Consider the following 52982-nt stretch of genomic DNA (forward strand, 5'->3'; position numbering starts at 1 on the left):
AATGACCGCCGCGACCTGGCACAACGACCACACACGACAGCCCGTCCTGCGCTCACTGACCGCATATGACCACTGACCCCTTGGAATCGATCATCCAGGGCTGTCCCGTTTGAAGATGCCTGCCCGGGGAGCCCGTGGTGTCTGCCGCGTCGTTCGATCCGACGGCGAGCATCTCACCAGGCACGCACAGTCTCCGGTGGGGCGGCCGACGGCGGCTCGGATCCGCCGATTCCCCGAAAGGCCAGTGGCACCAACCTCACCAATGCCACAGTTGGGTGTGATGTGGACAACGATCGCGCCACTCATCGGCGTTGTACTCGGCGGGCTGATGTCGCTGCTGGCCCAGCACTCGGTAGGGCGCGCGTCGGAGCGGGCCGAGGCGCGCCGCAGCGTTCGCGAACTCGCCGAGGCGCGCCGCAACGAGCGCCTCACCCATCTCATCGATTTTCTGTCTGCGGTACAGGAAGCCGAACGGGTCGCCGTGGACCGCCATCACCACAACATGACCGACGAGCAATGGCAGGAGCGGGCACGGCAGACCATCGACAGGGTGTGGGTGACGCAGAAGACGATCCACATACTGTGTGCGTCCGAGGTCAATGACGCGGCACGTGGTCTCGCGTTCGCCGTACAGAGGGTGATCAGAGACGGTCCCGACGACCCGGGAGAGCCGCAGGACGAGAAGGTCTGGGCGCACATACGCCCGAGTCGGCGGGCGTTCCTCGATGTCGTGCGCAACTACCTGACGTGAAGGCGGCGTCGGTCCGGGTGAGCTTGACCGGAAGGCGGCACCCGCTCACGGCACCACTGACACCGCGGCGCATGCACGACCCCGTGTCCGGCCCGTCTCGCTCACAGCCGCTGAATGATCGTGCCCGTGGCCTGCGCCCCGCCCGCGCACATCGTGATCAGCGCGAACTCCTTGTCCCGGCGTTCCAGTTCGTGTAGCGCCGTGGTGATCAGCCGGGCCCCGGTCGCGCCCACCGGGTGGCCGAGCGCGATGCCGCCGCCGTTCACGTTGACCTTCTCCAGGCCCTGCTCGAAGACCTGCGCCCAGCTCAACACCACCGACGCGAATGCCTCGTTGACCTCCACCAGGTCGATGTCCCTGAGCGACATCCCCGCCTTGCCGAGCACCGCGCGGGTCGCGTCGATGGGACCGTCGAGGTGGTAGTGCGGATCGGCGCCGACCAGCGCCTGGGCGGCGATCCGGGCGCGCGGCTTCAGCTTGAGCGCCCGCGCCATCCGCTTGGACGCCCACATGACGGCCGCGGCGCCGTCGGATATCTGCGAGGAGTTCCCGGCGGTGTGCACCGCGGTCGGCATGACGGGTTTCAGCCCGGCCAGCGCCTCCATCGAGGTGTCGCGCAGCCCCTGGTCCCGGTCGACGAGCCGCCACATGCCCTGGCCGGCCGCCTGCTCCTCCTCCGTCGTCGGCACCTGCACCGCGAAGGTCTCGCGCTTGAAGCGCTCCTCGGCCCAGGCGATCCCCGCCCGTTCCTGCGAGAGCAGCCCGAGCGAGTCGACGTGCTCCCGCGTCAGCCCGCGACGGCGCGCGATGCGCTCCGCGGCCTCGAACTGGTTGGGCAGATCGACGTTCCACTCGTCGGGGAAGGGTTTGCCGGGGCCGTGCTTGGACCCACTGCCGAGCGGTACGCGCGACATGGCCTCGACACCGCAGCTGATGCCGATGTCGATGACTCCGGCCGCGATCATGTTGGCGACCATGTGGCTCGCCTGCTGGGAGGAGCCGCACTGGCAGTCGACGGTGGTGGCCGCCGTCTCGTACGGCAGCCCCATAGCGAGCCACGCGGTGCGCGCGGGGTTCATGGACTGCTCGCCGGCGTGGGTGACGGTGCCCCCGACGATCTGCTCGACGCAGTCGGCATGGATGCCGGTGCGGCCGAGTAGTTCACGGTAGGTCTCGCCCAGCAGATAGGCGGGGTGGAGGTTGGCAAGCACTCCTCCGCGCTTGCCGATGGGGGTGCGTACGGCTTCGACGATGACGGGTTCCGCGGCCATGAGCTCGTCCTCTCCTCCGCGCGGCCGTGGGGGCGTCCCGGCGCCCACAGGACCGAACTGGCGAACTAGTACGCGTTCTAGTTCTGCTAGCAGTCTCGTGAGTGCTACCCCCGGTACGCAAGGGGCGTGCACGCCTCTTGCTGCACCCCTCGCCGGCAACAGTTCCGACCGTGGCCCTTGCTACTTGTAGAACTCGTTACTACCTTTCGGCCAACTTCTGATGGGCCGTCAGACCTGAAGTTGGAGCTGCCGATGTCCTGCCCCCATCTGCCCGAAGGATTCGACTTCACCGACCCGGACCTCCTCCAGGCCCGCGTCCCCCTCCCGGAGTTCGCCGAGATGCGGAAGACCGCCCCGGTCTGGTGGTGCACCCAGCCCGCCGGCATCTCGGGCTTCGCCGACGAGGGGTACTGGGCCGTCACCCGGCACGCGGACGTCAAGCACGTCTCCACGCACCCCGAGTTGTTCTCCTCGAACACCAACACCGCGGTCATCCGCTTCAACGAGACGATCAGCCGCGACCAGATCGAGGTCCAGAAGCTGATCATGCTCAACATGGACCCGCCGGAACACACCCGCGTCCGCCAGATCGTCCAGCGCGGCTTCACCCCGCGCGCGGTGCGCTCCCTGGAGGAGGCACTGCGGCGGCGCGCCCGCGCGATCGTGGAAGAGGCCGCAGCCGCCGGGGCGAAGAACGACGGCACCTTCGACTTCGTCACCGACATCGCGGTCGAACTCCCCCTCCAGGCCATCGCCGAACTCATCGGCGTACCCCAGGAGGACCGCACCAAGATCTTCGACTGGTCCAACAAGATGGCGGCATACGACGACCCCGAGTACGCCATCACCGAGGAGGTCGGCACCGAGGCGGCGATGGAGATCGTCTCGTACGCCATGAACCTCGCGGCGGCGCGCAAGGAGTGTCCAGCCAAGGACATCGTCAGCCAGCTGGTGGCGGCGGAGGGCGAAGGCAACCTGTCCTCCGACGAGTTCGGCTTCTTCGTGATCCTGCTGGCGGTGGCCGGCAACGAGACCACGCGCAACGCGATCAGCCACGGCATGCACGCCTTCCTGACCCACCCCGACCAGTGGGAGCTCTACAAACGCGAGCGCCCAGGGACGACGGCCGAGGAGATCGTGCGCTGGGCGACTCCGGTCGTCTCTTTCCAGCGCACGGCCACCGAGGACGTGGAGTTGGGCGGCGCCCACATCAAGAAGGGCGACCGGGTCGGGCTGTTCTACTCCTCGGCCAACAACGACCCCGAGGTGTTCGAGTCGCCGGACCGCTTCGACATCACCCGCGACCCGAACCCGCACCTGGGCTTCGGGGGCGGCGGCCCGCACTTCTGCCTCGGCAAGTCGCTGGCGGTGATGGAGATCAACCTGATCTTCAACGCGATAGCCGACGCCCTGCCGGACCTGCGCCTGGCGGGCGACCCGCGCCGACTGCGCTCGGCATGGCTGAACGGCATCAAGGAACTGCGGGTCACGACCGGTTGACCGCACAGACCGAGGAGGCAGGGGCCACCTCATCCCACGCCCCCGTGCCCCTGCCTCCCGCGGGACCGGGCCTCGGCGGCCCGACCACGTTCCCGCTCGGTGGTGCGCGGTCGTCCGGCCCGTCCGGGGAAGTGCCGAGGGGCGAGCGGAGCCTGGGTGGTGACCTGGCGGTGGCTGCCCCGTCCCTGGGCCGCGGCACTGATTGCCGTGGCCGCGCCCGTGCTTGCGCTACGGGGGCTCACCGCGCGGTGGACCCCCTGTCAGCGGCCGGACTTCGTGTACCAGCCCCTGGAAGGCACGTCTCAGGCACCCGCGCTACCCTGGCCTGCCGCGCTGAGCTCCCCCGGCCCGGTCGCGCGGGTCGTCGGTCGCCGCGGCGGCGAACAGTCCCTTGTCGGCCGCACGCCAGCCGGCGCGCAGATGCGCCGACGCGGTGGTGTCCACCTCGTGCACACGGGACGCCCGCACGACGACCCGCAGGGCGATCAGGCCGCGGTCGCCGTCGCCCAGCACCGGGTACCCGGCACGCAGCTCCTCGTCGCTGGGCAGGTGCGGCTCGTCGTCGGACATGCCTGCCCGTGACACGCCCGCCAGGCGGCGCAGGATCCCCTGCCGCAGGGCCTGCGCGCAGTCGGGCCAGAGCTCGTCGGGACTCAGGGGGTTCACGAACTCCATGCCCAGCGCCTCGCCCTCGAGGGGCTCGAAGTCGACTGTCACCCATGCGAAGCCGCCCATGCAGCTCGCCGCCATGTAGCGGACCTCGACATCACGGCTCGCCTCGGCCGGAAACCGCACGGCACACCTGCCTTCCCCACCCAGGACAGCCCTTCGCCGTCGACGGGACTGCAGCATGCCACCCGCCGCGCGCTGCGGGCGCCGAGGCGCTCGCCGTCCCGCTTACGCGGAGGATGCTTTCCCCGAGCGCCCCCCGGCGCCGCCGGTCCGGCCGGCTCCCCGCAGAAGTGATCCATCAGGAACGGAACATCGAGGTGCGGCGCTGCGCCATCGGCGCTGTGAGCCGCCGAAGACAGCGCTGCTGACGCGTCGGTGACAGCAACAGCGCATGGACCACAACGGAGGCCCGGCCCGGAGACGGGTTGACCGCAGGCCGAGGAGGCAGGGGGACACCTCGTCCCACGCCCCCGTGCCCCTGCCTCCCGCGGGTCCGGGCCTCGGCGGCCCGACCCGGCGGCCTACCTCGAGCCCGATGCCGGGCCGCCGGTAGCTTGCCTCTTCCGCAAATGGGACGCTAGGTGTGTCGCCCGGAGGACGGTCCGCAGACGGCCGGGTCCAGGTAGTCGGGACCGGGCAGGCCCCTGCGGCGCATGGCAATACCGGTCAGGGCCTCGAACATGGCCCGGCGGGCGTTCATCGTCGTGGTGTAACCGGGATCCAGATCCTGGACGACCTCAACAACCTCCATGCCCACCACGGGCGTCTCGTGGCAGATCCGGCGGATGGCCGGCAGCAGCTCCCGGTTGGTCAGACCCGGCGGCTCCGGGGCGCCGGTGCCCGGGGCAAAGGCCGGGTCCAACACGTCGATGTCCAGCGATAGGTACAGGTACTCCGGCCCGTCCAGCGCCTCGGCGATGGCCTGCTGGAGGACGACATCGGAATCCGCGGCGGTCGATCTCGGCCATGAAGTGCGTGCGCATCCCATGCTCGCGCATCCAGCCGAACAGCTCGTCATCGGGCGCCATCGCGCTGCGCAGGCCGACCTGGAGGAAATTACGCCCCGGGACGTGCTCGTCCTCGATCAACCGACGAATCGGTGTGGCGTGCGTGGCCAGGTGACCGAACATGTCGTTGTGGCAGTCCGGGTGTGCGTCGAAGTGGACCACCCCGACCTTGCCGGGCCCGTACACGTCGGCCATGGCCGCGGCGTCCGGCCAGAGGATCGAGTGGTCCCCACCGAGCACGATCGGGATCGCGCCGGTCTCTGCGATCTCGCGGACCATTGCCCGGATCGGCTCCATGGAGTTGTCGATGCTGAACGGGTCGACCGCGGCGTCGCCGTAGTCGACCACGGTGAGTTCGTCGAACGGCCGGATGCGGGTGCTGGGATTGACCAGCGCCTTCGGCGTGTTGGGCAGGATCCGCTCGTCGGCCCGCAGCGCACGCGGCCCGTAGGCCGCCCCCCGGTGCCCCAACCCCATGTCCACCGGCGCCCCGAGGACCGCCACGTCGACGTGGCCGGCGCGCAGGTCGTCCTGGTTGAGACACAGCGGCACTCCGAAGAAGGTGGCGATGCCGGCGTAGGTAGGGACGAAGGTGTACCGCTGCAGGTTGATCGGCCCAGGTTCGCGCTTGGGGTCGCGCGAGCGGTCGAGCCGCGTCTTCCAGACATCCGGGGGTATGCCTGCCATGGTCGGCTCCCTTCTGCGCCGTGTGCTCTTGGTGAGAACTGGTTACGGACAGAACTCCTGACTCCGCCCGGCCCTGCATCCAGGATGCGCGCCGATGAAGCACCATGCCCTTTTTGTGCCAGATCGAGCGGCGCATCGCACGCCCGGCCCCTGCGACGACACCGACCGGGCCGTCATCGAACTCGGCGACGAAGACACCGACGACCGGACTCACCGGGCCGTGTGCAACGAACACACTCCCCCAGGAACAGCGACGTCTTCGCGACTGCCGGTGGCGGATGCCGGGGCGGTGACGGGCGAGGTAGCCTCACCAGCGCATCTGTCCAGGAGGGGCACCGAATGAACCCGATCCGGTTCGAACTCGCCTATGTGGGCCCCACCCACGGGCGGCTGAGAAAGAGAGCCACCCACACGTGGGCCGGAACGATCCCCGGTTCCGGGCCGGTTGAGCTGATGTCCCCCGCGGAGGAGGATCTCAACGAGGAAACCGTGAGTGCCTGGGTGTCGGGGCACGGGATTCCGCCCATGTGCTTCCTGGGCATCGACTTCCGCAACCAGCCGCGCCTGGCCGGTATGACGCTGACCGCCGACGGGTGGGCAGGGAAGCTGAAGCGCCGCCATCTGGCGGTGACGGCGCGCGGGCGGGCCTTGCGGATCGACATCGCCGGGCGCTCCTACCGGTACCAGGTACTGGGCAGCAAACGCCGGCACGAGCTGCGGCGTGAGGGAGCCGCCCTCACGATGTCGCGATCGGCATGGCGCCACCCGCAGAACATCTCAGGCATCGGGCAGGGCAACTGCGACGGGTTGGACATCGGATTGGCGATCCTGCTGGAGAGCGCCCACACGCGCAATCTTTCCTTCGGTGGTGCGCTCTACTCCTGGCCCGGACGCTTCCTGAGCCGACTGGACCTTCCGGATTTCTGAATCTCCCGGACGCGGAGACGGGTGACCGCACAGGCAGGCGCCACCCACGCCTCGTGCGGCGCGCATGCACTACGGCCACGACCGGCATGGTCACCGCCGGGCCCATGATCGCCCCGGCGACCAGGACGGGCATTCCGTCGCCGCTGCAGAGGCGAGGCCATCCGCTTCGAGGTCTCCAAGCGCCCCGACCTGACCGAGGAACAACGGGCGGGCATCGACATCGACTTCGACCCGGGCATCCACTATCACCCGCTCGACTGGATCACCGAGCTGCACGACGACCCGGACACCATGCGGCGCCTGGCCGCCTCCTTCCCATCCTCTCGTCCGCAGAAGCGTCGCCCACGCCAGGCGTCTGCCACCGGACGTCGTCGAACTCCTCGCCCGGGACGAGGACCGTGTCATACGGCTCTTCCTCGCCGAATCCTGCGACGACGCACCCGCCGACATGCTTCTGGGGGTGTGGCAGTGGTGGACCGGCAGCCTCAGTACCCTCGACCGCCCGTACGGCCACCCGAACTTCCCCCGCCGCGACCTCCTGCGCTACGCCGGTGACCCGAATCCGCGGATGCGCCAACTTGCCTTGGACGACCCGGAGTCGACGGCCGAGCTGGTCGAGAGATTCAGCCGAGACGTCCACGAGGAAGTAGGGCACCGGGCCGCGACCGACCCACGCCTGACAGCGGCCTCGGCGGTACGGCTCCTCGACGACCCGCATCGGCGCGTACGCCACGCTGCCGCCATGCACCCGCGGCTGCCCGCGCGGGTACTGGTCCGGCTGCTGCGGGACCCCGACACCGCACAGTCAGCAGCCCGGAACCCGACCCTGCCCGTCCACACCATGGAGCACCTGCTCCAGGCCTGCCCACCGGACGGCGGGAATCCGGGTCCGCTTCGGGCGTAGCCCCTCCAGCGTCCGGCGCCGCGGCGTTGCCCGGTGAATGTCTCGGTCGATCTCATCCCCGTGGCACAGGCGCCGCCAGCCGCTGGTGGCGCGCGACCTGCCGCGGCCCGCACCTGTCAGGCCGGCGAGCGCAACCGGTCCAGTTCGCTGCCGATCGCATCCCGCAGCACGTCATGCTGCGGACCAAGTCTGAACTGTTCGTCGGTCCACCTGTCACGCGGATAGAGCCACACCGGTGCACCCACCACATCGGCCGGCTCCCACTCGAACCTCGGCCAGACATGCGCGTGCAAGAAGGGGTCCGTGTTTCCCAGGATCTCCAGATTGACCCTGCGGAACGCCGGGTCAAGACGCCGACAGGCCCGCTCGACCGCCTCGCCGAGCTGGTCCATCCCGGACAGGAACGACAGCCGCTTGGACTTCGGCAGGTCCGAGAGCCGCTGCACATCGGGTTCATCCACGAGGAGAACCGAGTACCCCGGCAGGAACTGAACGTCCCCGATCACTGCGAACCCCGACTCCAGCCGTCGCAACACGGTCGGGTTCTCGCCCCTCAGAGCGGCCCCGATCCGATCCATCCGCCACTCACCAGTCATGGCCAGAACCTACGCGCAGGTGATCAAGGACCGACCGAGTGGGGGTGACGAGCGGTCTTGGCTGCGCCGAGCGGGCCTCGGGAGGCGCCGCGGCCCGGCTCGGGCCACGATGGGGGCATGGCGTATCCAGATACCTATGAGCTCGTGTTTGCGTCCGCCACGGAGTACGACGTGGTCATCGTCCGGCGCACCGAGAGGTCAGGGGCCGGCGGCTACCCGATCTACGAGGACGACTCCGGAATCGTGCGCGCGGAGATCAGCGACCAGGGCGAGGTGCGCATGCTCGCGAGCGGCGGCCACCAGGCGCTTGAGACACCGGTGACCGCGCGGCAGCCGAGCTAGAGCCGGACTGCTCCATGAGGGCGTGGCGTCGCCTACGGCGCGAGCCACTCCGCCTGGAGCTGGGGAGCCACGTTGGTCTCTCCTGTGAACAGCCACCTCGAGGTGGCGTCACTTCCGGTGGTCTGGAAGACCCTGAGGGAGATCACGTCACCGGCATTCAGCTGAACAATCGTTGACACGTCCTGCGAGGTGCCGAAGCCGACCGGGGCGTCCGCGGTGTCCTGCCCGTCAAAGGCGACGACACTGCCGTTGACGGTGATACGAAGTTGACGCTGCCCCTCGTCATTCGGAGTGAAGTCCCAGAGGATCCTTCCCTTGAGGAGGTAGCGCCCGGCGGTGTTGACCACCAGCGTCGAGTTCGCCGAGTCGAACATCGTGTCCGTGTCGTAGGCGGCGCCACTGAAGGTGATCTGAGTGTCGGCGTTGGTCGGGATGGTCTGGGACTCGGCGCCGAAAATGCTCGCGCCGACGTTGACCGTAGGCCCGGCAGGCCCCGTAGCCCCGGTCGATCCCGTCGGGCCGGTCGGTCCCGTCGCACCCGTGGGTCCCGTCGCACCTGGGTCACCCTGCGCACCCGTGGGGCCTGTGGGTCCCGTCGCACCCGGCCCGCCCGTCGGGCCCGTCGGCCCCGTGGGACCCGGGTCACCCTGCGCACCCGTGGGACCTGTGGGTCCCGTCGCACCCGGCCCGCCCGTCGGGCCCGTCGGCCCCGTGGGACCCGGGTCACCCTGCGCACCCGTGGGACCTGTCGGACCCGGCCCGCCCGTCGCACCCGTCGCACCCGTCGCACCCGTCGCACCCGTCTCACCCGTCTCACCCGGGTCACCCTGCGCACCCGTGGGACCTGTCGGACCCGTCGCGCCGGTCGCGCCCTTCGGGCCCCTCTTGCACTTGTCCTTGCCGCCGCGGTCCGACCCGTCCCTGCACTTGTCGTCTCCGCCGCCCGGGCCGCTCGACACGCTCACGCGTTCGCCCATGCTCTGAGCCGCGACCGCGACCGGACTGACGAGCCCGGCCGCCAGGACCAGCGCGAGTGAGGCGATCGCGCCGCCCGCGGTCCGGTTCACTCGCCGAGGCAGCGGTCCCAGTCGGGACCCTGTCCTGTTGGCAGGGCTCATGTACGCGCTCCTCGTGTCGACCGGTGGGGACTCCACGTCCGATCCCAAGGGCGAGCCTGGCCCGAGCGCAGTCGATCGATCGTCACACCCGGTCGGCACGCGCTGTTTATCAATAACTCGGAGTAATCGGCAGATGCAGGTGGGTGCATACTTTCCGCTGACACGCACCCGGGGCGCGGCCGAACGGGCACCGTTCCGAGCAGGTCCCGGCTTCGGACAGCAGCGAGCCGTGGTGGTACGCGCACGAACGGGGCGCGGAAGGCTCTTCGGAAGCTGGAAAGCACCTGGGCGAACTGGATCAGACGCAGTTGCGAGGGGGACCGCTCTACCTCGCTGCGCTACGGGTCTAGTAGATCTCTCCATGCGCGGCGGCCGCGACAAAGGCGGCGAACGCGGGGCGCGAGAGGTGGAGGGCGGGGCGCGTGACGTCCTTGGAGTCGCGGACGGCGACGGCGTGGGGGGTTTCGGCGCACTCGACGCAGTCCCCGCCCTGGTCGCTGCTGTAGCTCGACTTACGCCAGGCGGCGCCGTTGAGCGGGGCGCACTCGACGCAGGAGCCGCCCTGGTCTCCGCTGTGACTGGACTTACGCCACTGGGCGCCGGTCAGTTCAGGGGTGCTGCTCCCCATAGCGTTCCTCCATCGTGCGCCGGATCAGCTCCGCTGAGTCCTTGATGGACAGGGCGGCGGCCTGGAGGTGATCGTAACGGAGTGAACAGTCCTTGACCGTTTCCGGGTTGGCCGTCGGATGCCCTACGCCGTAGCCCTCGGTGTAGACGATGGCGGGGTCGCTCGCAAAGCGGAAGACATCGAAAGGTCCCTGCAGTCCGGCATGCGTTCCCGCCGCGAACTGCAGCACCTGGATGTTGACCAGTGGCTCGTTCTCGCATGACAACAGGCGGGCGAGTTGACCGCGCATGACCTCCGGACCACCGATCTCCTGACGCAGCGCCGCCTCGCTGACGATCGCCCGTAGAACCGGCGGCGTTTCCTTCCCCAGGATCCGCTGTCGCGCCAGCCTTACCGTGGTGCGATCGTCCAGCCTGCTGCGGTCCATCGCACCCAGAACCGCGCGCGCATACGCCTCCGTCTGAAGCAGGCCGTGGACCAAGTGCGTATGGAAAGTACAGATCTCGGTCGCGCGCGCCTCCAACTCCGCCACCTGCTGGAACCACGCAGGCAGTTGACTCCTCAGCACCAGTCCCAGCAGTCGGGACAGTAACCCGTCCGTACCCAGCGCCGCGTCCACCCGCTCACTGAACTCCTGCGTCGGCAGCTTCCGGGCCGTCTCGATCTGGCCCACCAACGATCCCGTGCAGTAGACGATCTCCCCGAGCTGCCTCTGCGTGAGGCCCGCCGCCTCCCTGAACCTCCGCAGCTCGAACCCGTAGTAGTCCAGCGGCGACGCACCCGGATCCAGGACATTGATGTGGGTCACGCGTACCCCCTCGTGCTCAACTCCCGTCCACTCCGGGACGGGTTGCATTCGCGGTGTAGCTGAGCGTAGTCGTCCCAGCTCACGCTCGTACCGTGAACAAGCGAGATTCCCCAGTACGGTATGCGCCTCACCGCCGGTGCCCACTCCGCCCGCCATGTGCGCCGGATCGTCCGCAGCTACCTGCTCCTGTGGGGCCTGGCCGAGTCGGCCGACTCCGTCGAGCTCGCCGTCACCGAGCTGCTCGCCAACGTCGTGCGTCATGTACCGGGCCGGCACTGCGGGTTGCTCGTCCTGCGGCACCCGGAGGGCGTACGCGTCGAGGTGTCGGACGGATCGTCACAGGCGCCCGTCCTCCAGCGCGCGGAGGCCGACGACGAGTCCGGGCGCGGGCTGGCGCTGCTCGATGCCGTCGTCGACAAGTGGGGCGTGGACAGCCGGGGCAAGGCAGGAAAGACCGTGTGGTTCGAGGTCGCTCAAGTGGCGGAAACCTCCCACGCGGTGGATCCTGACTGAACGCGACGATCCACCCCGGGGGCACGGGCACTCGCTCGTACCCCCGGGCTTCCACCTGTGGTTACGTGCCCCCGGCGGGAACCTTCTCCGTCTCGCGGGCGGTCTCCACGACCCTCGCCACCGGGACCGCGTGCGGCGGGATCCGGAGCCGGCGGGGGCCCGCCAGCAGGTACGTCAGGCCGAAGCCCGCGCCGACGACCGCCGCGCCGCCCGCCGCGTCCAGGACCCAGTGGTTGGCTGTGGTGACGATCGCGCACACAGTGGCCAGGGGATGCACGAGCCCCAGGAGCTTCATCCACAGCTTGGGAGCGAGCATCAGGACCACCAGCCCGCACCACAGCGACCAGCCGAAGTGCAGCGACGGCATGGCCGCGTACTGGTTGGTGACGGCCGTCATCGCCCCGTAGTCCGGGTTGGCGAGGTCCTGCGGGCCGTGCACCGTGTCGATGAAGCCCATGGCGGGCATCAGCCGCGGCGGGGCCAACGGATAGAGCCAGAAGCCGAGCAGGGCCAGCACCGTGGCGAAGGCCAGCGAGGTGCGGGCCCAGCGGTAGTCCGACGGGCGGCGGACGTACAGGACGCCGAGGATGCCCAGCGGCACCGCGAAGTGGAACGACGTGTAGTAGAAGTCGAAGAACGCCTCCGCCCACCCGCTCTTCACCACTGCCTGGTTGGCCCAGTGCTCGATGTCGATGCCCAGTGCCCGCTCGATCGAGAGGATCTGCCGGCCGTGCTCCTCGGCCGCCGCCACTCCGCCGGTCGCCGCGGCGCGGATGTGCGAGTAGGCCGAGTAGCCGACCCGGATCACCAGCAGTTCCAGCAGCAGGTTGGGGCGGCTGAGGACCCGGCGCCAGAACGGCAGCAGCGGCACCCGGGCCCAGCGCGCGGCGACCGGCTTCGCGTACTCGGTGGGCACGGGCCGGCGGAAGTACGGCGAGGTCAGTGGCAGGAACGGCACCGCGCAGGCGGCCGCGAGCGCGGCGATGAGCAGCGCGTTGTCGCGTACGGGATACAGGAAGACCACGTTGGGCAGCAGCATCTTGCCCGGCAGGGTCATGGCCAGGATGACGAGCACGGGCCACAGCATGCGGTCGGAGGCACGCTTGCCGACGCGGCCGACGATCGCGAGCAGCACCCACAGCAGCTGGTGCTGCCAGGCGGTGGGCGAGACGGCGACCGCGACGCAGCCGGTGAGGGCGACGCCGAGGAGGAGCTGGCCGTCCTGGGTGCAGCGGACGGCGCGGCGCAGGCCGACGAAGCAGACGGCGGCGGCGAGCAGCAGGTAGAGGGTGATCTCCAGGGGGCCCTCGATGCCGAGGCGGAGCAGCGCGCCGTGCAGGGACTGGTTGGCGAGGCTGTCCGGGCGTGCGCCGAGGCCGGCGCCGGCGACGTGGTGCACCCAGTAGGTCCACGAGTCGCTGGGCAACGCGGCCCAGGCGAGCGCCGAGAGGGCCGTGAAGGTGCCTCCCGCGGCCACGGCGGCACTGCGGCGGCCGGTGAGCCACAGCAGCGGTGCGAAGAGCAGGACGGTGGGCTGGAGGGCCGCGCCGATGCCGATGAGGATGCCGGAAGGTCTCTCACCGCGTACGGCGAAGCAGCCGACCAGCACGAGCAGGACGGGGATGATGCTGGTCTGGCCGAGGTGGAAGCTGTTGCGGACGGGCAGGGACAGCATCAGCAGGCTGATGGCGGCCGGGGCGGCCAGCAGGGTGCTGCGGCGGGACACGGGGATGGGCAGGGCGCGGGCGGCGACCAGGCCGAGCAGGACGACGAGCAGCAGGGTGCCGAAGGTCCAGGCGACGCCGAGGCTCTGCTCGGCGGAGCGTGCCAGGGGTTTGAGCACCAGGCCGGCGAACGGGGTGCCGGTGAATCTGTCGGCGTCGTACAGCGATCCCGTCACTTCCAGGACGCCGTTCTCACCGATCCAGGTCTCCAGGTCGGTGAGGCGTTCACCGGGGGGCTGCCGCAGCACCGCTGCCGTCTGGCGTACGGCGAGTACGGCGGCGACGAGCCACAGGGCGGCTCGTGCCGCACCCATCCTCGTGTCCGTCGTCGCTGTTCCGCGCACGCTGTGTTCCGCGTTCGCCACGTCGCGCCGCGCCTCCCCACCGTTGTGTCGTCCGTGTGGTCCCGCTTGGTGCCCTCTTCCGTCACCGGGCGTCCGTAGAGCGTCCCACTGCCCCGTGAGGAAGACTCAGGTAACGCTCTCTTCGCCTGAGTGTCACCCGCTACTTTCCGATATTTGCCGCCGGGTCTCACCCGGACGGCGTAAACCCGGGCGGGAACCGGCAGGTCAGCGGCGCCGTCCGAGATGGCATGCGGGGGAACATACAAGAACAGGCGGCCGCTTATCCGTACGACCGGCCACACGGCCGGCCACGACAGCGGGTGCTGCTGGTGGTGCTGGCGCTGCTCGCGCTGCAGATCGGGTCGCTGATCAGCCCGGCGTACTCCCCCTGCCTGCGGCGGGGGGACCCCCAGCGGCTGCGGGGCGATGGTGCCGGGTGCGCAGTCCAGGATGACCGTCGATCACGAGACGGCGGTGGTCGACTGGGACGGCCGCAGGGAACAGATCGTCATGCGCTTCACGGTCGACTCGGACGCGCCCGAGGCGGCCTGGATCATGCCGGTGCCCGGGCGGGCCGAGGTGGAGCTCGCGGAGAACGCGCTGTTCGACGAGCTGGCGGAGGTCACCGCTCCGGTGCACCGCGAGAGGTCGTACTTCTGGCCGCGCGACGGTGACTGGCCACTCGGCTCGGGCTATGGGGACGGTGCGGCCGCCGAGGCGCCCGGGAAGGCGGCGGGGGTCGCAGTGGTGGGCCGCGAGCGGCTGGGTGACTTCGATGTCGCACGGCTGACGGCGACCGACCCGGACGCCCTGCGGGGGTGGCTCACCGAGAACGGCTTCCGGCTGCCCGACGGTCTGACGGCGGACCTGGACCCGTATGTGCGCCAGGGCTGGGAGTACGTGGCGGTGCGGCTGGCGCCCCGCGAGAAGGGCGCGGTGCTGCGGGGCACGCTCGATCCTCTGCGGCTGGCGTTCGCGAGCGACCGCCCGGTCTATCCGATGCGGTTGTCGCGGCGGGCCGAGAACTCCCAGGCGCTGTCGCTGTTCGTGCTGGCCGGGCACCGGATGGAGCCGCGCAGCGCGATCGGCGGGGACGAGCCGGAGGTGACGTACGCCGGGAAGGTCGGTCCGTACGGGGCGATCGGCGAGCTCACCGGCGGGAAGGAGCGCTTTCTGACCGCCTTCGAGCAGGACTTTCCCCGGCCGGAGCGGATCAACGGCGACCACGAACTGCGGGCGGCGGACTCGGACGCGTCGTTCAGGCGTGTGGTGTACGACGACGAACTGCTGACGGTCGCGGGCATGCCGGTGTGGCTGTTGACGCTCGGCGCCGCGGTGGCGGCCGCGACGGCCGCGGTGCTGCGGGTACGGTCGCGTCGGCGCAATGCCGTGCCGCTGTCGGCGGCCTGAACTAGGTTGGGCCGTATGACTCTTCCGTCCTCTCTGGACCAGTGGAACGCGGTGGCCGGCTACATCACCGAGCGGCTCGTGCCCGCGGACGACGTGCTGACGGCGGCGCTGGAGGCGAGCGAGGCCGCAGGGCTGCCGTCCATCGCGGTCTCACCGAACGAGGGCAGGCTGCTGCATCTGCTGGCGAAGGTGCAGGGCGCTCGCACGGTGCTGGAGATCGGCACGCTGGGCGGCTACAGCACGATCTGGCTGGCGCGTGCGCTGCCCGAGGGCGGCAGGCTGATCTCGCTCGAGTACGACCCGGCCCACGCCGACGTGGCCCGCGCCAACATCGCACGGGCGGGTCTCGACAAGATCGCCGAGGTCAGGACGGGCGCGGCGCTGGACACGCTGCCGCGGCTGGCCGCGGAGCCGGGCGCGGGCCCGTTCGACATGTTCTTCATCGACGCGGACAAGCAGAACAACGCGCGCTATGTGGAGTGGGCGCTGCGCCTGTCGCGCCCCGGCAGCCTGGTCATCGTCGACAACGTGGTGCGTGACGGCAAGGTGGCGGACGCGGTGTCGAAGGATCCGGCAATCATGGGCACCCGGGAGATGTTCGACCTGATCGCCGCCGAGCCCCGGCTGGAGGCGACGGCCGTCCAGACGGTGGGTCCGAAGGGCTACGACGGCTTCCTGCTGGCGCGCGTGGTGTCCTGACACGGGTTCGCTCCCGGGCGCGGGACCGGGCATGCGGTCCGAGGAGTACGGCCTGACGGCCGACGCGGACGCCACCCGGCTCCGCGACGAGGTGGGTGGCGGGGCGGCACGAGAAGCATGGACGATCAGCGTGAACTGCCCCCATACACTCGGGCCATGACGACCGTTGCTGTGGTGGGTGCTGGAGCGGTGGGCGGCGTGGTGGCTGCCGGACTGGCCGCGGCGGGACATGTTCGCGTGACGGCTTGCGTGCGCTCACCGCTCGGCGGAATTCGTCTCGACCGGCCCGACGGCACCGCGGAGAGCCTGCCGGTCGACGAGGCATCGGACCCCGGGCAGGCGTCGACGGCCGACTGGGTGGTGCTGGCGACCAAGGCCCACCAGACGGCCGGTGCCGCGCGGTGGCTCGAGTCCCTCTGCGGTCCCGGCACACGGGTCGCGGTCCTGCAGAACGGCGTCGAGCACGTGGAGCGGGTGTCGCCGCTGGTGGGTGCGGCCCGAATCCTGCCGGCCGTCGTGGAGATCTCGGCCGAGTCGCTCGGACGCGGGCACATACGGCTGTTCGGTCCCCCGCGGATCGTGGTGCCCGAGGGCGAGGACGGCAGCGCCTTCGCGGCTCTGTGCAAGGACACCGGCATCACCGTCGAGCAGACGGACGACTTCCTGACCGCAGCCTGGACCAAGCTGTGCCTCAACGTCGCCAACGGCGCCATCACCGCGGTGACCACGCGCCGGATGCCCGTCTTCGCGAATCCGCGTGTCGCCCGGCTGGGCCGCGCGCTGGTCGAGGAGGCGCGTCTGGTCGGCAGTTCTCTGGGCGCGCGACTGCCTGACGACCTCGCCGACCAGGTCATCGAGCGGCTTCTCGCCATGCCGGCCGAGTCGGGCAGCAGCATGCTCTGGGACCGCCTCGCAGGCCGGCCGCTCGAATTCGACGCCCGTAACGGCGCCGTCGGGCGCGCGGGGGCACGGGTCGGCGTTCCCACCCCTCACAACGACACCGTCACCGCACTGCTGGAAGCGATCAGCGAGGTGGGCGAGCGAGCCTCGTAGCCGCCCGGCGCTGACCGTCCCCGAGGGCGGCGGCCTTCCGGGCGTGGCCCGCGCCGGTATCACCGTGCGGCTCTCGAAGGGGATTCAGGGCAGCCTCAGGTGGATGAAGGGCACGGTGTCACCCGGCAGCACGTACCTCTCCACTTCCTCGAAACCCTGAGCCAGCGCGAACCGCAGCCCATCCGTGTTGGACGCCAGGACGATCGTCTCGATCACGCCGGCGCCGAGCGTGCGCGCCTTCGCCAGCCCTCGTGCGTAGAGCTCCTTGCCGAATCCCTGCCCACGGTGGTCGGCGAGCACGCGGGCGATCACTGTGGCCACCGCCTCGTCGCCGGTGGGCGGACGCACCGTCGAGCAGCCCACGGGAACGTCGCCGAGATACGCGACCTCCAGGTGGTTGCGCTGAACTCGCTCACGGACATCGTCGAGGGACAGGGGGTCGGTGGGGATGATCACGTTATGGACGTACTGCCAGTCCTCGACCATGACATCGCCGTCCACCTCTTCGAAACGAAGATCAGTCATCGCAGCAGGAAACCGTGAGCTTGAGGGAGCGTCAACTGCAAATCGTCCTGCGCCGTTTGGACCGTGGCATGTAGGAGACTGCACGTACGTCGTCAAGGCCGGGTGCCGAGCCCGGCCTCTGTTCCCCCGAGAGGTGTCACGTGCCCAGCGTGGTAAAGATCAACGTCCTGTCCGTGCCCGAGGAGCAGCGTGAGGTCCTCGAGAAGCGTTTCGCCTCGCGTGCCGGAGCCGTGGAGAGTTCCGACGGCTTCGAGTGGTTCGAGCTGCTGCGGCCCGTCGAGGGCACCGACCAGTACCTCGTGTACACCCGGTGGCGCGACGAGGAGTCGTTCCAGGCCTGGATGGAGGGGCCGATGAAGGCCGCGCACCAGGGTGGCGGCGAGGGTGAGCGGCCCAAGCCCGCCGCGAGCGGGTCCACGCTGTGGTCGTTCGAGGTGGTGCAGCAGGCGGCCCCGAAGCAGGCCTGACGTTCCCGGTCATCACGCGCCTCCGGCCTGCAGCGCCGGGGGCGCGCTGCTGTCCACCCGCGGGCGGGCGACGGCGGAGACCGCATGGGGTACTCGACTCGTCCGTACGGCCTCATTCGCGGGAGTCGAGCAGACGCGAGCTGATCACGGCACTTAGCGTGCCCCGCGGCGATCATCAGCGCCGCGGCGATCCCGGACGGTCCTGACAGGGCATCGATCGCCGCCATCATCCGGAGCACGGAACGCACTTCGGCGTCGTGCACTGCAGGAGGTCTTCATGTCGGGTATCGCAGTACGGGGGGCGTCGGAGCAGGGAAGTACGGGGCGAAGTCGCGGGGGCGGGGGGTCGTGGTGGGTGCTGGTGCGCGCCTGGGTGGCAGGAGTGGCGGTGCTGGCCGGCCTGGCCGTCCCGATCGCGCTGGCCACGCCCGCCGCCGCTCAGACCGGAACCTTCGCCTACGTCGCCAACAGCTTCTCGGACAACGTGTCGGTCATCGACACCGCCACCAACACCGTCACCACCACCATCCCCGTCGGCGACTTCCCCGTCGATGTGGCGGTCACCCCGGACGGCACCCGCGCCTACGTCGCCAACCTCGGCTCGGACGATGTGTCGGTCATCGACACCGCCACCAACACCGTCACCACCACCATCCCCGTCGGCGACTTCCCCCAAGCCGTGGCGGTCACCCCGGACGGCGCCCGCGCCTACGTCACCAACTCCTTCGACGACAACGTGTCGGTCATCGACACCGCCACCAACACCGTCACCACCACCATCCCCGTCGGCGACAGCCCCCTTGGGGTGGCGGTCACCCCGGACGGCACCCGCGCCTACGTCACCAACAGCGGCTCGGACAACGTGTCGGTCATCGACACCGCCACCAACACCGTCACCACGACCATCCCCGTCGGCGACGGCCCGAACAATGTGGCGGTCACCCCGGACGGCACCCGCGCCTACGTCACCAACTTCTTCTCGAACAACGTGTCGGTCATCGACACCGCCACCAACACCGTCACCACCACCATCCCCGGCGTCGCCGGCCCCCTTGGGGTGGCAGTCACCCCCGACGGCACCCGGGCCTACGTCCCCAACCTCGCAGACACGGTGACCGTGATCGACACCGCCACCAACACCGTCACCACCACTATCCCCGTCGGTGACGGCCCCAACGGTGTGGCGGTCACCCCGGACGGCACCCGCGTCTACGTCAGCAACAGCAATGACGACAACGTGTCGGTCATCGACACCGCCACCAACACCGTCACCACCACCGTCCCCGTCGGCGACTTCCCCGCCGGCGTGGCCATCGGAACCGTCACCACGGAGCGCACCCCGACCAAGCTGACACTGAAGCTGGAGAAGAAGAAGGGGAAGGACACCCTGGACGCCCTGGGCGGCAACCACGGCCTCACCCTCAAGGCCAAGCTGACCGCCGAGGGCCGGCCGCTGGAAGGCAAGGAGATCGACTTCACCACCGACTCCATCTCGCTGTGCACCGACACGACCGACAGCCGGGGCAAGGCCACGTGCAAGGTACCGGGCAAGCAGCCCAAGGAGGCCTGCTACACCGCCACGTTCGCCGGTGACGACACCTACGAGCCCTCCACCGCCACCGTCTGCAAGAAGGACGACCACGGCAAGCCCGGCCCCTGGTCGGCACCGCTCGACCTGAGCGACGTCCATGACCTGGTGCAGTCCGCCATGGCCTCGGCGGGCCTGCCGGAACGTGACCACCGGTAGTCGTACGCCAAGCGCGCTTCGACCACCGCAGCCGCCCAGGAGCCCCTCCAGCACTCGCTGGAGGGGCTCCTCCGCTTCCTGCCGCTCGTCGCCGACGGGCGCGAGGCCCCGACCGGCCGACGGTCCTTGGCCGCACCCGACCACCCCGCGGAACAAAATCATTGGCCGGGCCCGCGTGGCCTCGACTAGAGAGTCCCCATGCCCATCTGGACTCTTGCACCCGAGGCCTACGACTCCCCCGACGCGAGCGCCCTGCGCCGCGCGTACTACGCCGATGTCGCGAGCAGCTACTGGAAGCGGCCCGCGACCGACGCCGAGGTCGACGAGGGACTGGCCGGCGACGGTGCCGAGCAGCTCACCCCGCCCACGGGCCGGTTCGTCGTCGGCCGGTACGGCGGCGAGGCGGCCGCCTGCGGCGGGTTCCTGATGCTGGACGGGGAACGTGCCGAGCTCACCCGGGTGTTCGTACGGCCCGAGTTCCGCGGGCACAAGGGCGCCGGTCTGCTGATGGATCTGCTGGAGGAGGAGGCCAGGGCGTTCGGTGCCCGGCGCATGGTGCTGAACACGCGCCTGGACCTGCTCGCGGCCCGCGCGCTGTATGCGCGGCACGGCTACGCCGAGATACCGGCGTACTGCACGGGGCCGTACATGGACATCTGGTACGGCAAGGATTTGTGAACCGGCGCTGAGCCGTCAGTCGCGGTGCTCGTGGCGGTGGTGGTGAGGAGCGGCGTGGTCCCGCTCGGGCGGCGGGCCGTGGGGCCGTTCGCCGTCCGAGCCGCACAGCTCGCTGTTGAGTTCGTGCACCAGCTGCACCAGGTCGGTCGGCCGCTCCGGGCCCCACCAGTCGCCCAGCAGCTGTGCCAGCGACTCCTCACGGGCCTGCGACAGCCGCGTGGCCGCTTCGTCGCCGCGGTCGGTGAGGAGCAGGTCGAGGCCCACGCGGCGGGCGTACCCCCTGCCCTCGACCTGGCGGGCCGCCTCCATGATGGCGCGCAGCGGTACGGGCGTGGCCTCGGCGAGGCGGGACGGTTCCACCATGCCGTGGCGCTTGATGCGCAGCAGCAGCCAGCTGGACGCGGGCAGCAGGTCGTAGCCCGCCTTCTCGGTGATCTTCTCGTAGATGTGCTGCCGTCCCTCGCGCGAGCCGAGCACCGACAGGGCCCGGGCGACCTCGTCGTGCGAGGAGCGTTCGACGGGGTTGGAAGCCAGGGTCTGGGTGGTGTCGGGTGCGGTGACCGAGCCGCGGAGCTTGTCCTCCTTGAGGAACCAGGTGAAGACGAAGGCGATCAGGACGACGGGTACGGCGTAGAGGAAGACGTCCGTGATGGACGTCGAGTAGGCGTGCAGTACGGACGACCGCAGCGACGGCGGCAGTTCGGCGATGGCACGCGGGTCGGCGGCCAGCTCCGCGGCGTCGGCGCCGGGCGGCACCTGCTGTCCGGCGAGCGCGTCGGTGAGCTTGTTCTCGAGGCTGCTGGTGAAGACGGTGCCGAAAGCAGCGACGCCGAACGAGGCGCCGATGGAGCGGAAGAACGTCGCACCCGAGGTGGCGACGCCCAGGTCCTCGTAGCTGACGGCGTTCTGCACGACGAGCACCAGCACCTGCATGACGAGTCCGAGTCCCGCGCCGAAGACGAAGAAGTAGATGCTCATCTCCCAGGTGGTGCTGGTCTCCTTGAGCTGGTGCAGCAGGAACAGGCCGAGCGCGGTGACGGCGGTGCCCGCGATGGGGAAGACCTTCCAGCGGCCGGTGCGGCTGACGATCTGGCCGGAGGCGGTGGAGGTGACCAGCAGGCCGAGCACCATCGGCAGCAGGTGCACACCCGACAGGGTCGGCGAGACCCCCTGGACGACCTGCAGGAACGTCGGTAGGAAGGTCATCGCGCCGAACATCGCGAAGCCGACGATGAAGCTGATGACGGCGACGAGGGAGAAGGTCCGGACACGGAACAGCTTCAGCGGCAGCACCGGTTCGGCAGCCCGTCGTTCGACGGCCACGAAGGCGACGAGCAGGACGACCCCGAGCACGGCAAGCACGATGATCTGCGCCGAGTCCCAGGCCCAGGTGGTGCCGCCGAGCGAGGCGACGAGGACGAGGCAGGTGGCGACCGACGCGATGAGGAAGGTGCCGAGGTAGTCGATGGTGTGCCGGGTCCGCCGTTTCGGGATGTGCAGGACGGCGGCGATGACGAGCAGCGCGACGATGCCGATGGGCAGGTTGATGTAGAACACCCAGCGCCAGGTGAGGTGTTCGGTGAACAAGCCGCCGAGCAGCGGGCCGAGGACGCTGGTGGCGCCGAAGACCGCACCGAACAGGCCCTGGTACCTGCCGCGTTCGCGCGGTGGCACGATGTCGCCGACGATCGCCATGGACAGCACCATGAGCCCGCCGCCGCCGAGGCCCTGGAGGGCGCGGTAGCCGATGAGTTGCGGCATGTTCTGGGCCATGCCGCACAGGGCGGAGCCGATGAGGAAGATGACGATGGCGGCCTGGAAGAGCTTCTTGCGGCCGTACTGGTCGCCGAGCTTGCCCCACAGCGGGGTGGCGGCCGTCGCGGCCAGCATGTACGCGGTGACCACCCAGGACAGGTGGTTCAGGCCGCCGAGTTCGCTGACGATGGTCGGCAGCGCGGTGGCGACGATGGTCTGGTCGAGCGCGGCAAGCAGCATGCCGAGCAACAGGGCCCCGATGGCGACGAGGACGGTGCGCCGGTCCTGGCCGTCGCCGGGGGCCGGACTCGCCTCCGGAGTGCGCGCTTCCTGAGCCATGCAGGCCTCCTCGGGCTGTTCGCGCGGTTGTTCCCCGTTCTCCCATCGTGGTGGTTCTGCCCTGTTATGGCCTGCCGAGTGGGGGGTGGGGCCGCAGGGCCCGGATGGGGCGCTGCATAATCGCTGGCATTCCAAGGGGAGGGGACCGGCGATGACCGGACAGGCATGCCCGCGGTGCGGCACGCCAGGAAGAGCGGACGGCCCGGCGGCGTCCGGCTGCGGCTGCGCCGGGCGCATGGGGGATGCGCTCGGGGCGGAGTGGCAGGAGCAGGCCGGAGCGGCGGAGGGCTTCGACCCGCTGCGGATCCGGCCGTATGTGACCTGGGAGGTCACGGGCACGGGCGGCAGCGGATCGGCCGGACCGCCGCCCGCGCCGATGGCGCCGCACGCCGCCCCGGTGCAGGTGCCGTCCTATGCGGCTGCTCCCGGGCCGCTGCCCGACCTCGTGGGCGTGGACGACGCGGACACGCAGGAACTGGAGCTGGTCACCGTCGCGGGCGCGGGGCACCGGGCCGAGCCCCCGCGCAGCCGGGCACTCACCGGGCTGATGGCAGGCGCGGCGGCGGTGGCGGTGGCCGGGACCGTGGCGTTCGCCGCCGGGCTGTTCTCGGGTGACGGGGAACGCGAGCGCGCGTTGCCGGACTCCACCAGGGACGCGACGAGCGTCAGCATCGGGCCGGACGCCCCGTCGGCGTCGGCGTCCCTCTCCGGGTCCGCCTCGCCATCGGCCTCGGTTTCCGCGTCCGCTTCCGCATCGGCATCGGCATCGGCCTCCACCTCGGCCTCGGCGTCCGGCAAGCCGTCGCCGACCGGTCCGTCGGCGGGTACGGCTCCGGGCCGCCCCTCGGTCTCCCCGCCCCCCTCGACCGTGCAGGCCACCGACTCGGAGGACTCCGAGGACGGGAGGTCGGGGCGGCGCACGCTGCGGCCGGGGGACAGCGGGCCCTCCGTCGAGGAGCTGCAGCGACGGCTGGACCAGCTGCGGCTGTACGAAGGCCCGTTCGACGGGGAGTACAACGCGGACGTCGAGGAGGCGGTACGGCGCTACCAGTGGGCCCGCGGCATCGACCGCGACCCTGAAGGCGTGTACGGCAGGGACACGCGCCGGGCGCTGGAGTCGGAGACGTACGAGCCCTGACACGCGGCCCGGCAGGGACGGCGCGGGAGCGGGTCGGTGGGGGCGGGGTGGCCCTTCCTCTCCCTTTTTTGTATCGTGGAGGAACAAAGTGGTTCCGCCCGTGTTCCCTGACCGGCGGGCGGAGCCGCTCTTGTTCGCCGTTCCCGCGCCCTGGAGCAGCCGATGCCGGCCACCACCACCCCGCCCGTACTGACCGCCCGCGCCCTCCTGCTGGACATGGACGGCACCATCGTCAACTCGGACGCCGTGGTGGAGCGCTGCTGGCGCGCCTGGGCGGTGGAGCACGGACTGGACCCGGACGAGGCCCTCAAGGTCGTCCACGGCCGGCAGGGATACGCCACCATGGCGGCCCTCCTGCCGGACCGCCCCATGGAACAGAACCTGGCCGAGAACCGGACGCTGCTCGCCCAGGAGACCGCCGACACCGACGGTGTGGTCCCGGTCGCCGGCGCCGCTGCCTTCATGGCCGCCGTCGCCGCCCTGCCGCACGCCCTGGTGACCTCGGCCGACGAGGCGCTGGCCCAGGTCCGGATGACCGCTGCCGGACTGCCGATGCCGCGGGTACGGGTGACCGCGGAGCGCGTCGGGGCGAGCAAGCCGGACCCGGAGGGCTTCCTCAAGGGTGCGGCCGAGCTGGGCTTCGCCCCGGGCGACTGCGTGGCCTTCGAGGACTCCGAGGCGGGCATCACCGCGGCCCGTGCGGCAGGGATGCGTGTGGTCGGCGTGGGCCCGCGGGCCGCGGCCTTCGCACCGGACGTGCACGTACCGGACCTGACCCGCCTCGCAGTGACCGCACACACGGACGGCACGATCGAACTGCGCGTCGCGGACCCGGCCGCCTGAGCCGATGGCCGGAGGGGGCGTGCGACCACGCCCCCCTCGCCCGAACCGGCCCGCCCGCTCCACCCAGGGGCGCGGAGCTTCACGGCCCCGACGCCTCAGTCACCCACCCCCTCCGGCTCGCCACCGCCGTCCGGTCGGGCCCACCATCGGCTCGGGCCGAGCGGCAGCAGGTGCCGCCGCGCCGGCGACCTCCGCAAACAGGTTCACGCGCGCAGATACAGGCCAGGGCCGCGAGGCTCAGCCGGCGAGCGCCTCGTAGAGGCTGAATCCGGCCAGCGCCAGCATCAGGCAGGCAGCGACCCTGGTGATCAGCCGCAGCGGGACGTACTTCATCAGCGTCCGGCCGCCGAGGATGCCCATGCCGGCGACCGCCCACAGGGCCAGCACCGCGCCGAGCCCGACGGAGACGGGGCTGTCGTAGCGGGCCGCCAGATTGGCCGTCATGATCTGGGTCAGATCGCCGAACTCGGCGACCAGGATGAGCATGAACCCCGCCCCGGAGACCTTCCAGAAGGACTGGTCCGCCGGGGCCTTGATGTGCTCCTCCTCGCCGTCGCCCTTCTTCAGCAGCAGCATCAGCGCGCCCGCGAGGAAGAGCAGGCCGACCACCGCCTGGACGAGCCGGTGCGGCAGCAGGGTCAGCACACTGCCCGCCGCGATGGCGAGGGCGACATGGACGGCGAAGGCGGCGGCGACTCCGGCGAAGACGTAGGAGGCGCGGTAGCGGGTGCCCAGCATCAGACCGGCGAGCGCGGTCTTGTCGGGCAGCTCGGCGAGGAAGACGACGCCGAACGTGATCGCCATGACGGTGAAGCTGATCATGGATGGGGGTCCTCAATCGGTCGGGCACCGCCCTGCCGAGAGTCCTGAGCGTTTCAGGGGTCGCTTCGGCACGGCAGCGCCATGAATACATACATGGGCACTGCGGCCGAAGGTCTCGCTGACAGCCTCACGAGGCCGCCTCCGGGCGCCGGCCGGGCGCGAGGCCCAGCAGTATGTCGACGGTCCGGCGAAGAGCTACTCCCCTTCTGACTCCGTACAGGGTACGTGAGCATCCCGCCGGGTTGGCACAGGTGTGGGCGAGCACACCTCTGGGACGGCCGGGGCGGCATTCACCCGGCCAGGGTTCGGGCGCCCTGCCCGCGCGGGCGCCCGGACGTCAGGACGCCCGGCCCTTCTCCTCGCCACCGTCCCGGTGCAGCCGTCCCCGGGTCACCAGCTCCAGCACCAGCGCGACAGCGACTGCCTGCACCGCCATCAGCGCGACGAGCACGAACAGCTGCACCGCGCCCGCCTCCAGCGGTGACGCCCCGCCCAGCAGCATCCCGACGAACGCGCCGGGGAGGGTGACCAGGCCCACCGTCCGGGTCTGGTCGAGGCCCGGCAGAAGTGCGTCGGACGCGGGCTCACGCGCCACCTCCATCCGCGCGTCACGGTCGGCGAGGCCGAGCGCCATGCCCGCCTCCACCTCGCCCCGGCGCAACTCCAGCTCGTCCAGGGCGCGGCGCCCGCTCAGCACGGTCGCGGTGAGCGCGCCGCCGATGAGGATGCCCGTGACCGGGATCAGCGCGATGCCCTTCACCGGGACCAGACCGGTGAGCAGCAGGGTGGTGACGACCGGCAGCACACCCACGGCGATCGGCACACCGGCCCACCACCAGGTGCCGTTACGGGTGATGCGCCGCCCGGCCGTGCGCACGGCGACCGCGTACATCAGCAGCAGGAAGGCGAGCAGCAGCGGCACCGCCTTGACCACCCACCCGATCGCCAGGGAGACGGCGGCGAGTTGGACGGCGGCCCGCACACCGGCGACGGCGATCTCGCGGGAGCGGCCCAGGCGGGCGAGCGCGGCGACGGTCGCCGCAAAAGTCAGGAGGGCGGCCAGGACCGCCCCGAGGGTGAGGTTCACCGGCAGCAGCACCCGGCAACCCTACGACGGTGAAACATTCGTGCCGGTGTGTCAGAACGTGCGGGGAACACACGCGCACGTCTTGATGTGACGTGCCCATGTCGCCACCCTGTTACCTGGCGCCCATCCCCGAGAAACCTGGCGCCGCCAGCATGGCCACGCCCACCGGGGCATCTCCCACGCCACAAGGGCGAGGGGGAGGCCAAGCACCCCCCACCGCAGAGGAGTTCACATGTCCCGTGTCTACGCGCGTCGAATCCGCCGAATAGCCGTCCTCGCCGCTGCATCCGCCCTGGCCACCACCGGTCTGCTCGCCACCGCTCCCGCCGCCCAGGCCGCGCCGCCCACCCCCGTCAGCGCCGCGACCGCCCGTACGTACCTCAGCCAGCTGACCGTGGCCGCCGAGGGCTCCACCACCGGCTACAGCCGGGACCTCTTCCCGCACTGGATCACCCAGTCGGGCGCCTGCAACACGCGCGAGGTCGTCCTCAAGCGCGACGGCTCGGGCGTCGTCCAGGACTCCAGCTGCGCCGCGACCAGCGGCAGTTGGTACTCGCCGTACGACGGCGCCACCTGGTACGCCGCCTCCGACGTCGACATCGACCACATCGTCCCGCTGGCCGAGGCCTGGCGGTCGGGCGCCAACAGCTGGACCACCTCGAAGCGGCAGCAGTTCGCCAACGACCTCACCCGGCCGCAGCTGATCGCCGTCACCGACAACGTCAACCAGGCCAAGGGCGACAAGGACCCGTCCGAGTGGCTGCCGTCGGTCACCTCGTACCGCTGTACCTACGCCCGGATGTGGGTACACACGAAGTACTACTGGGGCCTGAAGGTCGACTCCGCCGAGAAGAGCACGCTCCAGTCGATCCTGAACGGCTGCTGACTCCCCCGATCCGGTCCTGACCAGCTGCGGACACGCAGAATTCGCGTGGAACCGGCCCGCCCCTCTCCGTCGTTCCGTACCGTACGGAGCGACGGAGAGGGGCACACATGACCGGGCTTCGCCTGGGACCGCTGCTGCGATACGTGGACTGGGAGTCCGGCGACCACGCGACCGTCTGGATCGAGGCGGACCGGCCGTGCACGGCCGAGGTCCGCTGCGCGTCCGGAGCGCACGGCTCGGCGCACACGTTCCAGGTCGCCGGGCATCACTACGCGCTGATCCCCGTGCGGGGGCTGACCCCCGGCTCGTCGACCGAGTACGAGGTGCTGCTCGACAGCCGCCGGGTCTGGCCGCAGGCCGACTCCCCCTTCCCGGCGAGCACGATCCGTACCCCCGCGCCGGGCGCCGACGCCGCACAGATCACGTTCGGGTCCTGCCGCTGGGCGACGTCGCCCGCCGACGAGCGCGACCCGGTCGGCCCCGACGCGCTGGACACCCTCGCCACGCGGCTGGCCGCCGACCCCGGGGCCGAACGGCCGGACGTCCTGCTGCTGCTCGGCGACCAGGTGTACGCGGACGAGACGTCGAAGGCGACCCGACGCAGGATCGACGCGCGGCGCAATCCACAGGAAGCCCCCGGCTTCGAGGTCGCGGACTACGAGGAGTACACCTGGCTGTACGACGAGTCCTGGCAGGACCCCGAGGTCCGCTGGCTGCTCTCCACCGTCCCCAGCTGCATGATCTTCGACGACCACGACGTGATCGACGACTGGAACACCAGCGCCGCGTGGCTGGCGGACATGCGGGCGACTCCCTGGTGGCGGGAACGGATTCTCAGCGGGCTGATGTCCTACTGGGTCTACCAGCATCTGGGCAACCTCTCCCCGGCCGAGCTGGCCGAGGACCCGCTGTACGCCGCGGTGCGCTCCACACCCGACGGGACCGACGCACTGCGGCACTTCGCGGCCCAGGCCGCCGCCGAACCGGCCGCCGCCCGCTGGAGCTACCGCCGTGACTTCGGCCGGACCCGGCTGCTGATGGTCGACAACCGCGCCGCCCGGGTCCTCGACGAGCAGAACCGCGCGATGCTCGACGAGGAGGAGGCCCGGTGGCTGCGCGACCAGGCGTTCCAGGCGCCGGGCTCGTACGACCACCTCCTCGTCGGCTCCTCGCTGCCGTGGCTGCTTCCCCAGCTGATCCATTCCGCGGAGGGGTGGGTCGCGGCGCTGTGCCGCGGAGAGCGCGGGGCGCGCTGGGCGGGATTCGGCGAGGATCTGCGCCGCCGCTCCGACCTGGAGCACTGGGCAGCCTTTCCGTCCTCGTTCCAGAAACTGACGCGGCTGATCGCGGAGGTGGGCAGCGGGCCGGACGCGCCCGCGACGGTGTGCGTGCTGTCGGGCGATGTGCATCACGCGTACATCGCGGAGCCGAGGTGGCGGGCGAGGTGGCGGCCGGCGGGCGGGCAGTCCGGTGTCGCACCGCCGCATGCCCGGGTGTTGCAGCTGACCTGTTCGCCCGTGCACAACTCGATCCCGCTCGTGATACGGCTCGGATTCCGGTTCGGCTGGAGCCGGGCCGGACGGTGGGTGGGGCGAGCGCTGAGACGGCACGGCCGCGTGACCAGGCCCCTTGTCAGCTGGCGCAGAACGGGCGGGCCGTGGTTCGGGAATCAGCTCATGACGCTGACCCTGCGCGGACGTTCGGCGTCACTGCGTCTCGACCAGGCACAGAGGCAGGCGAATCGGGACGTAAGCGGCGCGGGTGCGCGGCTGGTGACCGTGGACGAACGGGATCTGACGCCGGACCAGGGGCGGGGGCCGGCGGCAGCGGACCGCGACGGCGCCCGCAGCGGCAGGTGAATTCCGGCCAGGCCCTTCGACTCCCGGGGCGACAGGGGCATGATGAGGCGGACGATCCGCTTCCTCATGTACCCCACGCCCCGCACGCACCCCACATGCCCCGGGAGTCAGTGTTTTGTCCGCAGTTTCCCCCGCAGCTCCTCCCCGGTCTCCCCGCGCGCATTCCTCCGCAGCCATCGCTCTGGTCGGTGCGGGACCCCGCGGCACTTCGGTGCTCGAACGCCTCTGCGCCTCGATTCCCGAACTGGCCCCCGACACTGTGCTGACCGTGCATGTCGTCGACCCCGCACCCGCCGGTCCCGGCCGGGTGTGGCGCACCGACCAGTCCACCGAACTGCTGATGAACACGGTCGCCTCACAGGTCACCGTGTTCACCGACGACAGCGTCGGCTGCGAGGGGCCGATACGCCCCGGGCCGAGCCTGTACGAGTGGGCCGCGGCCCGCGCCGACGAGCGGCTCGGGCCCGACGACTATCCGACGCGCGCCTGTTACGGGCGCTATCTGCGCTGGGCGTTCCGCACGGCCGTGGACAACGCCCCCGCCACCGTGGCGGTGCTGGTCCACCGGGCCCGCGCCGTACGCCTGGAGGACGACCGGGACGCGCCGCACGGTGAGCCCGCACCGCGCCAGACCCTCGTCCTGGACGACGGGACGGTGCTCGGCGGACTGGCCGCGGTGGTTCTCGCCCAGGGGCATCTCCCGGTGGTCTGCGGTCAGTCCACTGCCCATCTGGCCGACTACGCCGCCCGCCGTCCGCGCCTGCGCCACTTCCCGCCCGCCAACCCCGCGGACCTCGACCTCTCGGCCGTCGCGCCCGGCGAAGCGGTGCTGCTGTGCGGCCTCGGGCTCAACTTCTTCGATCACATGGCCCTGTTGACGACCGGCCGGGGCGGCTCCTTCACCCGGCCGCCGGGCGGCGGCGCGCTGGTCTACCGGCCGTCGGGGCGCGAGCCGCGGCTGTACGCGGGGTCCCGGCGCGGTGTTCCCTACCAGGCGCGCGGCGACAACGCCAAGGGCGCGTCCGGACGTCATGAACCGCTGCTGCTGACCCCCGAGGCGATCGCGGCCTTCCGCAGGCGGACCGATGCGGGCGATCCGCCGGACTTCCTGGCGGAGATCTGGCCCCTGGTCGCCAAGGAGGTGGAGACGGTCCACTACGAGGCCCTGCTCGCCGCAGGCAGGGGCGGCACGCCGCGCGGCTTCCGGTCCCGGTTCCTCGGCGCCCGGCACGGCAGCGCGGAGGAGGCCGCCGTACTGGACGCGTACGGGATCCCCGGTACCGACCGGTGGTCGTGGGAGGCGATCTCGCGCCCGGCCGCGGACAGGGTCTTCGCCTCCCGCGCCGACCACCGGGCCTGGATGGTCGGCAGGCTGCGCCGGGACGTGGCGCAGGCCGCGCTGGGCAATGTCGCCGGACCGCTCAAGGCCGCGCTGGACGTGCTGCGCGATCTGCGCAACGAGCTGCGGCAGATCGTGGACCACGGCGGGCTCTCCGGCATCTCGCGCCGTGACCATCTGGACCGCTGGTACACGCCGTTGAACGCCTTTCTCTCCATCGGCCCGCCGCGCCGCCGCATCGAGGAGATGACGGCGCTGATCGAGGCCGGGGTGCTGGAGGTGGTCGGGCCGCGCACGCAGATCGGGACGGCGGACGGCATGTTCACCGCCGAGTCGCCCGATGTGCCGGGCTCGGCAGTGAGGGCGACCACGCTCATCGAGGCCCGGCTGCCGGAGCCCCGCCTGCGCAGGACCACCGACGAGCTGCTCGGGCGGCTGCTGAAGACCGGCCAGTGCCGGCCGCACACCATCGACGGCTACGAGACGGGAGGGCTGGATGTCACCCCCCGTCCGTACCGCCTGATCAACCGGCAGGGGCGGGCACACGCACGGCGGTTCGCGTTCGGGGTGCCGACCGAGGGGGTGCACTGGGTCACCGCGGCCGGCGCCCGGCCGGGTGTCGACTCGGTGACCCTGTCGGACGCCGACGCGGTGGCGCGGGCCGTGCTCGTCACGGTCATGAACGGTGAAGACCGGACGGCAATCCGCGAAAACCCGAATGTTGAACTTGCAAGTATCTATTAGGGCTGCCTAACCTGGCGCCCTCGGTGCATGTCCCCAACCGAAGGAGTCCCCATGGCCGCGCCCTCGCTGCCCTCTCGTCTCAACCAGGCCCAGCCTTATGCGCTCGGCCTGTTCCGGATCGTCGTCGGGCTGCTCTTCGCCTGCCAGGGCGCCGCCTCGCTCTTCGGCGTCCTCGGCCGCGACTCCGTGCCGTCCGGCACCTGGCCCTTCTGGTACGCGGCGGTGATCGAGCTCGTCGCCGGCGTGCTGATACTGGCCGGAATCGGCACCCGCAGCGCCGCGTTCCTCGCCTCGGGCGCCATGGCGTACGCGTACTTCACGGAGCACCAGTCGAAGGCGCTGTTCCCGCTGCAGAACGACGGCGAACTGCCCGTGATGTTCTGCTGGGCGTTCCTGCTGCTGGTGTTCACCGGCCCGGGCGCCCTCGCACTGGACAAGCTGTTCGCATCGCGCGGTGAGGGCTCGGCGCGGCAGGACGGCAGGGACCAGGCGCCCGCGGCCACTGCCTGATCCGCGTCCGCATGCAATACGCCCGGCCCCCTGTCCAGGAGGGGCCGGGCGTGTCGTCCGTCCGTTCGAACATGGCCGATACGTACGACGCTGTCCGCCCCTGCCGATCTCACCGTGTCCTCCCGGCGTACGCTGTGCAACTGTCGCTGAAACGGGGAGTCAAGGTGTTCGAGAGTGTGGGGTCGCTGCTCGGCAGTCCATGGATCTATGCCGTGATCGGGCTGTCCGTCCTTCTCGACGTCTTCGTTCCCGTGCTGCCCAGCGGGGTTCTGGTGATCACCGCGGCCACCGCGGCAGCCGCCGGGTCCACGGCCGGCACCGCGGCCGCCGCCGCGTCCGTGGCGGGAACGGCCAAGCAGGTACCGCAAGAGGTCCCCTCACTGCTCGCCCTCGTCCTGTGCGCGGCGACCGCGTCCGTACTCGGCGATCTCGTCGCCTACCGGCTCGCCTGGCGGGGCGGTGACCGCCTGGACCGGGCCATCGCACGCTCACGACGGCTGACCCGGGCGCAGGAACGAATCGGCGTGGCACTGAGCCGCGGCGGCGGCGCGCTGGTGGTGATCGCGCGCTTCGCACCGGCGGGCCGCTCGGTCGTCTCGCTCGGAGCGGGCGCCTCGCACCGCAAGGTGAAGGAGTTCCTGCCGTGGTCGGCCCTGGCCGGTGTGGCCTGGGCGGGCTACAGCGTGGGGCTCGGCTACTTCGGAGGCCAGTGGCTGGGCGCGACGTGGATCGGCGTGGCCGTCTCGGTCCTGGCGCTGTTCGGGGCGGGCTCCGTGGCGGCGTATGTCATGCGGCGTCCGGCTCAGGCTGCCGATCCGGCCGCTTAGCGGGCCCGGACCCGCGCACTTCCAGGCCTTCGAGCAGCTTGCGGGTCGCCTCGGCGATCTCGTCGACGGCCTCGTCGAACACCTCGCGATTGTGCGCCGCGGGGGCACGGAATCCGGACACCTTGCGGACGAACTGCAGAGCTGCGGCTCTGATGTCCTGCTCGGTGGCCTCTTCGGGGAGCACGGGCGGACGGAGGGTCTTGATGCTGCGGCACATGACTTCAGTGTGCCTTGCCCCCGGGCGGGCGGCGGGCCGGTCTGCCTCCTCGGGCTGAGCCGTCGGTCCGACGCCCTCGGGGCAGGCCCGGGTTCTCGGTCTGCGCTCGGTCGCGTGCTCGATGTCGGGCCGCTCCCGGTCGATGCCCTCGGGCGGGGCCGCGGCCCCCTCCCGGGCATGGCCCGGCCGTGACCACGACGCCCTCAAGGCGCGGGTCACTCGGGGCCCGGACGGCCACGGCGGGAGATCGCAAGGCGGAGGGGCAAGGCACGGCGGATGCGCCAGCGGCACGCGAGCCCGGCACGATCCGGAAGAACGGCCCTCAGGCGGGGCCGGCCTCCATGGCCCGGGTGGTCCGGCCGTGCACGATCAGCATGGTCGCCACCGCTGCGCCCAGGAGCACCAGGGCGACCAGCGCGGGCATCAGGACCACGACCGCGCCCGCGGCCAGGCAGACCAGCCCGCCGGCGGTCAGGACAGTGGGGACGCGCCCGGTGGTGCGCAGCATGATGGCTGCGGAGCCGAGGAGGAAGATGCCCACGCCTCCGGTGAGCGCCCAGGCCACGACTCCGTGGAGCGGCTCGGACAGGCTGTGGTGCCCGGAGTCGGCGACCTGTGTCAGGACCTTCTTCATGCCCAGTGCGCAGAGCACGACGCCGGCGACGAGCGGCAGGTGCAGGAACGTGTACACGTCGCGGGCCAGCCGGGTGCGGTCGTCGCCGGTAAGAGCGAACAGCCGGTGCTCGGCCGCTTCGCTGACCTGACGGAAGTACAGCCGCCACAGTCCGGCGACGACCAGCAGGCCCGCGGCGGCAGCGATGATCACGAATACGTCGACGGGCAGGCCCGAGACGCCCACCCCGATGGCGACGATCGACTCGCCCAGGGCAATGATCACGATGAGTCCGTGCCGCTCGGCGAAGTGCCCCGGCGAGACGACCCGCCAGCCCGAGGAGCCGGTGATGTAGATCCCGCCGTAGTCGATGGCGACCGCGCCGAGCCAGATGAGCACCTGGGTGAGGCCCGTGAAGGCGCTGCCGACCAGCAACAGAACGAACGGCGGGGCCACGGACAGCAGCGCGGTGCGCCGCAGCGTCGCGTGCAGCACCCGGTCGCCCGGGCTCGCCAGCCAGTAGGTGACCAGGTGCAGCATCCGGACCGCGCCGTAACAGAGGACGAACAGCAAAGGCGCGGGAAGGCCGCCTTCGGCATCCACGAACACCTCCGGCACCGTCAGCGAGACGATCAGCACCACGGCCATGACGGCGACCAGGACACCGAACAGTGAGCCCGTGTCGGCCCTGACCACATTGCCCAGCCAGGCGAAGCAGCACCAGCACCACCACAGCAGGGCCAGCACCACCATTCCGCCGACCAGCCTCAGGATCGACGGGCCGGCCGCCATCAGCGCGGTGACCTGGGTGATCGCGTACACGAAGACCAGATCGAAGAACAGCTCGGCCGGAGTCACCCGATGACTGTCATCGGTGGCGATCATCCGGGACCGGTCCCTGCCCGTCATCACAACTCTCCCCCTTCACACCCCTGTTGGTGATGCCCCCGCGGTCGAAGATCTCATGTCGTGCCCTTGCGGCGTGCGAGGTCGGCGAGAGTCGTGGACGGCGGTGCCCGAGCGGTGGCGACGTGCGGACCCGCGTACGGGCCGCGGCCTGCGGGAGCGGTGTGAGCGTCCCCACCCCGGCTGCGGGCTCCGGCGGGCCATGGGGCCAGTAGAGTGCGGCTCGATCTTCTCCCGATGCACGAGGTACTTCGTCAGTGATCCCCGCACCGCCCTCACCAGCCGTCATCGTCGTCGGGATCGGCGCCGACGGCTGGCCCGGTCTCTCGGGGAGCGCGCGTGAGGCACTGCTCGACGCCGAGGTGATCGTGGGCGGCGCACGGCAGTTGGAGCTGCTGCCCGCCGACTGCGGGGGTGAGCGGGTGGCCTGGCCCAGCCCGCTACGGCCCGCCGTAGCCGGTCTGATCGCCGACCGTGCGGGGCGGCGGATCGCCGTACTGGCCAGCGGGGACCCGATGTTCTACGGCATCGGCCGCACGCTCACCGAGGAGCTGGGCCGGAACGCGCTGCGGGTACTGCCGCACCCGTCCTCCGTCTCGTACGCCTGCGCCCGCCTCGGCTGGCCCGTCGAGGACACCGAGGTCGTCACACTCGTCGGGCGCCCCACCGCACAGCTCGCGGCCGCACTGCACCACCGCCGACGGGTCCTGGTGCTGAGCGCCGGGGCGGCCACCCCCGCCGAGGTCGCGGCGCTGCTGCGCGACCGCGGGTTCGGGCCCAGCCGGATGCAGGTGCTCGAACAGCTCGGCGCGGAAGGTGAGCGCCATGTCGAGGGCGTCGCCGGGACGTGGGACGAGCCGGCGGGCGACGCCCTGAACGTCATCGCCGTGGACTGCCGCCTGGCCGAGGGGGCGCTGCGGCTCTCCGCCGCCCCTGGACTGCCCGACGAGGCGTACGAGCACGACGGCCAGCTCACCAAGCGCCATGTCCGTGCCGCGACCCTCGCCGCGCTGGCCCCCGCCCCCGGCGAACTGCTGTGGGACATCGGCGGCGGCTCCGGCTCCATCGCCATCGAATGGATGCGCACGCACCGCTCCTGCCGTGCGATCACGGTCGAACGCGACGCCGTGCGCGCCGGGCGCATCGCCCGCAACGCCGAGGCGCTCGGTGTCCCCGCCCTGCGCGTCGTCGGCGGCGCCGCACCCGCAGCGCTGGCCGGACTGCCCGTACCCGACGCGGTGTTCATCGGCGGCGGGCTGACCGTGCCCGGCCTGCTGGACGCCTGCTGGGACGCGCTGCCCGAGGGCGGGCGTCTGGTCGCCAACACGGTGACGCTGGAGTCCGAGGCGCTGCTGGCCGAACGCCGCCGGTCCTCGGGCGGCGAGCTGGTGCGGCTCGCGGTCGCGCACGCCGTGCCCGTGGGCGGGTTCACCGGCTGGCGCCAGGCCATGCCCGTCACCCAATGGTCCGTCATCAAGACTGGAGAGATGCCATGACCGTGTACTTCATCGGTGCGGGCCCCGGCGCCGCCGACCTGATCACCGTGCGGGGGGCGCGGACGCTGGCATCGTGCGGGGTGTGCCTGTACGCGGGGTCGCTGGTGCCGACCGAGCTGCTGGCCGAATGCCCGCCGGACGCACGCCTCGTGGACACCGCGCAGCTCGATCTCGACGCGATCACCACGGAGTTGGTCCGCGCACACGAGGAAGGTCACGACGTGGCCCGGCTGCACTCGGGCGACCCGTCGGTCTTCAGCGCGGTCGCCGAGCAGATGCGGCGGCTGGACGCGGCGGGGGTTCCGTACGAAGTCGTGCCCGGCGTACCGGCGTTCGCCGCCGCGGCGGCGGCGCTGAAGCGGGAGCTCACGGTCCCGACCGTGGGCCAGACCGTCATCCTGACCCGCATCGCCCAGCAGGCGACCCCCATGCCGGAGGGCGAGGACCTGGCGACGCTGGGCCGCAGCGGGGCGCTGCTGGTACTGCACCTGGCGGCACGGTACGTGGACCGGGTGGTCGACGAGCTGCTCCCGCACTACGGGGCCGACTGCCCGGCCGCGGTCGTGGCGATGGCCAGCCGCCCCGACGAGCTGATCCTGCGGGGCACGCTGGAGGACATCGCGTCCCAGGTGAAGTCGGCAGGGGTGGTCCGCACGGCGGTGATCCTGGTGGGCCGCACCCTGTCGGCGTCCCAGTTCAGGGACAGCCACCTGTACTCGGCGGAGCGCGACCGCCACGTGTGCTGAAAGCTCGGGGATGCACACGTGGCGGGGCGTGGCCCGGTCCGTGCCGGCGACGGGAACCGCCCGCAGCCGCACTCAGGAGGTGGCGCCGGACGTTCCGCCTCCGCCGGTGGCGACACCGCCGCGCGGCTTGGGCGCGGAGAACGGGGGCGTGTCCTGCCGGCACGTGGTTCCGGCCGGGGGGAGGGTGCCGTCGATGAGGTAGCGGCTCTCGTGCTCGTTGACGCAGCTGCTGGGGTTGACCAGCGCGGTGTGCCCGTACCCGCTGTTGGTGAGCAGGCGGGCGTTGGCCAGTTCTCCGGCCATGGCCTGGGCGCCCGTGTAGGGGGTGGCGGGGTCGTAGGTGGTGCCGACCAGCAGAATGGGGTGCGCCGTCGGCTTGTTCCACGGGCCGCGATAGCTGTTGGCCATTGCGGCGGCCGGCCAGGCGGCACACCCCTCGGCGGCCCAGGCCCAGAAGCGTCCGGCGTCGCCCGCACGGGGCGCGCTCGCCTCCTCCGCGGCGTGGTAGGCAGCGGGGTCACGCGGATTGGGGCTGTCGCTGCAGAACACCGCACCGGCCTGTTCATCGCCCAGGTACGGATTCGGGTTCGGGACCGGTGGTCCGGGCGGAAAAGCGGCCGGCTCCGGAACGCGGCCCTGCCACAGGGTCTGAAGCCTGCCGGCGAGGCCCGTCCATCCCTGGACCTGGTAGAGGCTGTTCACGACGTCACTGACCGTACGGCCATAGGTCCACGCGCCCGCGGGATGCTTCCGGAGCCGCTGCATCAACTGGTCGAACTTCTCCCTGGTCGCTTTGGGGCTGCCGGCGGAGAAGGGGCATCGGGCGGTGGTGGTGGACCCACAGAGGGCGAGGAACTTGTCCAGGACCGTTGCAGCGCCGCGGTCCGCGCCCATGCGCAGGAAGGTCGGCAGCCGGGAGTCGTCGCCGGAGGCATGGGTCCAGACCTGCGGGTCGACATTGCTGTCGAAGACCATGGCGCGGACCTTGTCGGGGAAGAGGTTGGCGTAGGTGGCGCCCAGGAACGTGCCGTAGGAGATCCCGAAGTACGAGAGTTGTTCGTCGCCCACCGCCTGGCGGAGCTGCTCGAGGTCGCGCGCGGTGTCGGCGGTCGACACATGGCGCAGCAGTTCGGGGGCACGCTGTTCACAGCGCCGGGCCAGATCCTTGTACGCGGCGGCATAGGCCGTCCGCTCCCGTTCGCCCACCGGGAAGCCTGCCGGCTTGCTCGCAGCCCAGGCGTCGGCTTCTTCGCGATTCTCGAAGCAGTTCATGGCGGTGCTGCTGCCGATCCCCCGGGGGTCCCAGCTGACGATGTCGAACCGCTCCCGCACCTTGCGCGGGAAGAGCTCGTAGTTCTGTGGCATCTGCACCGTTCCGGGGCCGCCGGGGCCGCCGGGGTTGTGGAACAGGGTGCCGATACGCCGTCCGGGGCCGGTCGCCTTCCTCCTGATGACTGCCAGCTCGATGGTGCGACCGCCGGGGTTGAGGTGGTCCAGCGGCACCTTCGCGGTCGCGCAGTCGAACGGACTGCCCTGGATGCAGGGTTTCCAGTCCAGCTTCGGGGCGGGCACCGAAGGTGACGGCCCGCCGGCCACGGCGAGGTCCGGCCCGGTGAACACCGTCGAGCAGATCACCGCCGCGGCGAGGGCCGCTGCCTGACGCCGGCGGCCCGCCGGGGATCCGGGTATGGGGGGTATGTGCATACTCCGTCCTTCCTCCTTCGTGGCTGAGTGCCCGATGCCGGCTTCGCGGCTGAACCCCCCGATGCCGCCGATGCCCTGGACGTCGCCACGCATCCGCATCAACACCACCGCGGCCCGACACGGCGCGCCAGCCGACCGCGGCCGAATGCGCGGAGCCCTCCGAGTGCGTGACACACGGGCACGGCGCGCGGGCACGGGCACGGCGCTTCAAGGGGTGCGGACTCTCCCATGGCGCGGCGCTTACGGGCGTGCGGCGTCCAGGGGTGTCCCTGCCGGGGGTGGGCCGGGGGCCTGCGGGCCGGTGGTCGCACCGGCGGCCGCCGGCCAGTCCCTTGGCGCGGCGCTTCCGGAAGCGGCGTCCCAGGGGTGTCCCTGCCGGGGGTGGGCCGGGGGCCTGCGGGCCGGTGGTCGCACCGGCGGCCGCCTCGTGCCGGGGCCGGCGGGCGTTCGGCGCGGGCTTCCCGAGTGGGGGACCTGAGGGCGCCAGGCTCACGTGCGCGGCCGATCCCCCGGGCAGCGTCACTCCAGTGCGCCGCCCGGCCGAGGGGACGAGCGGCCCACCACCGTGCCGGCCCGGTCGATGCAGATCACGTCCACCGTCACCGGCGCGCCCCGCAGCACCCCCAGCGCCTGATCGCGGGCCTCGGCGGCCACCAGGTCGCCCAGGGGGACGCCCGCCGCGCGGCACAACTGGAGTGCGGCGAGACCCGTGTTGGCGGTCGACACCTCGGCCGCGAGCTCCTCGTCCGCGCCGCCCGCTCTCGCCAGATCCGCGAGGAACGCCTTGTCGACCTGGGAGCGCGCCGAGTGCAGGTCCAGGTGCCCGGCCGCCAGCTTGGACAGCTTGGCGAAACCGCCGCAGATCGTGAGCCGGTCGACAGGATGGCGCCGCACGTACTTCAGGACCGCTCCCGCGAAGTCCCCCATGTCCAGCAGAGCGTCCTCGGGCAGGCCGTACACGGACATGACGGTCCGCTCCGAGGTCGACCCCGTACACCCCGCGACATGCGTGCGCCCGGCCGCGCGGGCCACGTCCACGCCCCGCCGGATCGAGTCGATCCACGCCGAGCAGGAGTAGGGGACGACGATCCCCGTCGTACCGAGAATGGAGAGCCCGCCCAGGATGCCCAGCCGGGGGTTCCATGTGGAGCGGGCGATCTCCTCGCCGTGGTCGACTGAGACGGTGATCTCGACGTCGCCGCTGCCCCCGTGCCGCCCCGCGACCAGGGCGACATGATCGCGCATCATCTGGCGCGGAACGGGATTGATCGCGGGCTCACCGACGTCCAGCGGCAGCCCGGGCCGGGTGACCGTGCCCACACCGGGTCCGGCCCGGAAGACGACGCCCGAGCCCGGCGGGAGCAGCCGGACCGTGGCCCGGACCAGGGCGCCGTGCGTGACGTCCGGGTCGTCGCCCGCGTCCTTGACGATGCCCGCCATGGCCTCGCCCCCGGACAAGGCCTCGGATGCCAGGGCAAAGGCCGGGGTCTGCCCCTTCGGCAGCGTGATGGTCACCGGGTCCGGGAAGTCCCCGGTGAGCAGCGCGGTGTACGCGGCGGTCGTGGCCGCGGTCGCGCACGCCCCGGTCGTCCATCCGTGCCGCAGACCGGTGTGCTTGAGTTGGGCGCTGCGCCCGCCGCCCGTTTCCGGACTCATGGACGAACTCATGGATGGACCTCGATGCACGTACTGATTCTTGGCGGGACGACCGAGGGCCGTCGGCTCGCGGAGATCCTGTACGCCGCCGGTACACGCGTCACGAGTTCGCTCGCAGGCCGGGTGGCCAGTCCCCGGATGCCCCCGGGCGAGGTCCGCGTCGGCGGCTTCGGCGGTGCCGAGGGCCTGGCCCGCTGGCTGCGGGAGCACCAGGTGGACGCGGTCATCGACGCCACCCATCCTTTCGCCGGAACGATCAGTTTCAACGCGGCCGGGGCTGCCGCCGAAGCCCATGTTCCCCTGCTCGCGCTGCGCCGGCCGTCCTGGGCTCCGGTGCAGGGAGACGACTGGCACCCGGTCGCCTCCCTTGCCGAGGCCGCAAAGACCGTCCCGGCGCTGGGCGGCCGGGTGTTCCTGACCACGGGCCGGATGGGCCTCGCGGCCTTCGCCCACCTCGACGGACCGTGGTTCCTTCTGCGGTCGGTGGACGCGCCCGAGGCCCCGTGCCCGCCCCGGACGGAGGTGCTGCTGGACCGCGGACCGTTCACCCTCGACGGGGAGCGGGAGCTGCTGCGCCGCCACCGCATCGACGTTCTCGTGACCAAGGACAGCGGCGGGTCCGCGACCGCTCCGAAGCTGACGGCCGCGCGCGAGGCCCGCATCCCCGTGATCGTGGTCCGCCGCCCGCCGGTACCGGCCGGAGTCCCGCAGGTGGCCACCCCCGAGGACGCGGCCACCTGGCTGGAGAGCTACTCGGGGTAGCGGCGCGGGGTCCAGACGATCTCCTCGCCGTCGCCGCGCCGGACCACCTGGGTCTGCGACGACCCGATCAGCAGGATTGTGCGCATGTCGACCTGTGCCGGGTCGAGATCGCCGAGCCGCACGATCCGTACGCTCTCCTCCGGCCCGCCCACATCACGCCCCAGCACCACCGGCGTGTCCGGAGCCCGGTGCTCGAGGAGCAGTTCACGGGCCTTGCCCACCTGCCAGGTGCGGCTGCGCGAGCCCGGGTTGTACAGGGCGAGGACCAGGTCGGCCGCCGCGGCGGCGCGCAGGCGTTCGGCGATGACCTCCCAGGGCTTGAGCCGGTCGGAGAGCGAGAGCACCGCGTAGTCGTGGCCGAGCGGCGCACCGGCCTTGGCGGCCGCGGCGTTGGCGGCGGTGACACCCGGAAGTACCCGTACCGGCACGTCCCGGTACTCCTCCTGCGAGGCGACCTCCAGGACGGCGGTCGCCATCGCGAAGACGCCCGGGTCGCCGCCGGAGACGACCGCGACGCGCCGACCGCGCCGGGCGAGATCGAGGGCGAACTCGGCGCGTTCGGACTCGACCTTGTTGTCGGAGCCGTGCCGGATCTGGCCGGGCCGGACCGGGACACGGTCGAGATACGTCGTGTAGCCGACGAGTTCGTCGGCGTCCGCGAGCGCGCGGCGGGTCTCGGTCGTGAGCCACAGGGGACCCGCGGGGCCGGTGCCGACGACCACGACCTCGCCCGTGTCCGGGACGGGACGCGGGTTGGCGATCCTGCTGGGCACCACGGCGACGGAGAAGTACGGCACCGACTCCGGGTCGATGTCGGCGAGTTCACCGGTGCGCTCGCCGCTCATCGTGGCGCGCTCGACGTACCGGGCCTCCTCCAGGCGCCCGGAGGCCTCCATCGCCCGGCGCACGGCCGGGAACGTACGGCCGAGTTTCATGACGACCGCCGAGTCGGTCGCGGCGAGCCGTGCGGTCAGCTCCTCCTCGGGCAGCGTGCCCGGGATGACGCTGAGCACCTCCTCGGCCTCGCACAGCGGCGTACCGAGCCGGGCGGCCGCGGCGCTGATGGAGGTGACGCCGGGGACGACCTCGGTCGGGTAGCGGTGCGCGAGCCGCTTGTGCATGTGCTGGTAGGAGCCGTAGAAGAACGGGTCGCCCTCGGCGAGCACCGCGACCGTGCGCCCTGCGTCGAGATGTTCGGCGAGGCGGGCCGCGGCCTGTTCGTAGAAGTCGTCGAGCGCGCCCCGGTAACCGCCGGGATGGTCGGTCGTCTCCACCGTGATCGGGTACATCAGGCGCTCCTCGATGTGGTCGGGGCGCAGATGCGGGGCGGCGATGGAGCGGGCGATGGAACGGCCGTGGCGGGCGCAGTGGTACGCGATCACATCGGCCTCGGCGATGATCTGCGCGGCGCGCAGGGTCATCAGGGACGGGTCGCCGGGGCCGAGCCCGACTCCGTACAGCCGGCCGGTCGTCTGGTTCTCGCTCACTACTCCGCCTCGCTCGCGATCGCGTTGACGGCGGCGGCGGCCATGGCGCTGCCGCCGCGCCGGCCGCGCACCACCAGGTGCTCGAGCCCCAGGGGGTGGGCGGCGAGCGCGTCCTTGGACTCGGCGGCGCCGATGAAACCGACCGGCACGCCGATCACGGCGGCGGGGCGGGGCGCGCCCTCCTCGATCATCTCCAGGAGGCGGAAGAGGGCGGTGGGCGCATTGCCGACGGCGACGACGGAGCCTTCGAGGCGGTCGCGCCACAGTTCGAGGGCGGCGGCGCTGCGGGTGGTGCCCATCTGTGCGGCGAGTGCGGGAACCGACGGGTCGGAAAGGGTGCAGATCACGTCGTTGTCCGCGGGCAGCCGCTTGCGGGTGACGCCGCTGGCGACCATCTGCGCGTCGCACAGGATCGGCGCACCGGCCCGCAGCGCCTGGCGGGCCCGGATCACGACATCCGGGGAGTGGGCGAGGTCGCGTACGAGATCGACCATCCCGCAGGCATGGATCATGCGGACCGCGACCTGGGAGACCTCGGCGGGCAGGCCGGCGAGGTCCGCCTCGGCGCGGATGGTGGCAAAGGACCGGCGGTAGATCTCCGCGCCGTCCTTCTCGTACTCGAACACTGTGCTCTCGCTCACTTGGTGGGCCGGTGGGAGTCGTCGGGTGGGATGCGTCGCGCCGCCTCGAGGGCGGCGGCGAGTCGGGAGACGGGGACCGTGCGCCGCTCGGGCGACCGGGTCCCTCGTACGGAGATGTCGTAGCCGTCGCCGGTGGCCACCGCGTCCACCCAGACGCCGTGGGGGTGGCCGCAGCGCCGTTCGCAGCCGGACCAGTACACGGGCAGCCCCCCTGCCCCGGCGGCGGCGAAGGCGGTGGCGTCGGAGCGTACGTCGGCGAGGGACTTGGCACAGCCCGGCCGTCCCGTGCAGGCGCCGGTGCCGAGCCACGGGGAGTCGGCACCGGTGACGAGCCCGGCGCCGGCGAGGGCTCGTAGCTCGCGGTCGGCGTCCGGGGAAGCGAGTCCGGGGACGACGACGCCGCGCCACGGTGTCACACGCAACTCGCCCGTGCCGTACCGGTCGGCGGTATCGGCGAGCATCCGCCACTGTGCGACGGTGAGCCGCCCGAGGGGGGCGAGGACGGAGAGCGCGACGGTGTCGCGGCCGCGGCGCACGAGGCCGGGTACGGGTACGGCCGGGGCGCCGGGACCGGCGGCGACCCTTCCGTCGACGCCGGTGACGCCGGGCGCCCTCTGGCCGGTGCTGTCTTCATGGACGGTGACCGGTGCTGCGACGCCGGCACCCGCGGCCGGGAGCGCCGTGCCGACGGCAATCGGGACAGCATCCGCTGGGGACGGGTCACCGCCGTCCGCGCCTGCTTCGGACCGGTTGCCGCCGTCCGCGACCGCTCCGGACGGGTCACCGCCCTCCGCGCATGCTTCAGACCGGTTGCCGCGGTCCGCGCCTGCTTCGGACCGGTTGCCGCCGTCCGCGACCGCACCGGACCGGCTGTCCCCGGCCGCGACCGCGGCGTCCGCCGTGCCGCCGTGCCGCGCCCCCGCCCCCGCCCCCGCCCCCGCCGTCGTACCGCATCCACCGCCGCGGGCCGGGTCCGCTCCCCCACCCGTCACGGGCCGGGCCGCGATCCCCGCTGCCGCCGCCCGCCGGGCCAGGTCACCGGCCTCCACCACGTGCTCCGGCGGCAGTTCCCGTGCCCGCCAGGCGCGCGTGCCGCTCGCGTCCACGGCGTCGAGGAAGGCCTCGGCGGCGAGCAGCAGCGCGCGGGCGCCGGCCTCCGCCCGTACCCGCAGGCCCGCCTCCCCGACCGTCACACGGACGTGTGACCCGTCCGGCTCTGCGAGCAACATCACATCCGCACCGAGCCCCGCGAGGTCCCCGCGGCCGTCGTCGAGCGCGAACAGGAAACGGCCCGACAGCTGTGCCGCCCGCTCGCTCGCGCACAGCAGCAGGTCCAGTTGCCTTACCAGGGGCTGCACATCGAGATGCCCTGCTTCGTCCAGCCCGGACAGCGGGGACGCGACCACATTGCGGATGCGCTCGTGGCGGGGCGCTGGCAGCAGGCCCGCCCCGTCCAGCAGCGCCGCCAACTCGCCGCCGCAGGAGGCGTCCAGGCCCCGCAGCTGGAGGTTGCCCCGGGAGGTGATGTCCAGCCCGCCGTCACCGAGCCGCTCGGCCGCGTCCGCCAGCGTGTACGCCTGCGCCGCGCTCAGCACGCCCGCGGGAATACGTACCCGCGCCAGCGCACCGTCGTCCGCGGTGTGCAGACGCAGGGCGCCGGGGCAGGCATCACCGCGGTCCCGTATGGGGGTTTCACCCAGGTCCGGGCGGTTCGAGGGGGCCGATGGCATGGCGGCGAGCATACCGACCATCACACAACCTTCCTGCTCCCGGCGGCGTGACGGCCCTTACTATGCTCCTCGGCGGGCCATGAGGCCCGTCACCGCCGAAGACGGCGTCAGGGGAGGAAGCCCGGTGAGATTCCGGCGCGGTCCCGCCACTGTGAACCCGGCAGCAGCCGGGTGAGCCAGGAACTCCCGCCGTCCTCCACCGCCCGGGGCGCGGAAACCCCGAGGAAGGCAAGACGCCGCATGATTCTGCTTCTGTCGACGTCCGACACCGACCTGCTCAGCGCACGTGCCGCGGGCGGCCCGGTCCCCTACCGGTTCGCGAACCCGGCGCGTCTCACGACCGAAGAACTGCCCGCCCTGCTGGAGGGCGCCGACCTCGTCGTCGTCCGCCTCCTCGGCGGACTGCGCGCCTGGCAGGACGGCATCGACGTGCTGCTCGCCCAGGACCGCCCGGTGGTCGTCCTCACCGGTGAACAGGCCCCCGACGCCCAGCTGATGGAGGCCTCCACGGTCCCCATCGGCATCGCGGCCGAGGCCCACGCCTATCTCGCCCACGGCGGCCCCGCGAACCTGGAGCAGCTGGCCCGCTTCCTGTCCGACACCGTGCTGCTCACCGGCCACGGCTTCGAACCGCCGGCCGCCGCGCCCACCTGGGGCCGGCTGCAGCGCACCCCGCGCGGCGAGAACGCCGGCCCGCTGATCGCGGTGCTCTACTACCGGGCCCACCACATGAGCGGCAACACCGCCTTCGTGGACGCCCTGTGCGGCGCCGTCGAGGACGCCGGCGGTCGCGCCCTGCCGCTGTACGTGGCTTCCCTGCGCGCCCCCGAGCCCGAGCTGCTGGAGCAACTGCGTTCCGCCGACGCCCTGGTGACCACCGTGCTCGCGGCGGGCGGCACCCGTCCTGCCGACGCCTCCGCGGGCGGCGACGACGAGTCGTGGGACGCGGGCGCGCTTGCCTCCCTCGACGTACCGATCCTGCAGGCGCTGTGTCTGACCGGCTCGCGTTCGGTGTGGGCCGAGAACGACGAGGGCCTCTCCCCGCTGGACGCCGCAAGCCAGGTCGCCGTCCCCGAGTTCGACGGCCGCCTGATCACGGTGCCGTTCTCCTTCAAGGAGATCGACGAGGACGGGCTGCCCGCGTACGTGGCCGACCCCGAGCGGGCCGCCCGGGTCGCCGGAATCGCCGTACGCCACGCCCGGCTCCGCCACATCCCGAACCGCGAGAAGCGTCTCGCGCTCGTGCTGTCGGCGTACCCGACCAAGCACTCCCGTATCGGCAACGCGGTCGGTCTGGACACCCCCGCCTCCGCCGTGGCCCTGCTGCGCCGGCTGCGCGAGGAAGGCTACGACTTCGGCACCGAGGAGGTGCCCGGTCTCGCGTCCGGTGACGGCGACGAGCTGATCCACGCGCTGATCGAGGCGGGCGGCCACGACCAGGACTGGCTCACCGACGAGCAGTTGGCGCGCAATCCGGTCCGCATCCCGGCGGCCGACTACAAGCGCTGGTACGCCGATCTGCCCGCCGAGCTGCGGGAGGCGGTCGAGGAGCACTGGGGTCCGGCGCCGGGCGAGATGTTCCTGGACCGCAGCCGCAACCCGGAGGGCGACATCGTCCTCGCGGCGCTGCGCCGCGGCAATCTGCTGATCCTCATCCAGCCGCCGCGCGGCTTCGGCGAGAACCCGATCGCGATCTACCACGATCCCGATCTGCCGCCCTCGCACCACTACTTGGCCGCCTACCGGTGGATCGCAGCCGCCGCCGCGGACGACGGTTTCGGCGCGGACGCCATGATCCACCTGGGCAAGCACGGCAACCTGGAGTGGCTGCCGGGCAAGAACGCGGGCCTGTCCGCGGCCTGCGCCCCCGACGCCGCACTCGGCGACCTGCCGCTGATCTACCCCTTCCTGGTCAACGACCCGGGCGAGGGCACCCAGGCCAAGCGCCGGGTGCACGCGACGCTCGTCGACCACCTCGTGCCGCCGATGGCGCGTGCCGAGTCGTACGGCGACATCGCCCGGCTGGAGCAACTGCTGGACGAGTACGCGCAGATCTCGTCCATGGACCCGGCGAAACTGCCCGCGATCCGCGCACAGATCTGGACCCTGATCCAGGCGGCGAAGCTCGACCACGACCTGGGGCTCGACGACCGCCCGGACGACGACGGCTTCGACGACTTCCTGCTGCATGTCGACGGCTGGCTGTGCGAGGTCAAGGACGCGCAGATCCGCGACGGTCTGCATGTGCTGGGCGGCGCCCCGACCGGGCCCGAGCGGGTCAACCTGGTCCTGTCCATCCTGCGGGCCCGCCAGATCTGGGGCGGTACGCAGTCCCTGCTCGGGCTGCGCGAGGCGCTGGGCCTTGACGAGTCGGCGGCGACGCGGGTCGCGGCGGACACGGTCGAGGAGCAGGCCCGCGCCCTGGTCGAGGCCATGGAGGCCGCGGACTGGGACCCGGCGGCGGTCCCGGCGGAGCACGGCGACCAGGTCGCCGCGATCCTGCGCTTCGCGGCCCTCGAGGTGGTCCCCCGCCTGTCCCGTACCACCGACGAGATCACCCACGCGGTGCACGCGCTGAACGGCGGTTTCGTCCCGGCCGGCCCGTCCGGGTCCCCGCTGCGCGGTCTGGTCAATGTGCTGCCGACCGGCCGCAACTTCTACTCGGTCGACCCGAAGGCCGTCCCGTCACGGCTTGCCTGGGAGACCGGCCAGGCCCTCGCGGACTCGCTCCTCGCGCGCTACCGCACGGACAACGGCGAGTGGCCGACGTCGGTGGGCCTGTCCCTGTGGGGCACGAGCGCGATGCGCACGGCGGGCGACGATGTCGCCGAGGCGCTGGCGCTGCTGGGCATCCGCCCGGTCTGGGACGACGCCTCGCGCCGGGTGACCGGCCTGGAGCCGGTCCCGCTCGACGAGCTGGGCCGCCCGCGGGTGGATGTGACGCTGCGTATCTCGGGCTTCTTCCGGGACGCGTTCCCGCACACGATCGGGCTGCTGGACGACGCGGTACGCCTGGCCGCCTCGCTCGACGAGCCCTCCGACGCCAACTACGTCCGTGCCCACACCCAGGCCGACCTGGCCGCGCACGGCGACGAACGCCGGGCGACGACCCGTATCTTCGGCTCCCGCCCGGGTACGTACGGCGCGGGCATCCTGCAGCTGATCGACAGCCGCGACTGGCGCACGGACGCGGACCTGGCGGAGGTCTACACGGTGTGGGGCGGCTACGCCTACGGCCGCGAACTGAACGGCAGGCCGGCCCGCGAGGAGATGGAGACGGCGTACAAGCGCATCGCGGTCGCCGCGAAGAACACGGACACGCGCGAGCACGACATCGCGGACTCGGACGACTACTTCCAGTATCACGGCGGCATGGTGGCCACGGTCCGCGCGCTGCGCGGCACGGCCCCCGAGGCGTACATCGGTGACTCGACCCGCCCGGAGACGGTCCGCACGCGCACGCTGGTCGAGGAGACGTCCCGCGTCTTCCGCGCCCGCGTGGTCAACCCGCGCTGGATCGAGGCGATGCGACGCCATGGCTACAAGGGCGCCTTCGAACTCGCGGCGACCGTGGACTATCTGTTCGGCTACGACGCGACGACGGGCGTGGTCGCGGACTGGATGTACGACAAGCTCACCGAGGCGTACGTGCTGGACCCGGTGAACCGCGCCTTCCTCCAGGAGGCCAACCCCTGGGCGCTGCACGGCATCGCGGAACGCCTGCTGGAGGCTCAGTCGCGAGGGATGTGGGAGAAGCCGGACCCGGCGGTGCTGGAGGCGCTGCGGCAGGTGTTCCTGGAGACGGAGGGAGACTTGGAGGACGACGACGCCTGACGTCCCCGTCCCGTGAGTGACGTGCGAAGGCACCCCCAGCTGCGAGTCCGGCGGCCGCGGGTGCCTTCGTCGTATTCCAAACGCGTTGACAGGCCTCGGGGCACCCGCCTGTAATGGGGCGCGTGTCGCGTGACTCCGGCCGGAGAGCTGTGGGCAGGCCGGTGATCGGGCGGCACTCTGACCAAGGGACCCAGCCATGAGTTCACACTCCGCGCCAGCCGCCTGATCCACGCGCGGCTGCGCGCGTCCTCCCTTGCCCGCTCCTGCGACTGCCCTGTTTCGGCTGCCCTCTTCTGCGGTGTGACACCGCTGGGTCGTACCGCTGGGTCGTACCGCTGGGTGCTGCGCGCCGAGGGACCACGCGCGCCCCTGCACTGCCTCCCCGCATCCCTACGCTCTGAGGAGTTCAAACACCGCATGCCCATGTCCTTCAACCAGTCCGTCATCGAGGAGTTCCGAGCCAACGAAGGCAGGGTCGGCGGCCCTTTCGAAGGCGGCGACCTGCTCCTGCTGACCACCACCGGCGCCACGTCGGGTGCGCAGCACACCACTCCGGTCGGCTGTGTACGCCACGACGGCCTGCTGCTGATCGTCGCGTCCGCCGGCGGAAGTGACCGGCACCCGGCGTGGTACCACAATCTGCTCGCGCACCCGCTGGTCCAAGTCGAGCTCGGCACCGAGGAGTTCGGAGCGGTCGCGGTTCCGGCGGAGGGCGCCCGCCGTGACCTCCTGTTCGAGGCGGCGGTGCGCACGGCACCCGGGTACGCCGATTACCAGGCCGGAACCGACCGGACGATCCCTGTCGTCGTCCTGGAACGCGTCGAGTCCCCCGCCCCGAAGGAGATCAGCACCCTGGCGGACAAACTGATGGAGGTCCACACCTGGCTGCGCGGCCAGCTGGACCACGTACGCAGAGAGACCGAGGCGCACTTCGCGGCCCGGGCGGCACACGAGGGCCCCGGCGAACCGCCCGCACCGGGTCTCGGTCTCCAACTCCGGCAGCACTGCCTGGCGTTCTGCGAATCGCTGCAGTTCCACCACACGGCGGAGGACGCGCATCTGTTCCCCGGCCTCGCGGACCACCACCCGCACCTGCGTGACACGTTCGAGCGCCTGCGTGAGGAGCACCTCACGGTCGCGCGTCTCAACGGCGAACTGCTCGCCCTGCTGTCGGACCTCACGACAGCGGACCCCGACCGCTTCCGCGCCGAACTGGCCCGCATGTCGGAGGAGTTGACGCAGCACCTCGCCCACGAGGAGGAGTCGCTGCTGCCGCTCCTGTCAGAGATCCCGTTCCCACCGATGGGGAGAGAGGCGTGAGAAACACACGTTCAAGAAGGCCAAGGGGCTTCCGGTTATGCCGCCAGGAGATACCTGGCGGTTGCTGCCGACGGAGTACCCATGTCACGCACCGCGCACCATGTACCCCCTTCGCGGGGGACCATCACTGACCACAAGATACCCGGCAGCCCCTGGCACTCCGTGGTGATCTACGACCACCGCTACAGCGCCGCCGTACTCGCCGAGGCGGCACGCGCGGCCGCCAGGCCCCGCCCGCAACCGGTACGCCGTGCGGTGGGCGTCTACGTCTTCCCGCGCCACAACAGGGACCGTGGTGTCGTCCACGACTCCGCATTGGAGGAACGCCGGGCCCGGCAACGTCTCCGGGCCCGGACCGGCCTGCTGCGACGACTGGTGAATTCCGCCGACGGAACCCTCCGACCGGACGCGGCGGACACGGTGGACATCCCACCGGCGCGCCATCGGCACAACTCGATCTGGCATGCCTGAACGGGCGGACCGGCCCGCAACCTGACTCGGTGCGCGTATGTCAGGGACCGGTCACAGGGCGCCGGACAGCCCGTCGTGCGGCCTGCCCGGCCTGATCATGGCCCGCTCCACCGCGGTGTGCCCTGCCCAGGGCACACCGCGCGCGCCGCACCGGCACAAGGCCTGGAGCGGGTGCGCAAGAGCTACTGACTCAGTGATTCGCGCGGACACGGCCACGCAGCGCGTGGCCGTGTCCGCGCGTACGCCTCACGATGCCGGCGAGTCGGCGCGGCCCTGCCGCTGCGAAGCCCAGACGAGCGCCGGAACACCGAGCATCAGCGCCGTACCGCCGTAGGTGACGACGGACCGCATGTCGGAGCCCGAGAGGAAGAGCGCGCCTGCGAGCTGGGTACCGAGACAGACCGAGAGCAGGAGCTGGGCGTAACCGAACAGTCGCGGCCTGATGACGTGCTTCCGCTGGTTCGGCAGCATCCAGCCGGTCCTGACCGCCGCGACTCCGCTGACGGCCACGAGCACCGCCAGGACAGCAACCGGAATTCCCACATACAGATTCATCAGACCGTCCCTGGCACCTGGGCCCCGAACGGGCCGAACGCCGCGAAGCATGACACGACCGGTCCCGCGACGGCCAGCACTCTTACCAGGAGTAACGGTGCACCTGCCGTACGTGTCGACCACGTCCCCACGATCGAACAAGTCGGCGAGGATCTCCGCCCAGGCATTCTCGGCGCTGTTCGCAGCGCCGGAGAGCGTGGGCGCGACCGCAGGTCCCGTCAGCCCGCTGTGGCAGGACGCCACGCTTCCGCCGCGTCGGCAGCCCACCGGTGACTATTGTTCGCGGCATGCATACGGGGGAATTGCTCGGCTCCGGCCGCACAGCCGACGTGTTCGCGATCGACGACCAATGGGTCCTGCGCCAGTACCGGGACGGCGGGGACACGGCTCCCGAGGCCGCCGTCATGTCCTACCTCGCGGACCACGGCTACCCGGTCCCCCACCTCCGGCAGCCAACGGCTCACGGAGACACGGCAGTTGCCCGTACCCGCCTCGAGATGCAGCGCCTGACCGGGCCTTCCATGGTGGAGGCACTGGAACAGGGCGCGATCACCCCCGAAGCAGCGGGCGCGATGCTCGCCGATCTGCTGCGCCGGCTGCACGCGATCCCTGCCCGCCTCTCGGCCGACCCCGCGGACCGTGTCCTCCACCTCGATCTGCATCCGGAGAACGTGATGCTCATGCCGGACGGCCCGGTGGTGATCGACTGGAGCACCGCCGATGAGGGACGCCCGGGACTCGACTGGGCCATGTCGGCCCTGATCCTCGCCGAAGTCGCCGTCGCTCCCGTCCCGGTGTCCGAGGGCGCCCGAATCGGCCTGACGTCGCTGCTCCGGCACGCAGACCCCGAAGTCCACCTGGGAGACGCCGGGTCCGGCCACCTCGCCCGAGCCCGTACGAGACGATCCGCCGACCCGAACCTGACCGAGTCCGAAGTGCGCCTTCTCGGCGACGCCGTGGCGCTGGTGCACGATGTGGAGGCGGGCTTCAGGCGGTGACGCAACGCGTCACGCCATCAATTCCGGTGCATGCGCCGACCGCACCGGGAGACACTGCACCGATGAGCGCCGATGCATCCCGCAGCACTCCTCAGGAACAGGCCCTTCGCCATGTCGCGTCACGGGCGTCCGGCACCCCGATGGACCCGGCGCTTCGCGTGACGCTCAATTTCCATCCGGACCGGACAGTGCGGGACAAGCCGATCCTGCATGCACTCGACGAGGACGGCGTCTATCTCTCCCAGTTCGTGACCAGGACGAGCAACGGCGGGCTGACCGCTCGCCCCGGAGGTGACCGCTGGCGCTGGGAGAGCCGTATCTTCGGTGGCGCGTACGACGACGCGCCCGCCCACGCCCGGCCCGTCTACGGGGCACTGAACTTCCGGCACAGACCGTTCGGCGGAGCACCTCGCTTCGGCTCCGCGCACTTCCGCCTGAGCGCCGAAACCATGGCACGAGCGTCCTTCTGCTACCCGGACAGCTTCCTGGAACCGTCGGACTTCGGCGTCGCGGCCCGTATGTCCCTCGTCGAACTCGCCGAGGCCGACAGTCAGGACGCCCTCGACGACTACATCGAGGCGCAGATTCACGGCCCGGTCGTCCTCAGCCGCGACGTGGAGGCGCTTGTCCTGGATCCCTGCTACCGCGGCACGGCGGTGGACGCCGCGGCCCGTGACCTTCCCTGCCTGGTCGAGTGGCACCCCGGTTTCCGCCTCGATGTGGCCGAGCTGCAACTCCACCCCGAGTACCGCGGCCAGGAGTACGTCGACCTGGGCACGGAGATCGCGGTGGACGGCCGCCTCGACGCTCGCACCATCGGCGACGCCGCCCGCTCCGGCCGTTACGACGAGCAGGCGCTCAAGCGGGTGTGGCACTGTCTGGCGCGCTTCGGCACGACGGCGTACGCCGCTGACGAAGCGCAGAGCGGGCCGGCGAACGAAGGGGCAGGTGCTCGATGAACTCCCCGGACCCGCCCGGAACCCACCGGTCCTTCATGCGGGGCAGCAGCGGTCCGGTCTGTCACGCGGTCCAGGCCCACCTGAAACTCTGCGATCTCTGCGATCTCTGCGATCGGCCGGCGTGAAGTTCACTTCGCAGCAGCGCAAGCCGGCCGTCCCAGCTCTGCCTCTGACGGCGGCACTCCCCCATGAGCGCCCAGAAAGAATCGGTGCACGGCCGCATTGCGCCAAGCATCTTCGACAACTGCACTACGAATGAACGGAGTTCGGTTAGTGGCTGTTGTCTTTCCGGGCTTGAGGGCTGCGTTTCCGCTGGTCAGGCGTGGGTTCGGCGGTCTCGGGGAGTGGTGACGTGTTGAGTTGTCGC

The 52982-nt window shown here is 71.4% G+C and carries 46 protein-coding genes, 2 pseudogenes and 1 riboswitch; of the genes and pseudogenes, 27 read left to right on the forward strand and 21 right to left on the reverse strand.

What is annotated here, in order from left to right; genetic code table 11:
• Positions 1–280 precede the first annotated feature (280 nt).
• A complete protein-coding gene (locus tag ABZ208_RS32185; protein ID WP_356912983.1) occupies positions 281–751 on the forward strand; it encodes a hypothetical protein in 471 nt (156 codons plus the stop codon).
• A 101-nt stretch (positions 752–852) separates the two neighbouring features.
• On the opposite strand, the gene ABZ208_RS32190 is transcribed toward ABZ208_RS32185, so the two are convergent.
• Positions 853–2022 (reverse strand): steroid 3-ketoacyl-CoA thiolase, encoded by a 1170-nt coding sequence (locus tag ABZ208_RS32190; protein WP_356912984.1) that lies wholly within the window; start codon positions 2020–2022, stop codon positions 853–855.
• A gap of 252 nt (positions 2023–2274) precedes the next feature.
• Between ABZ208_RS32190 and ABZ208_RS32195 the strand changes: the two genes are divergently transcribed.
• The gene (locus ABZ208_RS32195; protein WP_356912985.1) at positions 2275–3522 is read left to right on the forward strand and encodes a cytochrome P450; all 1248 of its coding nucleotides are present in this window, start codon (positions 2275–2277) and stop codon (positions 3520–3522) included.
• A 315-nt stretch (positions 3523–3837) separates the two neighbouring features.
• On the opposite strand, the gene ABZ208_RS32200 is transcribed toward ABZ208_RS32195, so the two are convergent.
• The 3 genes and pseudogenes from ABZ208_RS32200 to ABZ208_RS32210 all read right to left on the reverse strand — a co-directional run.
• On the reverse strand, positions 3838–4317 hold the full coding sequence (locus ABZ208_RS32200) for a hypothetical protein (RefSeq protein ID WP_356912986.1): 480 nt from the start codon (positions 4315–4317) through the stop codon (positions 3838–3840).
• A 454-nt stretch (positions 4318–4771) separates the two neighbouring features.
• On the reverse strand, positions 4772–5212 hold the full coding sequence (locus ABZ208_RS32205; protein WP_356912987.1) for an arginase family protein: 441 nt from the start codon (positions 5210–5212) through the stop codon (positions 4772–4774).
• Positions 5196–5888 (reverse strand): annotated as a pseudogene (locus ABZ208_RS32210) (arginase family protein); the annotation flags it as partial. The pseudogene ABZ208_RS32210 and the gene ABZ208_RS32205, both read right to left, overlap by 17 nt.
• A 339-nt stretch (positions 5889–6227) precedes the next feature.
• Here ABZ208_RS32210 and ABZ208_RS32215 point away from each other — a divergent pair.
• Both ABZ208_RS32215 and ABZ208_RS32220 read left to right on the forward strand, forming a co-directional pair.
• Positions 6228–6815, forward strand: a complete 588-nt coding sequence (locus ABZ208_RS32215) for a hypothetical protein (protein ID WP_356912988.1) — start codon at positions 6228–6230, stop codon at positions 6813–6815.
• A 448-nt stretch (positions 6816–7263) separates the two neighbouring features.
• Positions 7264–7719: a hypothetical protein gene (locus ABZ208_RS32220; RefSeq protein WP_356912989.1), complete on the forward strand. Its 456-nt coding sequence runs from the start codon at positions 7264–7266 to the stop codon at positions 7717–7719.
• Positions 7720–7835: 116 nt separating this feature from the next.
• Here ABZ208_RS32220 and ABZ208_RS32225 read toward each other — a convergent pair whose 3' ends face one another.
• Positions 7836–8315, reverse strand: coding sequence for a diadenosine tetraphosphate hydrolase (locus ABZ208_RS32225; protein ID WP_356912990.1), 480 nt, complete (start codon positions 8313–8315; stop codon positions 7836–7838).
• 117 nt (positions 8316–8432) lie between these two features.
• On the opposite strand from ABZ208_RS32225, the gene ABZ208_RS32230 reads away from it, so the two are divergent.
• Positions 8433–8657 (forward strand): DUF6296 family protein, encoded by a 225-nt coding sequence (locus ABZ208_RS32230; RefSeq protein WP_356912991.1) that lies wholly within the window; start codon positions 8433–8435, stop codon positions 8655–8657.
• 32 nt (positions 8658–8689) lie between these two features.
• Here ABZ208_RS32230 and ABZ208_RS32235 read toward each other — a convergent pair whose 3' ends face one another.
• From ABZ208_RS32235 to ABZ208_RS32245, 3 genes are all read right to left on the reverse strand, one after another.
• Positions 8690–9031: a hypothetical protein gene (locus tag ABZ208_RS32235; RefSeq protein WP_356912992.1), complete on the reverse strand. Its 342-nt coding sequence runs from the start codon at positions 9029–9031 to the stop codon at positions 8690–8692.
• Positions 9032–10121: 1090 nt separating this feature from the next.
• Entirely contained in the window at positions 10122–10403 is a 282-nt protein-coding gene (locus ABZ208_RS32240; protein WP_356912993.1) for a DUF397 domain-containing protein, read from the reverse strand.
• Complete coding sequence (locus ABZ208_RS32245; RefSeq protein ID WP_356912994.1) at positions 10384–11211, reverse strand: helix-turn-helix transcriptional regulator; 828 nt, start codon at positions 11209–11211, stop codon at positions 10384–10386. Before ABZ208_RS32245 ends, ABZ208_RS32240 begins: the two co-directional genes overlap by 20 nt.
• A gap of 120 nt (positions 11212–11331) precedes the next feature.
• Here ABZ208_RS32245 and ABZ208_RS32250 point away from each other — a divergent pair, with 120 nt between their 5' ends.
• Positions 11332–11724 carry an ATP-binding protein gene (locus ABZ208_RS32250; RefSeq protein WP_356912995.1) on the forward strand — a complete coding sequence of 131 codons (393 nt, stop codon included), beginning with the start codon at positions 11332–11334 and terminating at the stop codon, positions 11722–11724.
• A 61-nt stretch (positions 11725–11785) separates the two neighbouring features.
• Here the strand turns inward: ABZ208_RS32250 and ABZ208_RS32255 are convergent, their stop codons facing one another.
• Positions 11786–13762, reverse strand: coding sequence for a bifunctional glycosyltransferase 87/phosphatase PAP2 family protein (locus tag ABZ208_RS32255; protein WP_356912996.1), 1977 nt, complete (start codon positions 13760–13762; stop codon positions 11786–11788).
• 359 nt (positions 13763–14121) lie between these two features.
• Here ABZ208_RS32255 and ABZ208_RS32260 point away from each other — a divergent pair.
• From ABZ208_RS32260 to ABZ208_RS32270, 3 genes and pseudogenes are all read left to right on the forward strand, one after another.
• A pseudogene (locus ABZ208_RS32260) lies at positions 14122–15202 on the forward strand (DUF2330 domain-containing protein).
• A gap of 15 nt (positions 15203–15217) precedes the next feature.
• Positions 15218–15901 (forward strand): O-methyltransferase, encoded by a 684-nt coding sequence (locus ABZ208_RS32265; protein WP_356912997.1) that lies wholly within the window; start codon positions 15218–15220, stop codon positions 15899–15901.
• A 156-nt stretch (positions 15902–16057) separates the two neighbouring features.
• Positions 16058–16954 (forward strand): 2-dehydropantoate 2-reductase, encoded by an 897-nt coding sequence (locus ABZ208_RS32270; RefSeq protein WP_356912998.1) that lies wholly within the window; start codon positions 16058–16060, stop codon positions 16952–16954.
• Between the two features lie 84 nt (positions 16955–17038).
• Here the strand turns inward: ABZ208_RS32270 and ABZ208_RS32275 are convergent, their stop codons facing one another.
• Complete coding sequence (locus ABZ208_RS32275; RefSeq protein WP_356912999.1) at positions 17039–17479, reverse strand: GNAT family N-acetyltransferase; 441 nt, start codon at positions 17477–17479, stop codon at positions 17039–17041.
• Between the two features lie 140 nt (positions 17480–17619).
• Between ABZ208_RS32275 and ABZ208_RS32280 the strand changes: the two genes are divergently transcribed.
• The 3 genes from ABZ208_RS32280 (at position 17620) to ABZ208_RS32290 (ending at position 20371) form a co-directional block, all read left to right on the forward strand.
• Positions 17620–17946, forward strand: a complete 327-nt coding sequence (locus ABZ208_RS32280; RefSeq protein WP_328401141.1) for an antibiotic biosynthesis monooxygenase — start codon at positions 17620–17622, stop codon at positions 17944–17946.
• A gap of 361 nt (positions 17947–18307) precedes the next feature.
• On the forward strand, positions 18308–19693 hold the full coding sequence (locus ABZ208_RS32285) for a YncE family protein (RefSeq protein WP_356913000.1): 1386 nt from the start codon (positions 18308–18310) through the stop codon (positions 19691–19693).
• Between the two features lie 198 nt (positions 19694–19891).
• Entirely contained in the window at positions 19892–20371 is a 480-nt protein-coding gene (locus ABZ208_RS32290) for a GNAT family N-acetyltransferase (RefSeq protein WP_356913001.1), read from the forward strand.
• Positions 20372–20386: 15 nt separating this feature from the next.
• Here the strand turns inward: ABZ208_RS32290 and ABZ208_RS32295 are convergent, their stop codons facing one another.
• On the reverse strand, positions 20387–22702 hold the full coding sequence (locus ABZ208_RS32295) for an MDR family MFS transporter (protein ID WP_356913002.1): 2316 nt from the start codon (positions 22700–22702) through the stop codon (positions 20387–20389).
• Between ABZ208_RS32295 and ABZ208_RS32300 the strand changes: the two genes are divergently transcribed.
• Together ABZ208_RS32300 and ABZ208_RS32305 are read left to right on the forward strand one after the other, a co-directional pair.
• The gene (locus tag ABZ208_RS32300; RefSeq protein WP_356913003.1) at positions 22701–23603 is read left to right on the forward strand and encodes a peptidoglycan-binding domain-containing protein; all 903 of its coding nucleotides are present in this window, start codon (positions 22701–22703) and stop codon (positions 23601–23603) included. The two genes, ABZ208_RS32295 and ABZ208_RS32300, sit on opposite strands and share 2 nt — an antisense overlap.
• Positions 23604–23765: 162 nt before the next feature.
• Positions 23766–24446, forward strand: coding sequence for an HAD-IA family hydrolase (locus ABZ208_RS32305; RefSeq protein ID WP_356913004.1), 681 nt, complete (start codon positions 23766–23768; stop codon positions 24444–24446).
• A 237-nt stretch (positions 24447–24683) separates the two neighbouring features.
• Here ABZ208_RS32305 and ABZ208_RS32310 read toward each other — a convergent pair whose 3' ends face one another.
• Both ABZ208_RS32310 and ABZ208_RS32315 read right to left on the reverse strand, forming a co-directional pair.
• Complete coding sequence (locus ABZ208_RS32310) at positions 24684–25268, reverse strand: TMEM165/GDT1 family protein (RefSeq protein ID WP_356913005.1); 585 nt, start codon at positions 25266–25268, stop codon at positions 24684–24686.
• A gap of 337 nt (positions 25269–25605) precedes the next feature.
• Positions 25606–26367, reverse strand: a complete 762-nt coding sequence (locus ABZ208_RS32315; RefSeq protein ID WP_356913006.1) for an ABC transporter permease — start codon at positions 26365–26367, stop codon at positions 25606–25608.
• Between the two features lie 220 nt (positions 26368–26587).
• Between ABZ208_RS32315 and ABZ208_RS32320 the strand changes: the two genes are divergently transcribed.
• From ABZ208_RS32320 to ABZ208_RS32340, 5 genes are all read left to right on the forward strand, one after another.
• Complete coding sequence (locus tag ABZ208_RS32320; RefSeq protein ID WP_328401121.1) at positions 26588–27241, forward strand: HNH endonuclease family protein; 654 nt, start codon at positions 26588–26590, stop codon at positions 27239–27241.
• A gap of 107 nt (positions 27242–27348) precedes the next feature.
• Complete coding sequence (locus tag ABZ208_RS32325) at positions 27349–29100, forward strand: alkaline phosphatase D family protein (RefSeq protein ID WP_356913007.1); 1752 nt, start codon at positions 27349–27351, stop codon at positions 29098–29100.
• Between the two features lie 115 nt (positions 29101–29215).
• Complete coding sequence (locus ABZ208_RS32330) at positions 29216–31183, forward strand: FAD/NAD(P)-binding protein (protein ID WP_356913008.1); 1968 nt, start codon at positions 29216–29218, stop codon at positions 31181–31183.
• 51 nt (positions 31184–31234) lie between these two features.
• Positions 31235–31693 (forward strand): DoxX family protein, encoded by a 459-nt coding sequence (locus ABZ208_RS32335; RefSeq protein WP_356913009.1) that lies wholly within the window; start codon positions 31235–31237, stop codon positions 31691–31693.
• A gap of 164 nt (positions 31694–31857) precedes the next feature.
• Positions 31858–32520, forward strand: a complete 663-nt coding sequence (locus tag ABZ208_RS32340; protein WP_356913010.1) for a VTT domain-containing protein — start codon at positions 31858–31860, stop codon at positions 32518–32520.
• Here the strand turns inward: ABZ208_RS32340 and ABZ208_RS32345 are convergent.
• Both ABZ208_RS32345 and ABZ208_RS32350 read right to left on the reverse strand, forming a co-directional pair.
• Positions 32480–32737 (reverse strand): DUF2277 domain-containing protein, encoded by a 258-nt coding sequence (locus ABZ208_RS32345; RefSeq protein WP_328401111.1) that lies wholly within the window; start codon positions 32735–32737, stop codon positions 32480–32482. The two genes, ABZ208_RS32340 and ABZ208_RS32345, sit on opposite strands and share 41 nt — an antisense overlap.
• A 322-nt stretch (positions 32738–33059) precedes the next feature.
• Positions 33060–34259, reverse strand: a complete 1200-nt coding sequence (locus ABZ208_RS32350) for a low temperature requirement protein A (RefSeq protein WP_356913011.1) — start codon at positions 34257–34259, stop codon at positions 33060–33062.
• 257 nt (positions 34260–34516) lie between these two features.
• On the opposite strand from ABZ208_RS32350, the gene cbiE reads away from it, so the two are divergent.
• Together cbiE and cobM are read left to right on the forward strand one after the other, a co-directional pair.
• Positions 34517–35752 carry a precorrin-6y C5,15-methyltransferase (decarboxylating) subunit CbiE gene (cbiE, locus tag ABZ208_RS32355; protein ID WP_356913024.1) on the forward strand — a complete coding sequence of 412 codons (1236 nt, stop codon included), beginning with the start codon at positions 34517–34519 and terminating at the stop codon, positions 35750–35752.
• Complete coding sequence (cobM, locus tag ABZ208_RS32360; RefSeq protein WP_356913012.1) at positions 35749–36498, forward strand: precorrin-4 C(11)-methyltransferase; 750 nt, start codon at positions 35749–35751, stop codon at positions 36496–36498. The genes cbiE and cobM overlap by 4 nt, the downstream gene beginning before the upstream one ends.
• 72 nt (positions 36499–36570) lie before the next feature.
• Here cobM and ABZ208_RS32365 read toward each other — a convergent pair whose 3' ends face one another.
• Positions 36571–38202 (reverse strand): alpha/beta hydrolase, encoded by a 1632-nt coding sequence (locus tag ABZ208_RS32365; RefSeq protein ID WP_356913013.1) that lies wholly within the window; start codon positions 38200–38202, stop codon positions 36571–36573.
• A gap of 519 nt (positions 38203–38721) precedes the next feature.
• Entirely contained in the window at positions 38722–39858 is a 1137-nt protein-coding gene (locus tag ABZ208_RS32370) for a cobalt-precorrin-5B (C(1))-methyltransferase (protein WP_356913014.1), read from the reverse strand.
• A gap of 24 nt (positions 39859–39882) precedes the next feature.
• Between ABZ208_RS32370 and ABZ208_RS32375 the strand changes: the two genes are divergently transcribed.
• Complete coding sequence (locus ABZ208_RS32375) at positions 39883–40620, forward strand: cobalt-precorrin-6A reductase (RefSeq protein ID WP_356913015.1); 738 nt, start codon at positions 39883–39885, stop codon at positions 40618–40620.
• On the opposite strand, the gene ABZ208_RS32380 is transcribed toward ABZ208_RS32375, so the two are convergent.
• Genes ABZ208_RS32380 through ABZ208_RS32390 form a run of 3 tightly spaced genes read right to left on the reverse strand, consistent with a single transcriptional unit; the run spans position 40608 to position 44478 of the window.
• The gene (locus ABZ208_RS32380) at positions 40608–42107 is read right to left on the reverse strand and encodes a precorrin-2 C(20)-methyltransferase (protein WP_356913016.1); all 1500 of its coding nucleotides are present in this window, start codon (positions 42105–42107) and stop codon (positions 40608–40610) included. The two genes, ABZ208_RS32375 and ABZ208_RS32380, sit on opposite strands and share 13 nt — an antisense overlap.
• Positions 42107–42748 carry a precorrin-8X methylmutase gene (locus ABZ208_RS32385; RefSeq protein WP_328401097.1) on the reverse strand — a complete coding sequence of 214 codons (642 nt, stop codon included), beginning with the start codon at positions 42746–42748 and terminating at the stop codon, positions 42107–42109. Before ABZ208_RS32385 ends, ABZ208_RS32380 begins: the two co-directional genes overlap by 1 nt.
• Positions 42745–44478: a hypothetical protein gene (locus tag ABZ208_RS32390; protein ID WP_356913017.1), complete on the reverse strand. Its 1734-nt coding sequence runs from the start codon at positions 44476–44478 to the stop codon at positions 42745–42747. Before ABZ208_RS32390 ends, ABZ208_RS32385 begins: the two co-directional genes overlap by 4 nt.
• A 113-nt stretch (positions 44479–44591) precedes the next feature.
• Positions 44592–44664, forward strand: a riboswitch (cobalamin riboswitch).
• A 54-nt stretch (positions 44665–44718) separates the two neighbouring features.
• Here ABZ208_RS32390 and cobN point away from each other — a divergent pair.
• The 3 genes from cobN to ABZ208_RS32405 all read left to right on the forward strand — a co-directional run bounded on the left by cobN (position 44719) and on the right by ABZ208_RS32405 (position 50103).
• The gene (gene cobN / locus ABZ208_RS32395; RefSeq protein WP_356913018.1) at positions 44719–48312 is read left to right on the forward strand and encodes a cobaltochelatase subunit CobN; all 3594 of its coding nucleotides are present in this window, start codon (positions 44719–44721) and stop codon (positions 48310–48312) included.
• 417 nt (positions 48313–48729) lie between these two features.
• Positions 48730–49632 (forward strand): nitroreductase/quinone reductase family protein, encoded by a 903-nt coding sequence (locus ABZ208_RS32400; protein ID WP_356913019.1) that lies wholly within the window; start codon positions 48730–48732, stop codon positions 49630–49632.
• 81 nt (positions 49633–49713) lie between these two features.
• Positions 49714–50103, forward strand: coding sequence for a hypothetical protein (locus ABZ208_RS32405; RefSeq protein WP_356913020.1), 390 nt, complete (start codon positions 49714–49716; stop codon positions 50101–50103).
• Positions 50104–50349: 246 nt separating this feature from the next.
• On the opposite strand, the gene ABZ208_RS32410 is transcribed toward ABZ208_RS32405, so the two are convergent.
• Positions 50350–50658, reverse strand: coding sequence for a hypothetical protein (locus ABZ208_RS32410; RefSeq protein WP_356913021.1), 309 nt, complete (start codon positions 50656–50658; stop codon positions 50350–50352).
• Between the two features lie 287 nt (positions 50659–50945).
• On the opposite strand from ABZ208_RS32410, the gene ABZ208_RS32415 reads away from it, so the two are divergent.
• Together ABZ208_RS32415 and ABZ208_RS32420 are read left to right on the forward strand one after the other, a co-directional pair.
• Positions 50946–51656 (forward strand): phosphotransferase, encoded by a 711-nt coding sequence (locus ABZ208_RS32415; RefSeq protein ID WP_356913022.1) that lies wholly within the window; start codon positions 50946–50948, stop codon positions 51654–51656.
• Positions 51657–51718: 62 nt separating this feature from the next.
• On the forward strand, positions 51719–52615 hold the full coding sequence (locus tag ABZ208_RS32420) for a DUF3626 domain-containing protein (protein ID WP_356913023.1): 897 nt from the start codon (positions 51719–51721) through the stop codon (positions 52613–52615).
• The last annotated feature ends 367 nt before the right edge of the window (positions 52616–52982 follow it).

Origin of the sequence: Streptomyces sp. NPDC006208, from assembly GCF_040613775.1 — a bacterium.
GTDB lineage: Bacteria > Actinomycetota > Actinomycetes > Streptomycetales > Streptomycetaceae > Streptomyces.

What these genes read in the sequence shown, in the direction of transcription:
- ABZ208_RS32215 (WP_356912988.1), top strand. Translation starts at nt 6,228, where the DNA reads ATGAACCCGATCCGGTTCGAACTCGCCTATGTGGGCCCCACCCACGGG.
- ABZ208_RS32230 (WP_356912991.1), top strand. Translation starts at nt 8,433, where the DNA reads ATGGCGTATCCAGATACCTATGAGCTCGTGTTTGCGTCCGCCACGGAG.
- ABZ208_RS32345 (WP_328401111.1), bottom strand. Translation starts at nt 32,737, where the DNA reads ATGTGCCGCAGCATCAAGACCCTCCGTCCGCCCGTGCTCCCCGAAGAG.
- ABZ208_RS32310 (WP_356913005.1), bottom strand. Translation starts at nt 25,268, where the DNA reads ATGATCAGCTTCACCGTCATGGCGATCACGTTCGGCGTCGTCTTCCTC.
- ABZ208_RS32415 (WP_356913022.1), top strand. Translation starts at nt 50,946, where the DNA reads ATGCATACGGGGGAATTGCTCGGCTCCGGCCGCACAGCCGACGTGTTC.
- ABZ208_RS32235 (WP_356912992.1), bottom strand. Translation starts at nt 9,031, where the DNA reads ATGTTCGACTCGGCGAACTCGACGCTGGTGGTCAACACCGCCGGGCGC.
- ABZ208_RS32240 (WP_356912993.1), bottom strand. Translation starts at nt 10,403, where the DNA reads ATGGGGAGCAGCACCCCTGAACTGACCGGCGCCCAGTGGCGTAAGTCC.
- cobN (WP_356913018.1), top strand. Translation starts at nt 44,719, where the DNA reads ATGATTCTGCTTCTGTCGACGTCCGACACCGACCTGCTCAGCGCACGT.
- ABZ208_RS32295 (WP_356913002.1), bottom strand. Translation starts at nt 22,702, where the DNA reads ATGCGCCCGGCGCAGCCGCAGCCGGACGCCGCCGGGCCGTCCGCTCTT.
- ABZ208_RS32195 (WP_356912985.1), top strand. Translation starts at nt 2,275, where the DNA reads ATGTCCTGCCCCCATCTGCCCGAAGGATTCGACTTCACCGACCCGGAC.
- ABZ208_RS32275 (WP_356912999.1), bottom strand. Translation starts at nt 17,479, where the DNA reads ATGACTGATCTTCGTTTCGAAGAGGTGGACGGCGATGTCATGGTCGAG.
- ABZ208_RS32190 (WP_356912984.1), bottom strand. Translation starts at nt 2,022, where the DNA reads ATGGCCGCGGAACCCGTCATCGTCGAAGCCGTACGCACCCCCATCGGC.
- ABZ208_RS32335 (WP_356913009.1), top strand. Translation starts at nt 31,235, where the DNA reads ATGGCCGCGCCCTCGCTGCCCTCTCGTCTCAACCAGGCCCAGCCTTAT.
- ABZ208_RS32225 (WP_356912990.1), bottom strand. Translation starts at nt 8,315, where the DNA reads ATGACTGGTGAGTGGCGGATGGATCGGATCGGGGCCGCTCTGAGGGGC.
- ABZ208_RS32420 (WP_356913023.1), top strand. Translation starts at nt 51,719, where the DNA reads ATGAGCGCCGATGCATCCCGCAGCACTCCTCAGGAACAGGCCCTTCGC.
- ABZ208_RS32375 (WP_356913015.1), top strand. Translation starts at nt 39,883, where the DNA reads ATGCACGTACTGATTCTTGGCGGGACGACCGAGGGCCGTCGGCTCGCG.
- ABZ208_RS32250 (WP_356912995.1), top strand. Translation starts at nt 11,332, where the DNA reads ATGCGCCTCACCGCCGGTGCCCACTCCGCCCGCCATGTGCGCCGGATC.
- ABZ208_RS32400 (WP_356913019.1), top strand. Translation starts at nt 48,730, where the DNA reads ATGCCCATGTCCTTCAACCAGTCCGTCATCGAGGAGTTCCGAGCCAAC.
- ABZ208_RS32370 (WP_356913014.1), bottom strand. Translation starts at nt 39,858, where the DNA reads ATGAGTCCGGAAACGGGCGGCGGGCGCAGCGCCCAACTCAAGCACACC.
- ABZ208_RS32305 (WP_356913004.1), top strand. Translation starts at nt 23,766, where the DNA reads ATGCCGGCCACCACCACCCCGCCCGTACTGACCGCCCGCGCCCTCCTG.
- ABZ208_RS32265 (WP_356912997.1), top strand. Translation starts at nt 15,218, where the DNA reads ATGACTCTTCCGTCCTCTCTGGACCAGTGGAACGCGGTGGCCGGCTAC.
- ABZ208_RS32220 (WP_356912989.1), top strand. Translation starts at nt 7,264, where the DNA reads ATGCTTCTGGGGGTGTGGCAGTGGTGGACCGGCAGCCTCAGTACCCTC.
- ABZ208_RS32300 (WP_356913003.1), top strand. Translation starts at nt 22,701, where the DNA reads ATGGGGGATGCGCTCGGGGCGGAGTGGCAGGAGCAGGCCGGAGCGGCG.
- ABZ208_RS32350 (WP_356913011.1), bottom strand. Translation starts at nt 34,259, where the DNA reads ATGACGGGCAGGGACCGGTCCCGGATGATCGCCACCGATGACAGTCAT.
- ABZ208_RS32365 (WP_356913013.1), bottom strand. Translation starts at nt 38,202, where the DNA reads ATGCACATACCCCCCATACCCGGATCCCCGGCGGGCCGCCGGCGTCAG.
- ABZ208_RS32405 (WP_356913020.1), top strand. Translation starts at nt 49,714, where the DNA reads ATGTCACGCACCGCGCACCATGTACCCCCTTCGCGGGGGACCATCACT.
- ABZ208_RS32270 (WP_356912998.1), top strand. Translation starts at nt 16,058, where the DNA reads ATGACGACCGTTGCTGTGGTGGGTGCTGGAGCGGTGGGCGGCGTGGTG.
- cobM (WP_356913012.1), top strand. Translation starts at nt 35,749, where the DNA reads ATGACCGTGTACTTCATCGGTGCGGGCCCCGGCGCCGCCGACCTGATC.
- ABZ208_RS32185 (WP_356912983.1), top strand. Translation starts at nt 281, where the DNA reads ATGTGGACAACGATCGCGCCACTCATCGGCGTTGTACTCGGCGGGCTG.
- ABZ208_RS32290 (WP_356913001.1), top strand. Translation starts at nt 19,892, where the DNA reads ATGCCCATCTGGACTCTTGCACCCGAGGCCTACGACTCCCCCGACGCG.
- ABZ208_RS32390 (WP_356913017.1), bottom strand. Translation starts at nt 44,478, where the DNA reads ATGCCATCGGCCCCCTCGAACCGCCCGGACCTGGGTGAAACCCCCATA.
- ABZ208_RS32410 (WP_356913021.1), bottom strand. Translation starts at nt 50,658, where the DNA reads ATGAATCTGTATGTGGGAATTCCGGTTGCTGTCCTGGCGGTGCTCGTG.
- ABZ208_RS32320 (WP_328401121.1), top strand. Translation starts at nt 26,588, where the DNA reads ATGTCCCGTGTCTACGCGCGTCGAATCCGCCGAATAGCCGTCCTCGCC.
- ABZ208_RS32205 (WP_356912987.1), bottom strand. Translation starts at nt 5,212, where the DNA reads ATGACGAGCTGTTCGGCTGGATGCGCGAGCATGGGATGCGCACGCACT.
- ABZ208_RS32255 (WP_356912996.1), bottom strand. Translation starts at nt 13,762, where the DNA reads ATGGGTGCGGCACGAGCCGCCCTGTGGCTCGTCGCCGCCGTACTCGCC.
- ABZ208_RS32325 (WP_356913007.1), top strand. Translation starts at nt 27,349, where the DNA reads ATGACCGGGCTTCGCCTGGGACCGCTGCTGCGATACGTGGACTGGGAG.